At 54.7% G+C, this 57,671-nt stretch carries 48 protein-coding genes and 1 pseudogene (2 of these 49 only partly in view); 10 read left to right on the forward strand and 39 right to left on the reverse strand.

Annotated features, from left to right (window positions below):
* On the reverse strand, nt 1-573 hold the beginning of the coding sequence (locus VN24_RS04880; protein ID WP_045669497.1) for a sugar ABC transporter substrate-binding protein. It extends 708 nt beyond the left edge of the window; 573 of the gene's 1,281 nt are visible here — the first part of the coding sequence; it begins with the start codon at nt 571-573; its stop codon lies off the left edge, out of view.
* 502 nt (nt 574-1,075) lie between these two features.
* Between VN24_RS04880 and VN24_RS04885 the strand changes: the two genes are divergently transcribed.
* Both VN24_RS04885 and VN24_RS04890 read left to right on the forward strand, forming a co-directional pair.
* On the forward strand, nt 1,076-1,702 hold the full coding sequence (locus VN24_RS04885) for an AAA family ATPase (RefSeq protein WP_052702795.1): 627 nt from the start codon (nt 1,076-1,078) through the stop codon (nt 1,700-1,702).
* 33 nt (nt 1,703-1,735) lie between these two features.
* Nucleotides 1,736-2,674 carry a nucleoside hydrolase gene (locus tag VN24_RS04890; protein WP_045669498.1) on the forward strand — a complete coding sequence of 313 codons (939 nt, stop codon included), beginning with the start codon at nt 1,736-1,738 and terminating at the stop codon, nt 2,672-2,674.
* Between the two features lie 761 nt (nt 2,675-3,435).
* On the opposite strand, the gene nrdF is transcribed toward VN24_RS04890, so the two are convergent.
* The 3 genes from nrdF to nrdI form a co-directional block, all read right to left on the reverse strand.
* Nucleotides 3,436-4,503, reverse strand: coding sequence for a class 1b ribonucleoside-diphosphate reductase subunit beta (nrdF, locus tag VN24_RS04895; protein WP_238590830.1), 1,068 nt, complete (start codon nt 4,501-4,503; stop codon nt 3,436-3,438).
* Between the two features lie 317 nt (nt 4,504-4,820).
* Nucleotides 4,821-6,905, reverse strand: coding sequence for a class 1b ribonucleoside-diphosphate reductase subunit alpha (gene nrdE / locus VN24_RS04900; RefSeq protein ID WP_045669499.1), 2,085 nt, complete (start codon nt 6,903-6,905; stop codon nt 4,821-4,823).
* Nucleotides 6,892-7,251: a class Ib ribonucleoside-diphosphate reductase assembly flavoprotein NrdI gene (gene nrdI / locus VN24_RS04905; protein WP_045669500.1), complete on the reverse strand. Its 360-nt coding sequence runs from the start codon at nt 7,249-7,251 to the stop codon at nt 6,892-6,894. The genes nrdE and nrdI overlap by 14 nt, the downstream gene beginning before the upstream one ends.
* A 442-nt stretch (nt 7,252-7,693) precedes the next feature.
* Between nrdI and VN24_RS04910 the strand changes: the two genes are divergently transcribed.
* A complete protein-coding gene (locus VN24_RS04910; RefSeq protein WP_052702796.1) occupies nt 7,694-8,017 on the forward strand; it encodes a hypothetical protein in 324 nt (107 codons plus the stop codon).
* Nucleotides 8,018-8,053: 36 nt separating this feature from the next.
* Nucleotides 8,054-8,245: a hypothetical protein gene (locus tag VN24_RS04915; RefSeq protein ID WP_045669501.1), complete on the forward strand. Its 192-nt coding sequence runs from the start codon at nt 8,054-8,056 to the stop codon at nt 8,243-8,245.
* Nucleotides 8,246-8,360: 115 nt separating this feature from the next.
* Here VN24_RS04915 and VN24_RS28050 read toward each other — a convergent pair whose 3' ends face one another.
* Both VN24_RS28050 and VN24_RS28055 read right to left on the reverse strand, forming a co-directional pair.
* Nucleotides 8,361-9,131, reverse strand: a complete 771-nt coding sequence (locus VN24_RS28050) for a styrene monooxygenase/indole monooxygenase family protein (protein WP_274520442.1) — start codon at nt 9,129-9,131, stop codon at nt 8,361-8,363.
* 15 nt (nt 9,132-9,146) lie between these two features.
* A complete protein-coding gene (locus VN24_RS28055) occupies nt 9,147-9,536 on the reverse strand; it encodes a hypothetical protein (protein ID WP_238590831.1) in 390 nt (129 codons plus the stop codon).
* Between the two features lie 359 nt (nt 9,537-9,895).
* On the opposite strand from VN24_RS28055, the gene VN24_RS04925 reads away from it, so the two are divergent.
* The gene (locus VN24_RS04925; protein WP_476638854.1) at nt 9,896-11,167 is read left to right on the forward strand and encodes an MFS transporter; all 1,272 of its coding nucleotides are present in this window, start codon (nt 9,896-9,898) and stop codon (nt 11,165-11,167) included.
* Nucleotides 11,168-11,237: 70 nt separating this feature from the next.
* Here the strand turns inward: VN24_RS04925 and VN24_RS04930 are convergent, their stop codons facing one another.
* The gene (locus VN24_RS04930; RefSeq protein ID WP_045669502.1) at nt 11,238-13,418 is read right to left on the reverse strand and encodes a YhgE/Pip family protein; all 2,181 of its coding nucleotides are present in this window, start codon (nt 13,416-13,418) and stop codon (nt 11,238-11,240) included.
* 364 nt (nt 13,419-13,782) lie between these two features.
* On the opposite strand from VN24_RS04930, the gene VN24_RS04935 reads away from it, so the two are divergent.
* Complete coding sequence (locus tag VN24_RS04935) at nt 13,783-14,352, forward strand: TetR/AcrR family transcriptional regulator (protein ID WP_052703174.1); 570 nt, start codon at nt 13,783-13,785, stop codon at nt 14,350-14,352.
* Between the two features lie 47 nt (nt 14,353-14,399).
* Here VN24_RS04935 and msrB read toward each other — a convergent pair whose 3' ends face one another.
* The 12 genes from msrB to VN24_RS04995 all read right to left on the reverse strand — a co-directional run bounded on the left by msrB (nt 14,400) and on the right by VN24_RS04995 (nt 28,182).
* Nucleotides 14,400-15,362 carry a peptide-methionine (R)-S-oxide reductase MsrB gene (gene msrB, locus VN24_RS04940; protein WP_420798600.1) on the reverse strand — a complete coding sequence of 321 codons (963 nt, stop codon included), beginning with the start codon at nt 15,360-15,362 and terminating at the stop codon, nt 14,400-14,402.
* Between the two features lie 87 nt (nt 15,363-15,449).
* On the reverse strand, nt 15,450-15,755 hold the full coding sequence (locus VN24_RS04945) for an MreC domain-containing protein (RefSeq protein ID WP_045669504.1): 306 nt from the start codon (nt 15,753-15,755) through the stop codon (nt 15,450-15,452).
* A 44-nt stretch (nt 15,756-15,799) separates the two neighbouring features.
* On the reverse strand, nt 15,800-16,762 hold the full coding sequence (locus VN24_RS04950; protein WP_052702797.1) for an alpha/beta hydrolase: 963 nt from the start codon (nt 16,760-16,762) through the stop codon (nt 15,800-15,802).
* 83 nt (nt 16,763-16,845) lie between these two features.
* Entirely contained in the window at nt 16,846-18,297 is a 1,452-nt protein-coding gene (locus VN24_RS04955) for a nicotinate phosphoribosyltransferase (protein WP_045669505.1), read from the reverse strand.
* 171 nt (nt 18,298-18,468) lie between these two features.
* Nucleotides 18,469-18,858, reverse strand: a complete 390-nt coding sequence (locus VN24_RS04960) for a LapA family protein (protein WP_045669506.1) — start codon at nt 18,856-18,858, stop codon at nt 18,469-18,471.
* Nucleotides 18,859-19,723: 865 nt separating this feature from the next.
* Nucleotides 19,724-20,797, reverse strand: a complete 1,074-nt coding sequence (locus VN24_RS04965) for a hypothetical protein (protein WP_045669507.1) — start codon at nt 20,795-20,797, stop codon at nt 19,724-19,726.
* 109 nt (nt 20,798-20,906) lie between these two features.
* Complete coding sequence (locus VN24_RS04970) at nt 20,907-22,508, reverse strand: FAD-dependent oxidoreductase (protein ID WP_045669508.1); 1,602 nt, start codon at nt 22,506-22,508, stop codon at nt 20,907-20,909.
* An 84-nt stretch (nt 22,509-22,592) separates the two neighbouring features.
* Entirely contained in the window at nt 22,593-23,309 is a 717-nt protein-coding gene (locus VN24_RS04975; RefSeq protein WP_082083622.1) for an N-acetylmannosamine-6-phosphate 2-epimerase, read from the reverse strand.
* Nucleotides 23,306-24,964, reverse strand: a complete 1,659-nt coding sequence (locus tag VN24_RS04980) for a DUF4127 family protein (protein WP_082084180.1) — start codon at nt 24,962-24,964, stop codon at nt 23,306-23,308. The genes VN24_RS04975 and VN24_RS04980 overlap by 4 nt, the downstream gene beginning before the upstream one ends.
* A gap of 82 nt (nt 24,965-25,046) precedes the next feature.
* A complete protein-coding gene (locus VN24_RS04985; protein ID WP_045669510.1) occupies nt 25,047-25,937 on the reverse strand; it encodes a carbohydrate ABC transporter permease in 891 nt (296 codons plus the stop codon).
* Nucleotides 25,937-26,821: a carbohydrate ABC transporter permease gene (locus VN24_RS04990; RefSeq protein ID WP_238590832.1), complete on the reverse strand. Its 885-nt coding sequence runs from the start codon at nt 26,819-26,821 to the stop codon at nt 25,937-25,939. Before VN24_RS04990 ends, VN24_RS04985 begins: the two co-directional genes overlap by 1 nt.
* Before the next feature lie 59 nt (nt 26,822-26,880).
* A complete protein-coding gene (locus tag VN24_RS04995) occupies nt 26,881-28,182 on the reverse strand; it encodes an ABC transporter substrate-binding protein (protein WP_045669511.1) in 1,302 nt (433 codons plus the stop codon).
* A 680-nt stretch (nt 28,183-28,862) separates the two neighbouring features.
* Here VN24_RS04995 and VN24_RS05000 point away from each other — a divergent pair.
* The gene (locus VN24_RS05000) at nt 28,863-30,287 is read left to right on the forward strand and encodes an MFS transporter (protein WP_045669512.1); all 1,425 of its coding nucleotides are present in this window, start codon (nt 28,863-28,865) and stop codon (nt 30,285-30,287) included.
* A 149-nt stretch (nt 30,288-30,436) separates the two neighbouring features.
* On the opposite strand, the gene VN24_RS05005 is transcribed toward VN24_RS05000, so the two are convergent.
* The 14 genes and pseudogenes from VN24_RS05005 to VN24_RS05070 all read right to left on the reverse strand — a co-directional run bounded on the left by VN24_RS05005 (nt 30,437) and on the right by VN24_RS05070 (nt 44,465).
* Nucleotides 30,437-31,429, reverse strand: coding sequence for an aldose 1-epimerase (locus tag VN24_RS05005; RefSeq protein WP_045669513.1), 993 nt, complete (start codon nt 31,427-31,429; stop codon nt 30,437-30,439).
* Nucleotides 31,430-32,184: 755 nt separating this feature from the next.
* A complete protein-coding gene (locus VN24_RS05010) occupies nt 32,185-33,339 on the reverse strand; it encodes an ABC transporter permease (RefSeq protein WP_045669514.1) in 1,155 nt (384 codons plus the stop codon).
* A 100-nt stretch (nt 33,340-33,439) separates the two neighbouring features.
* Nucleotides 33,440-34,363 carry an ABC transporter ATP-binding protein gene (locus VN24_RS05015; RefSeq protein ID WP_045669515.1) on the reverse strand — a complete coding sequence of 308 codons (924 nt, stop codon included), beginning with the start codon at nt 34,361-34,363 and terminating at the stop codon, nt 33,440-33,442.
* Between the two features lie 72 nt (nt 34,364-34,435).
* Complete coding sequence (locus tag VN24_RS05020; protein ID WP_148505196.1) at nt 34,436-35,179, reverse strand: ABC transporter permease subunit; 744 nt, start codon at nt 35,177-35,179, stop codon at nt 34,436-34,438.
* A 98-nt stretch (nt 35,180-35,277) separates the two neighbouring features.
* The gene (locus VN24_RS05025) at nt 35,278-35,982 is read right to left on the reverse strand and encodes an ABC transporter ATP-binding protein (RefSeq protein WP_045669517.1); all 705 of its coding nucleotides are present in this window, start codon (nt 35,980-35,982) and stop codon (nt 35,278-35,280) included.
* On the reverse strand, nt 35,979-36,371 hold the full coding sequence (locus VN24_RS05030; protein WP_045669518.1) for a GntR family transcriptional regulator: 393 nt from the start codon (nt 36,369-36,371) through the stop codon (nt 35,979-35,981). Before VN24_RS05030 ends, VN24_RS05025 begins: the two co-directional genes overlap by 4 nt.
* A gap of 97 nt (nt 36,372-36,468) precedes the next feature.
* Nucleotides 36,469-37,449, reverse strand: a complete 981-nt coding sequence (locus VN24_RS05035) for a DMT family transporter (protein WP_045669519.1) — start codon at nt 37,447-37,449, stop codon at nt 36,469-36,471.
* A 206-nt stretch (nt 37,450-37,655) separates the two neighbouring features.
* Nucleotides 37,656-38,759: a Gfo/Idh/MocA family protein gene (locus VN24_RS05040; protein ID WP_202967411.1), complete on the reverse strand. Its 1,104-nt coding sequence runs from the start codon at nt 38,757-38,759 to the stop codon at nt 37,656-37,658.
* Nucleotides 38,760-38,850: 91 nt separating this feature from the next.
* Nucleotides 38,851-39,327, reverse strand: a pseudogene (locus VN24_RS05045) (Gfo/Idh/MocA family oxidoreductase); the annotation flags it as partial.
* A gap of 143 nt (nt 39,328-39,470) precedes the next feature.
* Complete coding sequence (locus VN24_RS05050; RefSeq protein ID WP_045669520.1) at nt 39,471-40,250, reverse strand: sugar phosphate isomerase/epimerase family protein; 780 nt, start codon at nt 40,248-40,250, stop codon at nt 39,471-39,473.
* A gap of 39 nt (nt 40,251-40,289) precedes the next feature.
* Nucleotides 40,290-41,138 (reverse strand): sugar phosphate isomerase/epimerase family protein, encoded by an 849-nt coding sequence (locus VN24_RS05055; RefSeq protein ID WP_045669521.1) that lies wholly within the window; start codon nt 41,136-41,138, stop codon nt 40,290-40,292.
* An 84-nt stretch (nt 41,139-41,222) separates the two neighbouring features.
* Complete coding sequence (locus tag VN24_RS05060) at nt 41,223-42,569, reverse strand: ABC transporter substrate-binding protein (protein ID WP_045669522.1); 1,347 nt, start codon at nt 42,567-42,569, stop codon at nt 41,223-41,225.
* A 181-nt stretch (nt 42,570-42,750) separates the two neighbouring features.
* The gene (locus tag VN24_RS05065; RefSeq protein WP_045669523.1) at nt 42,751-43,590 is read right to left on the reverse strand and encodes a carbohydrate ABC transporter permease; all 840 of its coding nucleotides are present in this window, start codon (nt 43,588-43,590) and stop codon (nt 42,751-42,753) included.
* Nucleotides 43,587-44,465 (reverse strand): carbohydrate ABC transporter permease, encoded by an 879-nt coding sequence (locus tag VN24_RS05070; protein ID WP_045669524.1) that lies wholly within the window; start codon nt 44,463-44,465, stop codon nt 43,587-43,589. Before VN24_RS05070 ends, VN24_RS05065 begins: the two co-directional genes overlap by 4 nt.
* 204 nt (nt 44,466-44,669) lie before the next feature.
* Between VN24_RS05070 and VN24_RS05075 the strand changes: the two genes are divergently transcribed.
* Both VN24_RS05075 and VN24_RS05080 read left to right on the forward strand, forming a co-directional pair.
* Nucleotides 44,670-46,457, forward strand: a complete 1,788-nt coding sequence (locus tag VN24_RS05075; RefSeq protein WP_045669525.1) for a sensor histidine kinase — start codon at nt 44,670-44,672, stop codon at nt 46,455-46,457.
* Nucleotides 46,454-48,064, forward strand: a complete 1,611-nt coding sequence (locus VN24_RS05080; protein WP_045669526.1) for a response regulator — start codon at nt 46,454-46,456, stop codon at nt 48,062-48,064. Before VN24_RS05075 ends, VN24_RS05080 begins: the two co-directional genes overlap by 4 nt.
* 1,035 nt (nt 48,065-49,099) lie before the next feature.
* Here the strand turns inward: VN24_RS05080 and VN24_RS05085 are convergent.
* The gene (locus VN24_RS05085; RefSeq protein ID WP_045669527.1) at nt 49,100-50,077 is read right to left on the reverse strand and encodes an aromatic ring-hydroxylating dioxygenase subunit alpha; all 978 of its coding nucleotides are present in this window, start codon (nt 50,075-50,077) and stop codon (nt 49,100-49,102) included.
* A gap of 689 nt (nt 50,078-50,766) precedes the next feature.
* On the opposite strand from VN24_RS05085, the gene VN24_RS05090 reads away from it, so the two are divergent.
* Complete coding sequence (locus tag VN24_RS05090) at nt 50,767-51,273, forward strand: Lrp/AsnC family transcriptional regulator (protein ID WP_045669528.1); 507 nt, start codon at nt 50,767-50,769, stop codon at nt 51,271-51,273.
* A 150-nt stretch (nt 51,274-51,423) separates the two neighbouring features.
* On the opposite strand, the gene VN24_RS05095 is transcribed toward VN24_RS05090, so the two are convergent.
* The 5 genes from VN24_RS05095 to VN24_RS05115 form a co-directional block, all read right to left on the reverse strand.
* Nucleotides 51,424-52,131, reverse strand: coding sequence for an S-layer homology domain-containing protein (locus VN24_RS05095; RefSeq protein ID WP_045669529.1), 708 nt, complete (start codon nt 52,129-52,131; stop codon nt 51,424-51,426).
* A gap of 398 nt (nt 52,132-52,529) precedes the next feature.
* Entirely contained in the window at nt 52,530-55,742 is a 3,213-nt protein-coding gene (locus VN24_RS05100; RefSeq protein WP_045669530.1) for an MMPL family transporter, read from the reverse strand.
* Nucleotides 55,743-56,034: 292 nt separating this feature from the next.
* Entirely contained in the window at nt 56,035-56,526 is a 492-nt protein-coding gene (locus VN24_RS05105; protein WP_045669531.1) for a MarR family winged helix-turn-helix transcriptional regulator, read from the reverse strand.
* A 195-nt stretch (nt 56,527-56,721) separates the two neighbouring features.
* Nucleotides 56,722-57,222: a DinB family protein gene (locus tag VN24_RS05110; RefSeq protein ID WP_045669532.1), complete on the reverse strand. Its 501-nt coding sequence runs from the start codon at nt 57,220-57,222 to the stop codon at nt 56,722-56,724.
* A 106-nt stretch (nt 57,223-57,328) separates the two neighbouring features.
* Nucleotides 57,329-57,671, reverse strand: the 3' portion of a protein-coding gene (locus VN24_RS05115; RefSeq protein ID WP_045669533.1) for a helix-turn-helix transcriptional regulator. It continues 599 nt past the right edge of the window; the window shows 343 of its 942 coding nt (coding positions 600-942); its start codon lies beyond the right edge, outside the window — the gene reads right to left on this strand; the stop codon is at nt 57,329-57,331.

The following is a 57,671-nucleotide window of genomic DNA, read 5'->3' on the forward strand; positions in this document are numbered from 1 at the left end:
GTCGTTGAATGTCTTCGCAAACGCGGCGATGTCGTCCCACGTTTCGAATTTCGTGTCCTTGACCAACTCTTTATTGACGAACAGCGCATACGTATAAATGTCGCGCGGATACCCGTACAGAATGCCGTTGTAGGTCGAGGAGTCAATCGACAATTGGCTCATGCTGCTGCGGGTTTCCTCTTCGAAATAATCGTTTGGCAGCACAATCCCGGAATTCACCGACGTTCCCAGCGCGTCGGATACGATCTCCACCACATCTCCGCCAGTGCCGGCCGGCCCGTCCGTGCTCAGCCTTCCCGGGCTATCCCAGCTGTTGACTTCTTCGATTTTCACCTTAATGTTGTACTTCTTCTCGAATTCCTGAGCGGCATACTCCGTGTAGGCGCTTTTGCCTGACCAGAGGACCAGTTCCGCGCCCGGTTCCGGCTGCAGCTCGTCCGACGCCCCGGTTTCATTTGCCGCCGGTTGTTCGGATGATTTGGCGTTATTGCCTGTTTCGGACGCACCGCCGCAAGCGGCCACCGTCAACATCATGACTGCGGATAATGCCAGAAATGCAAGTTTCTTTTTCATTCGTTTCATTTCCCCTTTATGTTGTCTAAATGGTAAACCTTTTCCTGCCCTGCTGCCAACCCCTTGAAGCCAAATGCCTCTGAACAAGCCACCTGCAGATCTTCGCATTTATCCGACGACCCCGAGTGTAAGATTCTTTAACACGTATCATACATATAAATCACAATATACTAGTTGGATGATATAATGTCAATCATTTTATGATTTGATTTTTCGTTATTATTGTCACCTTTTTTCATATAATCTTGAAGTACTTATAATAAATGACAACTAAGCCCTCATTCAGGCTTCGAACAAAGGGACGTCAATATTATTGACAAAGAATCAATGAGTACATATGATTAAACTATTAATGATTTGTTTTTCATGTAAAAATGCAAAATGAAAATCAATTATGGTCTTAACCCAAATACAGGAATGCATGCACTGCCTGCATAAAACATCCGTTAGCTTATGCTTACGAAGTGGTTTTTCTTACGAAAAACTTTAGGAGGTTATTTTGTTGAGTGAATTTATGTCTTATGATCCGTGGTCTAATGTGACGACAAGGAATGGCATCCCGGGTGACGAAATCATTTCCATGCTGCAAAAATCGATTCGCCGCGGCTTGGAGGAGGAAGCGTTGACGGCCGCCTACGAAATGTACATCACAAGTCCTCAGTTTGAGGAAAAACTGTGGCGGAGGCTTCAAGTCATCTGTGTGGAGGATATCGGTTTCGGGGATTTGAACGCAGCCGTTTTGGTCAACACTTATAATCAGTTAAGGCAGAGCTTTCCGTATGGAGACGGGGATCGTCCAATCTTCTTCATCCAAGCCATTCGTTATTTGTGCCGTTGCAAGAAAGAACGCTCCAGCGACTGCATCAAAAACATTCTTATCAGTGATTTTGAGAACGGGAAGAAACCTGTCGTGCCCGATTATGCACTGGACGTGCATACCCGGCGCGGCAAAGCTGCCGGCAAGGATGTCGCCCACTTCCTGGAAGAGGCCAGCAAAGTCATTCCCCAATTGGAGCCGGATCTGTACGGTTACGAGGAAGCAAGACAGAAGCAACTGGAATATGCGCGCCAACCAAGAAAAGAAACGCCCGCCGCGAAGCCTTTTGTATATAACGGTTGGCAGTACTAATCAGCTGATGCAGCTACGGGAAGGAGTTATCCTATGACGGTTAAAATGATTTTGGATGTGGATACCGGGATCGACGATGCGCTGGCAGTCGCGTATGCGGCAGCTTCGCCGGAAATCGATTTGCTTGGCATAACGGTCTCTTACGGGATGGCCCCGGTAGATTATACGTTTCGCAACACAAGCGTCATTCTTGAGTCGCTGAAACATAACATACCGGTCTATAAAGGAGCGGACAAGCCGCTTCGGCGTGCAAAAGAATATGGCGGCGAGTTTCACGGCATGGACGGCTTGGGCGAAACGCTTGGCGAAATAACGTCCGTTCCCGATTATGGAAAAAGCGCAGTTGATTTTATAATCGAACAGGCGCACCTTCACAAGCAGGATTTAACGATCGTCACAACAGGTCCTCTTACTAATCTCGCACAAGCGATCGTTAAAGATCCGGCTATCGTAGACATGGTCGGCCGCGTGGTGACCATGGGCGGCGCTGTCATGACTCCGGGAAATGCAAGCAAATTCGCGGAAGCGAATATTATCATCGACCCGGAAGCCGCCGAACTCGTGTTCAAAACGGAACTTCCGATTACGCTGGTCAGCCTCGATGTTACCCGCAAAACATTGCTGACCGCCGAAGACGTGCTGCGCTGGAGAGAGAAGGGAACCGAAGTCGGAGCCTTTTTCGCGGACTTTACCGAGTTTTATTTAAAGGAGTACAAAAAATACCATCCGTACTTGAAAGGCTGCGCCCTTCACGACCCATTAGCGGTAGGCGTCGCCAAAAATCCCGCATTGGTCCGTACAATTCCGATGTTCATTAAAGTGGATCTGGAAGAGGATGCACTAGGAAGAACAACGGAAGACTTGTACCGGACGCACCCGAATGAGCCAACCTCCCACATCTGCATTCAGGTAGAGGCGGAGCAATTTATGGACGATTTTTTCGGGCTGGTCGAGAAGTCAATGGGAGAGTGAAAAAAGGTAGCGCTGCGCAAACGGGTTTGATCTTCCGATCGCTGTTGTCCCCGGATTTCTTGGAATTAACCGCAATACGGTTGAAATCCGGGGACAAAGGCGAACGCTGACGCTTCTCCAGATTCAACCCAGCGCGCTCCGCTCTCCTTTTTCGGAGGAGAAGTCAGAGGCGGCTGGCGCGCAAGTTGCGCTTGCAGTCAGAGAAGACGGAAAAGCATTCGCTACGCGGAAGAGGACTCTCCGCTCTCCTTTCAAAACAATAATAAGCATCCTGCACGAGGCAAAACGCCTTGCTGCGCATCATACCGACAGGATGGCTTCAATCTGCTTTCAGACCAATTTTCATCCCGCCCTGCTTGATCCGTGTATCAGCCCAATCTCCATCCCGCCCTGCTTGATCCTGTGCGTCAGTCCAAAATCCATTCCGCACTTCTTTCTAATGCCAGGCGCGCTGACGACGAACATTTCATTTCGTTCTCCTTATTACGTTGAATGATTACAGGTTTAGCTGTTCTCTTTAATACGTTGTGTGATGGCAAGTTTGAGCCGTTCTCCTTTATACGTTAAGCGATTGCAAAATTGGAAAGGGACTTTCGTTCCTGAGCGAAGGGGATAGTGCACCAAAGCGACTAAAAACCGATAAGTACCTCACCAGACAAGGCAGCTCCCCGCCACGACCTAAATTTGGCCCCCACCCCTGTTCCATCCATAAAAAAACCAGGCTCCCCCTGATGGGAAACCCGGTTCATCCATTCACTATTTTAAAAATCAAACGTAAAATCTTCGTCGCGCAGCGGCTGGACGTTCAGCGTGCGAACGTAGCCGTTGCCCTTCTTGGAGAAAAAGTCGTGCTGCTTCGTGCGGGTGCTGATGCCGTTGAACACGATCGGGTTCACGTCTTCTTCCGGGAACGGCGGCTCCTGTCCGAGATTCATGAATGCCTTGTTCGCATTGTAGCGGACAAATACCTTCACCTCATCGGTCAGCCCGATCGCGTCGTACAGCTCCTCGGTGTACAGCTCTTCGTTCGCGTGCAGCAGCTGCAGCAGCTCCTGCAGCTCGCGGATCGTGTCTTCCTGCTCGGCTTCATCGAGCGATGCGTGCAGTTCCTGCGCCAGCACGCCGACATAAAGACCGTGAATGCTCTCGTCGCGCAAAATAAGGTCGATGATTTCGCCGCTGCTCGTCATTTTGCCTTGGCCGGCCAAATAAAGCGGGTAGAAAAACCCGCTGTAAAACAGGTAGCTTTCCAGCAGCACCGACGCGGCCATCGCCATATACAGGTCGCGCGGCGTCTGGATGCTGCGGTAATAGCGCGAGATGACGTCCGCTTTCTTTTGCAGCAGTGGGTGCAGCTCCACCCACTTGAACACGGCGTCGATCTCTTCCGTCGTCGCCAGCGTCGTAAAGATGCTGCTGTACGACTTCGCATGAATTTGTTCCATCATGCCCATGAATCCGAGTACCGCCTTGCGCTGCAGGCCGTCCACATGCTCCATAATTTTCGGCATGCCGACGCCGCCCTGAACGGTGTCGAGCAGCGTCAAGCCGCCCAGCACCTTCATATACAGCTCGCGTTCCGCGTCGCTGAGATACATCCACGACATTTTGTCGTCGGAGAGCGGAATCTCCTCATCGGTCCAGAACTGCATCAAGTTCTGACTCCAAAACGTCGCCGTAAAATCGTCGTCGGGACGGTTCCAGTTGACGGCCTTCGCCGGCTTGCCTCCCACTGCTTTGTTCGCCGCCTGAGCGGATTGCCCGTCCACTTCGAGGGACTCCTCCAAGGCTGTTTTCAACGCTTCCATCATCATTATTCGCTCCTTCATTTGACGGCGCGCACCTTGGGAGGCTTGCCGCCGGTATGTATGTCACGCCGCTTGCAGCGGCTGTTATTTCCATCCATAAACGTAAGTTCGACCGTTACCATGCAGCTGCAGCGTTGCACCGTCCTAAGATGCCCGGCTGAACAATTACCTCACAAGCCGGGGAAAGTTCCGGCCCGCTGAAACGGCAGACCGGCTGCCGCCGGAGCCCTTTACGAAATGCGCTCCCGCAGCGCCGGTCCGGCGTGCTGCATCTTGATTGCTGTCACAACAGGCTTGCCTTCAAACAGCGCGTTTTTGATTTCGGTGATAATACTCTGCTATACCGCGCAGCTGATGCACTCTTCCACGCTGAGGTGGTTCGTGCGCGTGTAGTAAAGCGACTTCAGCCCTTTTTTGGCTGCGTACAAATAGTAGCGGGCGAGCTCACGGGTCGTTACGTTGCTGTTCACGTGCAGCACGGTGGAGATGCCTTGGTCCACGTGGCTCTGAATTTCGGCGATCAGGTCGATCACCTTGAACTGGTCCATCTGATAGGCCGATTTATAATAGAAGAAATTGTCCTGCGACAAATACGGCATCGGATAATACGTCGTCGAGTTCGCGTACGTGCGTGTCTCGATCTGCTCGACGATCGGCATCACGCTCGACGTCGCATTTTGCACATAGGAGATGCTCTGCGTCGGCGCGATTGCGAGACGGTACGCATGATACAGTCCCTGGCGGGCGACTTTCTCCTTCAAAGAGGCCCAGTCCTGCGGAGACGGAATGTCCATCCCGGCAAACAGTTCCTTCACCCGCTCCGTCTGCGGCCGGTAATCGGTCTCGATATAACGGTCGAAATAGGTGCCTTTGGCGTATTCCGAGCGCTCGTAATCGCGGAACCGCTTGTTTTTCGCCTGGGCGATATCCGCGCTCTTGTCGAGCGAGTAATAGTTCAGCATCATGAAGAACGTCCGGGCAAAATCTTTCGCTTCCGCGCTTTCATAAGCGATTTTGTTTTTCGTCAAATATCCGTGCAGGTTCATCGCGCCGAGTCCGACGGAGTGCATTTCCTCGTTCGCCTTCACGACGCCCGGAGCGTTGGAGACGCGGGTCATATCGCTGACGGCCGTCAGCGCGGCGATGCCTTCGTGAACGGTCTCGCGGATTTTGCCGTGCTCCATCACGTTCGTAATGTTCAGCGACGCCAGGTTGCAGCTGATGTCGCGGCGGATCGTGCTCGGCTGGCCGAAATCGCCGATCTCCGACGTTTCCTGCAGCTGGTAAATTTCCGTGCACAGGTTGGACATTTTGACCGAACCGATATCCTTCAGCGCATGGCCGGCATTCGCGTTCGATTTATTCATAATGTACGGATAGCCGGACTCGAGCTGGATCGTCGCAATCTTCACGAGCATGTCGCGCGCGCTCATGACGACTTTGCGGACGACCTTGTCGTTGGCGAGCAGTTCCTCGTACATTTCATCCAGGTTCATATCGTCGAGGTGGATGCCGTATTCCTTGTACACCGAGAACGGCGCAAACACGGTCAGCGGCTGGTTGTTCTCCGCAAGCTTATAGAACTTGTCCGGTACGATCAGGCCGATCGACAGCGTCTTCAGGCGACTCTTCTCGTCGGCGTTGATCTTCTTGCTGTCGAGAAACTCCATGACGTCCCATCCGAAAATGTTGTAATACGCTGCGCCGGAACCTTTACGCTGGCCCATCTGGTCGGCGTAGGAGAACGCGTCCTCCATCAGCTTCAGCACCGGCATAATGCCTTTGGCCGCGCCTTCGACGCCCTTGATCGGCTCTCCGCGCCCGCGCAGTTTCGACAGGTTGACGGCGACGCCGCCGCCGATTTTCGACAGCTGCATACAAGTGGAAAGGCAGTAGTTGATCGAATTGAGCGAGTCGTCCATCTCCAGCAGGAAGCAGGACACCATCTCGCCGCGGCGGCTCTTGCCCGCGTTCAGGAAAGTCGGCGTCGCCGGCTGCAGCCGCTGCTCCATCATGGAGACGGCCAGCGACTTCGCAAGCTGCGTGTCGCCCTGTCCCAGATGCAGCGCCACGATCGCCACCCGGTCGGGATAGTGCTCCAAATATTGCGAGCGGTCGTTGCTCTTCATCGCATAGTCGGTGTAAAACTTCGACGCCGCCATATACGACGGGAACGTGAATTCCATCCCGTGTGTCAGCTCGAACACCGATACCGCATCCTCGGGGGAATAACGGTTGTACACATCCTCGTAGTAGTCGCCTTGAACGAGGTAGTCGATTTTTTCTCTATGGGAGGCAAAGCTTACGCTCTTCGCCCGCACTTCTTCCATAAAAGCCGCGACGGCTTCCCGGTCCTTCTCCAGCCGGAAAAATCCGTCCGCGCCTCTTTGCATCAATTCGTTGTTAAGCTCAATATGCCGCAAGGGGCTCCACCTCTTTCATAAAATGTTCCACGTCCCGCGTCGTTCCCGACAGCTCGAATTTACATACGATCGGCACACGATACCGCTGCGAGAGGGTATCCGCGCTCTTGGCGAAGCCGGTGCCCCAGTTGCGGTTGCCGCTCGCCGACACGCCCCGCAAATAAGCGGCGTTGCGTTCCAGAAACTTGCTCACCTTCGGGGGCACTTCCCCGAATCCCGTCGTATAGGTGATGAGCACGAACGGCTCGTCCAGCTTCAAGGATTCGTCGATCTGCACGGAAGGCAGATTCAGCTTGCGGACAAATTTGCGCACGTTGCCGGTGCGGGAATCGAATGCGACTAACACGGGAACCACTCCTTACAAGGCGTTGAAAATGAATCCAATACATGAACATATAATCATACGATGAGCCGGTAAGCTTGGATTTTCGGTTGTCCCCCGCTTATCCACCGCATTACCGGACTTGTCCACCGCACAGTGCCGTTTATCCACCGGTTGTCCACATTTTATACCCCGATGGCGGTTATGTTAAACGAAAAAGCTCCATATGTAGATCAGTAGATTAAATTTATATCAATATATAGTGCTTGTCAAGACAGCTGTTGGAAATTGTCGGATCGCCTGCTGTCGCCAAAAGCCCGCCGTAACATATACTGCCTATATAGAATATGGGATGCCGCAATACGCAATACGACCCGCAGCGGCCTTCCGCGAATGTTCATCCGTAATCTCCGCCTCAAACCAATCGAATACGGATCAAGGAAAAATAGGGCGGGAGGAAGAATCGATGGCTTCCTTTGGCAAAGACAAAAAAATACCTCCTCATTCTGCAAGCCACAATAAGAACAAACGAACCGCAACCGACCGTTCCTCCATCTTGGATGCCCTCCAAGGGAAAAATATGGAAATCATCGTCGCCGCCCTCCTTCTTACGGGCAAATTGCACGTCGATTCGGTAACCCTGTATCGGGAAGCGACCTTAATTATCGGTTTGACCGGGAAATACAAGACGCTCGGCAACTTCTCCAATTTAGATAACATGGTCAATTTTATTAAAGACAATAAAGATATGACGCTGGATGAAGTGATCCGGACGTTTCAAAAAAAATGATCGAAGTCGCGAGGCAACGTGAAAGGAGGGTATCCGATGAGCGCTCATAATAGAGCGGCTGATAAAAGAGCGGCAAGTAATAGAGACGCATTTGATGGAGTTGCTTGTGATGGAGCGGCTTTTGACGGAGAGGCTTTCGCGACCGTGATCTTCGCCGTCATTTTGATCGGATTGTTTTTCTTTGGCTCGTCCGATATCGACAATCTTTCCGCCCAACCGACCGATTAACGGCCAGTCGGACGTGGGCATTGCAAGAGCAGCCTGAACCTGTATCGCACAGTTTCGGACTGCTCGCTGCTGTTTTTCATGCTCTGGATACGGTTACAGAAAAATAAATCCGCTGCTATCGTTCATGATGAAAAAAAGCCTCGTACGCCTGCAGCGGATCTTCGAACCACCGGGCGACTTCGTCCGCGCTCGTCTGGTCGGCAGCCGCTTGCATCAACCGCTCCCCGATGTGTACCGGCAGCGGCCCCATCATGGCGTTCGTCCAGGCCGTTACCGCCTTAACATAAGGTCTTGTCCGGCTCCAGTATTCTTCGCCAATCCGCTGGTCCCATTCAAGATCCCGATAGTCCTTAAGCGTCTGAGCCAGCCGCTCCGCACAGTATGACGCCGTATTGCAACCTTGTCCGGTAATCGGATCATTGAGGAATACGCTGTCCCCGCAGCCGACGATCAATGTTCCGTTGACGGACGTATAAGGCCTGTAAATGACAGGCGTAATGGCCGTCTGGAGGATGGCCCGCTCATCTGCGGGTCCAAAACGGTCCTGGTCGATTCGGCTCTCGATATCCGGAAAGTACCGGCGGATCAAGCCTAGCATACGTTCCTGAAAGTCCGATTCGGTCTTGACTCCTTTGAACGCATCCAATTCCCCTCCGGGAACGGCTTCAATAAACAGAATGGTAACGGGTCCCCGTTCGGTCAGCGCGGGAATTTCAAACATTTCGCCAATTCCGGGCAGCACCGTAATCGAAACTCCTTCAGGCGAAACGGGCGCGACCCCGTTAAAATAACCGACGATGCATTTTCTTTGCGGGGTTTGAAGCGGAGAGAGCTCTTTATCAATGGGAAACGGCGCCAGAGGGCCCGCTTTACCGGTCGCATCGATTACGAGATCGAATTGCTAAGCCAATGAACCGATATTGTCCCGGTATACTTTTGCTTTGCGAAATTGAACCCCCTGCCGCTCCAGATCGTTCATCGCGCGGGAGAAGGCCATGCGCTGATCGACCGAAGAGGCGGCATCCGCCAGCTTACCGGCAAAAAGCTTCTGATTGCCGATGCTTAAATGGATGTGTCGTATCGAAGGAGCGCCGTCCTGCACCGGCATGTGAAGCTGCCGCTCACGGCTGCGCGCCGGACTGAAGTGCACCTGCGTCGACCGGATTTTTCCGAAACGGATATCGTCCGCTTCCTGATCGTGCATAATCGTCAAATCGAAATCGTTCTTTAATGAATAGGCAAGCTGAATCCCGGCAGCTCCGCATCCGACAATGCCGATTCGTTGTTTCATGACGTTAGGCTCCTCTCCAATCCGCTTTCGAATTTAACTTCCCATTCAATCCTCTTCATTCCTCCCTCAAGTGCCGCCGAAGTCAAAACCGCCTCGTAAGCATAGGCTTATGACAGGTTTCACGTTAATATTACCGGAATATCCCTCTCTAGTGAAGATGAGCCATACTCCCTCCCCCGGTCAGCTTCTTTTTATCCATACCGCTGCAGTTGAACGCGTCCGATCGTTGCCCTTTGGACGAAACCGTGTTACATTGAACGGAATCGTGTTATATTGAACGGAATCGTGTTACATTGAACGGAACGTTTGCGCTTGTAGCGCGCGGGTGAAGAATGACGTTCGTGTGGAGGGTTACGTTTTTGAAAACGGTTAAAGTTAATGAGAAGCTCAGAGGCGGCAAGCGGCTTCACCTGAGCGGTGTGATGATGCTGCTTACGGTGTTCATCGGTTATCTCGTATTCGGTTTTTCCGAAAACAGCAAAGGTCCGGCCATTCCCCGCATGCAGACCGATCTTGGCTTCGATGAGCTGCAGCTCGGCATGCTGCTCGCGTTCAATTCGCTCGGCTATTTGGCCGCCTGCAGCTTTACCGGGCTGCTGACGCGCCGGTTCGGGATCCGCTTCACGACGCTGCTGGCGTTCGGCGCGATGGCATTATCCGGCGTATTCATCTATTTATCCTACAATTACACGACGCTGGCCGCAGCCTATTTCTTTCTTTACTTGGGCAACGGAGCGCTGGAGATCGCCCTGTCGGTGCTCAGCGCGCGCATTTTCGTCCGCAACACCGGCATGATGATGAACCTGGCCCACTTCTTCTACGGGCTGAGCTCCATTGTCGCCCCCATCTTCGCATCGGTGCTGATGGATGCGCGTCCTTTCGGGCCGGCGCTCGGGTGGGGCGGCATGTACCTCATCATGATGTCGCTTTCGCTTATACCGATGATTCCGACCGCGCTGTCCTCTTTCCCGGGGGATGATGTCAAAGAGGCCGCCCGGAGCATGACGTTCAAACAATATGGACAAGATCCGGCAGCCTGGCTAATTGTCGCAATCCTCTCGCTCGGCGTAACGGCCGAAATGGCTTTCGGAGGCTGGCTGCCCAATTTTATGGAAAAAGCGTACGGCTGGAGCGGTACCGCTTCTTCCGGCATGCTGGCGGCTTTTTTTCTCTGCTTTACGCTCTCGCGGCTTGTGCTGGGGCCGATTACCGACCGTCTCGGACTGATCCGGTCTCTTGTCGTCTTTTCGCTCTTCTCGGGTTTGTGTACGCTGGCCGCAGTCGTGCTGGGAGAACAAGGAGCGTGGCTGTTTATGGCTGCGGGCGCCGGCATCGCTCCCATTTATCCGACGACGATGGCTTATTTGGCCAAGCGTTACGCCGGCAGCAGCGATACGGCGATCACCTTTACCGTCATCATGCTCGGAATCACCGGCGTGATCGGCAATCTTCTGATCGGCGTCATTACCGACGCCTTCAAACGGCTGTTTGCCGGCTTCGGAGGCGCGGACATCGGCCTGATACGCGGTTTGCAGGCCGGATTTGTATTCGTCGCGCTGTGCGCCCTGTTCTGCTCGCTGTCGGCGATGCTGCTGCAGCGCCATTTGCAGCGGCGCGGCGAAGAGGTGTAGGAAAAAACGGACTTCCCTCAATTAGAGAAGGAAGTCCGTTTTTTCGTTCTTCAGCAGCGCTGTATTCGGATTATGCCGGGATTGGCAGCTCGGGCTCAGACCTCACACCGCGTCCGCGGCTGATGAAGTAAGCAAACGTCAGCGCAAGGAAGATAGCCATATAAATTGCGAGCGTGCCGATTTGTCCCCAGGCGGCATTCGTGTCGCCGCTCGCAATAGCCCCCTTGAAGCCGATAATGGTATGGGTCATCGGGAGCCATGGATTTAGCTTTTGCATCCATTCCGGCAGCAGCTCGACGGGGAACGTGCCGCCGCTGCTCGTCAGCTGCAATATCATCAGCATGACGACCAGAAACCGGCCCGGCTGATCCAGCCATGTGACGATCGCCTGCACGATCAGCGTGAAGGTCAGGCTTGCGGCCAGTGTGAACAGGATGAACATCGGAACATTGGCCACGTCCAGCTTCAAGCCGTACAGCAAAATTAAATCCGCGGCCACCGATTGCGCTGCGCTCATTGCGACGAACGTCAGCGTCCTGCTCGCAAAGCGGCCCATCCCGGACGCTCCCGGCGTATAGGATTCCCGCGCGGAGACCACCGTCGTGAAGATCAGTGCTCCGACGAACAGCGCCATCGAAATAAAGTACGGGGCAATGCCCGTTCCGTACTGCTCCACTTTGCGGTCGTCGTTTTCCGTCACTTTAACAGGTCCGGCGAACATATCGACCGTATTGTCGGCCGTATTCACGCTGGCGGTCTGTTCGGCGGCGTCGCCGAGCTTTGCCGCCAGCTCGCCGGATCCGCTGACCAGCTTGATTGCGCCCGACTGCAGCTCGCCGGCGCCGCTGTTCAGACGGCCTGCTCCGCTCGCAACCGAGCTCACACCGTCCGCCAGCGCTCCAAGACCGCTTTGCAGCTTTTCTGCGCCGCTGCTGAGCCGACTTGCCCCGGCGGCGACCTTCGCGCCTCCGGCGGCCGCTTCGGACAGCTTGCCGCCAAACTGCTGCAGCCCGCCTTCGAGCTGCCGCTGGCCTGCGCTCAGCTTCGCAGCGCCCTGCAGCAGCCGCTCGTGGCCCGCTTGCAGCGCCTCGCCGCCCTGCAGCAGCTGCTGCTGGCCCGCTTGCAGCGACTTGCCGCTTTCCAGCAGCTGCCGCTGACCGGCGCTCAGCTTCGCGCTGCTGTCGGCAACGCTGCGGCTGGCGGCAAGCAGCTGCTTCACCTGCTCATCGCCGGCAAGCTCGGGATGGGCCGCAACGAGCTGCTGCAGGCTTGCGGCCACCGACTGGGCGCCGTCCGCAACTTGCGACCCGGCGGCGGCCGAGGAAGCGAGCCCGTCGCCGAGCTTCGCGCCGCCGTCGGCGGCCGCCTGCAGGCCGGCGCTCAGCTTCGCGCCGCTATCCGCCGCGGACTGCAGGCCGGCCTGCAGCTGCGCCGCAGCCTGCGCGGCGCTGTACGCTCCGCTCTGCAGCTGCCGTTCCGCGGCCGTAAGCTGCTGCAGGCCGTCCGACAAGCCTGACGCTCCCGCCACAAGCGAAGCGCTTCCTTGATGAAGCGTAACCGCTCCACCGCTGGCCGACGCCAGTCCGCTCTTGAGCTGAAGCGTGCCGTCCGCAAGCTTGGCCAGATTCGCTTTCAGCGCGGCCGTTCCTTGTTCCAGCTTGCTCGCGCCGTCACTTAGCTCCCCCGCTCCGCTGCTTGCGGTTTTCAACCCGCCGGCAAGATCATCGATCTGATCGAACATGCTGCGGGTGTAAGCGGCCGTAATCTGCTCGGACAGCTCCGCTTTTAAATCCTTAACGGCACTGTTGCCGATTTGTCCGCCGATAAAATTGTACTCCCCGTTCGGCTCGAAAATAATTTCCGCCTGCTGCGGGTCCTTGTTCATCAGTGTCGTCGCTTTGGTGGAAAAATCCTCGGGAATCGTAACCGTCATATAGAACTTATTGTTCTCCATTCCATCTTGAGCTGCTTCCGCCGATACGAAATTCCACTTGAAATCTCCGTTCTTTTTCAGTTCCGTCACAAAATCGTTCCCAACGTCCAGCGCCTTCCCTTCATACTGAGCGCCCTTATCCAGGTTAACGACGGCGACGGGAAGCTTCTCCAGATGGCCGTAAGGGTCCCACGACGATTCGATTAGAAATCCGCTGTACAAGACCGGGATAAACGCGACAGCGATAAACGAGACGAGCAGCATCGGCTTCGTAAAGACGATCTTCATATCTTTGAAAAACACATTCAGCGGTCTCATGCTTTTGTCACCTGACTTTCCTTGGAATTACAAACGTGGAATGAACAAACTTGGAACTCATAGCACTAAACTAAATGACCGTTTTATTCAATTAGTCACCTTCGTTCTAAAAAATGACCAAAATTATAAATTGGTCAGTTGGTCGATTTCTAACTTATCATGCTTCCAGGCCGTTTGCAACGATTATTTTTGTATTCGATCCAATCGTTCGATCCAACTGCACGTGAGCGGTTGAAGCGTCTTCTCAATACGGGTATGATAAGAACAGTGCGGTTCTGACCGGATATACGACTTTCGTTCTGGAGTCATGACATGCGGATGGCTTGGAACGCCAATTAAACAAGGAGCTGAATCTAACGTGGCAATGGACCGGAAAATTGAAATTATAAAAGCTGCGGCAAAATCGTTTGCCCTGTTCGGCTATAAAGCGACAACGATGGACCAGGTGGCCCGGATCGCAAAGGTGGGCAAAGGTACCATTTATACGTTTTTTGAAAATAAAGAGCAGCTCTTCGATGAAATTATACGCAATTTCACAGAGGAGCTGCTTCAGGTAGCCGAAGCGGCTATTCGCAAAAATGATCCGTTCGCCGACAATTTGTACCGCTGTCTGCTCGATGTCATGGAGTTCCGCAGCAAGCACGACCTGATCGTGCAGCTCTCGCACGAAGCGAGAGAGATCGGTACGGAATCGGTCGTTAAAGCGATGCGTCACACCGAAGAAGCACTGCTGCTTTTTGTAAAGGATAAAGTGCAGGAAGCGGTCGAAGCGGGCGAGCTGAAGCGCTGCGATCCCGAGGTGACGGCCTATGTTCTGATCAAGCTGTTTATCGCGCTTGTCGTGGAATGGCCCAGCCACCGCGAGCCGCTCTCCAAGGAACATATTATGGAGCTGTTCGGCCTGTATTTTATGAACGGCGTTTCGGCTAAGTAAGGACGCTGCAAGTGACAGCACCCGTGCAGCGCCGGGAAGCGGCAAATTTACCGGAACAAGCCGGCGTACTCGCCGTATCCTTCTTCCTCCAGCTTATCCTTCGGAATAAACTTGAGCGAGGCCGAATTGATGCAGTAGCGCAGTCCCGTCGGCTCCGGACCGTCGTCGAAGACGTGGCCGAGGTGGGAATCGCCTTGGCGGCTGCGCACTTCCGTGCGGATCATAAAGTGGCTCGAGTCCGTGTGCTCCGTCACGTCCGCCTTGTTGATCGGCTTCGTGAAGCTCGGCCAGCCGCAGCCCGCGTCGTACTTGTCCTTGGAGCTGAACAGCGGCTCGCCCGATACGACGTCGACGTAAATGCCGTCTTCGGTATGGTCCCAATATTCGCCCGTGAACGGACGCTCCGTCGCGTTGTTCTGCGTCACTTCGAACTGGATCGGCGTCAGACGCGCGCGCAAGTCGTCCTCGTTCTTCTTCATCGTCCAATGCTTCGCGATAAACGCGTCGCGTCCCGACCCTTTCCGGTACATTTTATATCTGAACGGGTTCGTTTTATGATAGTCTTGGTGGTAATCTTCCGCCGGGTAAAAAGGACCCGCAGCCGTAATCTCGGTTACAATCGGCTTGTCGAAGCGGCCGCTCTCCGCAAGCTCCCGCTTGGATTCTTCCGCCAGCTTGCGCTGTTCCTCGTTATGGTAGAAAATGCCCGTCCGGTACGAGTCGCCGCGGTCGTGGAACTGTCCCCCCGCGTCGGTCGGGTCGATCTGCTGCCAAAATATGTCCAGCAGCTTCCGGTAAGGAAACACATCCGGATTAAACGTAATCTGCACCGCTTCGGTGTGGCCCGTCTTGTGCGAGCACACTTCCTCGTAGGTCGGGTTAACCGTATGGCCGCCCGTATATCCGGATACCACTTTGATGATGCCCGGCATTTCCTCAAACGGTGAAACCATGCACCAGAAGCATCCGCCCGCGAACGTCGCAAGCTGCTCGTTTGTTTGCGCCATCATTCACATAAGCCTCCTTTTCTTCCAACCTCTGAATACGTTTTTACCGCTGCTTCTATTATACCGAAACGTCTGCAATCTACAAAAAAACTACTCGCGGAGCGCATCCTTAAGCTTGGTCGACATCCGTTCTCCCGACGCGGCGGGCTTGCTCTGGCGCAGCCGCAGCCTGCTTGCTTCCGCGCGCAGCCGTGCCACTTCGGCCTGCAATTCGGCCTGCCGCTCCGCATGCCGCTCGTTTTCAAGCTGCATCTTTTCGGTTTCGGTCCGCAGTCGCTCGTTTTCAACCCGCAGCTGCTCGTTTTCGTCCCGCAGCCGATCGTTTTCGATCCGCAGCCCGTCGCAATCGCGCTCCAAGTCGCCGCCGGGTTTTTCTGCCCCCGATAAATCGTTCATTCCGTTCCTCTCCTCCACCCTCGAACCGATTATTTAAGCTCGAGTCAATCCGCTCTTACAGCATTCCGGATAAACATTGCCGCCAGATGAAGCGAATTTTTTGCCGATCCCAAAATCCGCGACATCATGGCGGTGAAATCATGAATCATCCCCGCATAACAGCGGTAAACGGCCGGCACGCCCGCCTGCCGCAGCCGCTGCGCGTACTGCTTCCCCTGATCCCGCAGCGGGCAAAACTGCGCCGTCACGATGACCGCGGGCGGTAGTCCCTCCAGCCGTTCGGCAAACAACGGGGACGCGTAAGGCTGACGGCGTCGTTCTTTGTCAGGCACATAGCCTTGCACGAATTGCTTCATGAGCCGGATGGTCAGCATATAGCCGCTGCCGTTCTCGAACACCGAAGGCTGATGTCCCGTCAGATCGACGGCGGGATAAAGCAGCGCTTGGCAGCGCAGCCGCGGCCCGCCCCGGTCGCGGGCCATCAGCGCGACAACCGCGGCCAGGTTGCCGCCGGCGCTTTCGCCGGCCACGGCGATCCGCGCAGGATCGCCGCCGAATGAGGCGGCATGCTCGGCGCACCAGCGCAGCGCGTCGTAGGCGTCCTCGACTCCCCGCGGATACGGGTGCTCCGGCGCCAGCCGGTATCCGACCGATACGAGCACGGTGCCGCTTTTCTCCGCCAGCGTCCGGTTGAATCGGTCGCGAACCGTATGGCTGCCAAGCGCAAAACCGCCGCCATGATAATAAACGAGCATCGGCAGCGGCCCCGGCGTGCGCGGGATATACAGCCGTATAGGAATCTCATAGCCGTCGGAAGCGGGAACGGTTTCGTCCCGGACCGTAAACGCGCCGCGGGCCCGCTCCGTCGCAAACCGGTCCATCAATCTCAGAAACAGCCGCATACGGGGACGCATCGCGGGCAGCGGCCTGCCAGTCATCCAGACAAAATGGTTCACCAGCCACAATAAAAATCGCAGTTGAACCGGTATCCCCCTGTTGCCGTCCATCCGCCTGACCGCCTCTCTGCTAACTTGGAACCTCTTTTACGTTAGCATTTCCCCTCTTCCCGTAATTGTTACCCTCTCACTCGTTATTTCCGGTTCTGATAGCGCTTGATCATATCGGTCTTGAGCTGCCACAGCTCTTCGCTGAACCATACCGGATACGGCTCCGGATGCAGCTTCCGCAAATATTCCGGCCGGAACAGCTCCATCTGCCGCTTATGGTAATCGCGGACTTCTTCCAAAGCGGGCAGCGTACCGGTCAGTTCCCCATTCTCGAACACGCGGCGCAGCAGCGGCTCCGCCCGGTAACCGGCCGCCTCCTCACGCAAATACGGATGGCCGGGATCCAGAAGCGTCAGCGTTTCACCTGTTGCCGGGCGCTCATCGCCGCGCAGCGTCATGAAGTCGCCCGCAGCCATTCCGCTCTCCAAATCGATAAGCCGGTAGATATCCTTGACACCCGGATTGGAAACTTTATCGAGGTTGCCGGAAATTTTGATTACCGGCTCATACGTGCCGCCGCCGTTTTCACGGGCGACCAGCTTGTACACGCCGCCCAGCGCTGGCTGATCCGACGCCGTAATGAGCTGCGTGCCTACCCCCCATATATCGATTTTCGCACCCTGTGCTTTCAGGTTGAAAATGATATGCTCGTCCAAGTCGTTGGACGCCACGATCTTAACATCGGGAAGCCCTGCCTCATCCAGAATCCGCCGCGCCTTCTTCGACAACAACGCCAAATCGCCGCTGTCAAGCCGGATCGCATCGAGCTTCTTGCCCCGCCGCTCCAGCGCCTTGGCGGTCCGGATGGCGTTCGGAAGCCCGCTGCGCAGCGTATCGTACGTATCGACGAGCAGCGTTACAGAATCGGGCAGCGCCTCGGCATATTTGTCGAACGCTTCCGCCTCCGAATCGTGCCCCTGAACCCAGGAGTGGGCGTGCGTTCCTTTGGCCGGAATACCGAACATCATACCGGCACGCATGTTGGAGGAGGCGTGAAAGCCGGCCAGATATGAGGCGCGCGCGCCCCATACGGCAGCATCGGCTTCCTGCGCGCGCCGGGTTCCAAACTCCAGCAAAATATCGTTGTCGGCGACGCCTTTAATCCGCGAAGCTTTCGTGGCAATTAGCGTCTGATAGTTGCAAAAGTTCAGTATGGCCGTTTCCACCAGTTGGGCCTCGAAAATGCGCGCTTCCACACGGATGAGCGGCTCGTGCGGAAAGACGAGCGTGCCTTCCGGCACCGAGTCGATATTGCCCGTAAATCTCAGCCTGCGCAGCTCCTCCAGAAATTCGGGCTTGTACTGCTCCTCCTGCTTCCCCAGATAATCGATCTCTTCCTCACTGAAGCGCAGCTTTTTTATATAGTCGACAATCCGCTCCAGCCCGGCAAAAACAGCGTACCCGTTGCCGAACGGCAGCTTGCGGAAATAAACCTCGAAGACCGCCTTGTCGTTCAACGATCCTTGTATCCAATGCGCATACATCATATTGATCTGGTATTTGTCCGTATGCAGCGTCAAGTGCTCGCAGCTCATCTATCCCTCTCCCATCTTCGCTTACTCTTCATATTAGTTTCACAACGCGTCCGGGCCGTGCCGGCAGTTGACGTGCACGACAAAAGCGCGGCGTATTCCGCCGCGCTTTACGTCGATTTGCCGTACCAGCAGATGCGTATCGTTCTCAAGGTCGGCTTCCCGGCCTTTACTTTAAGAATTGGCTCCCGCTTTGCCGGATTCCCGGTCGAATTGCGAAGAGCCGCCCCTTAATTCCCCGTCGTTGTCCGCCGCGGAATAAACCGGGGTACCCAAAGCTGCGCCCGCAGCCGCTTCCTCTCCCGCTACTATCTCCAGCTTGAGCTCGGCAACCTGTTTCTCCAGCGAGCGGATCGTCCGCTGCAGCCGGAATATCCGAATGATCCCGAACATGCCGACCATAAGTCCGCTAAGCAGCGCGGAAGCCAGAATCACGAGAATAAGCGGGATCTGCGTCGTCTTATAGAGGAAATTAACTCCGACCGGTTCGACATTAATAACGGCAAAAATAGCAATTACAAGCGCAAATAATAAAGCAAGAATCAAAAACCATTGCGTTTTCATTTTTATCCCCCCCGATGGCCTTCATTACTTTACGGCCTTAAACAACCGATTCTTTATTTTAACCCATTAACGTTATGCCATACAATTCAAACATCGCCACATTTTTCAGGAATCGGTCGTTCCCGCCTCATTCACTATTAATGGGGACTGGATGAAAGTAAAAATATAACAATGCAGAGAAGTTACTTAGCGACCGATTCCACCGAGGCGCAGCCGGCCAGACGACGGTTGACTTCGTTCCATCCCGGCGGTTGACTTCGCTCCATCCAATGCTGCTTGCCAATCCGAGCGCATCGCCGCTATCGCCTGTTCAGCGGTTTACGGCACTATCCCATTAGCTCAGAAAAAAGGGCACGAGCTACTCGGATACTTCAGGCGGCTTTACGGCACTATCCCATTAGCTCAGAAAGAGGCCCGGGCTACTTCTCAGTTTCAGCCGGCTTTACGGCACTATCCCATTCACTCAGAAAGGCTCGCGGGCTACTTGGCGGCTTCAGACATCTATACGACAGCTTTACGGCATTATCCCATTCTCTCAGGAAGGGACACTAGCCAATCGGTGGCATTAAGCAGCATCTAAGTAGGACTGTGAGAAAGTATTCGACGGTTTCTCTCCTGAGTCAAAGGGATAGTATCCAAAAGGATCCATACCCGGCACCATACGTTGACGCCAAGGCCGATTGGAGAATAAAAACGGCAGGTCTATCCATGATCGGTAAAACATCTACGAGAATACATCATTGAGAAAACATCCTTGAGAGAACATCGACGGAAAAGGATCGAGAGAGAAAAAAACAGCCTTTCGGAACCGCGTCCATGCGCATGGTTCCGAAAGGCTGATCGTCCGGCTTGGAAGCCGTTCTTCCTACAAGTCGCTGTTTGTGAAGTAAAGCACCTGGGGACCGGCAGCGCCCCCTGTCAGGCTAAGGTTGGCTTGTACCGTTTTTCCTTTTTTGTTCACTTTAAACTCGGTGAATTTCCACGCTCTCGTATAATCCAAAAAGCTGCTTTGCAAAATACTGCCCGCCCATCCGATTACGTAATGCCCGGCGCCTCCGGACGGATTGTCGTAAACGGAAATGAGCTTCTTGTTGTCGCTTTCGTTATTGATTTCGACGGCTAGATTATACATGACGCCGTAGTTGCCGCTGTTCACGACCGTGCTCCCGTCGATGGCATTAATGCCGTATTCGTATTCTCCCGGCATGCTGTCGCTCCATTTTCCGGATGGCGCGGATGAAATCCGGATAAGCGAATTGCCGGCGGTCGTATTATAGGTGAGCGTACCCGTCCGGTCAAAATGCGGGAACGTCCCTCTGACGTGAACATCGCCCGGCAGTATGGGCACTTGTTCCGGATGTTCGGGCGGAGTAACGAAGCCAAGCGTCGTCACCGTCACCGTAGCGTCTTCGTTGCCGCGCTGCGATTGGGCATGCAGCTGAACGATTCCGCTGACGGTATACGTATCGGGCGTTCTGGCGCTTAATTCGTACGTTTCGCCGGGCTGGAGCAAGGCGGTCATTTTTTTACTGCCGTGCGTGTTCATGTAAGCGGCAAGCGCATCCTGTCCGGCCAAGTCGGGATAATAATCGACACCCACTCCCTGTCCTTCAGTGAATAGCATGACAGGCTCGTTGGACGTATTGGTGACTGCAACGGCGATGTTGAGCGGTGCTCCCGTCATATTGGCATGATGCCAAAATACCCGAAACTGGCCCGTGACGCGGTCCCGGTAATACGCGCCTTCCGTCGTGGGCGATTCGGGCGAATCGCTGAGGATCAGCGCTCCTCCTGTCGGCGTCAGAGACGGCTTGCTCATCGGAGCCGCCGGCTTCAGTTCACTAACCGGGACAATTGTCTCTTCAGCCGAGGCGGCAGCTGAAACCAACAAGCTGCAAACCATACCCGCCGTCACAAGCCATCTCGTCCTTGTCTTCATTATTGATCCCTCCCAATAATATTGTCATGAACATCATGGTCTCTTGCGGTTCCGATTATGCGATCGATGCACCACGACATCGTAAGAAAGCGCTTCGGCTTCGCTCATCTTACAGCAGCACTTCGGTTTCCACGCTTTCCGGCCAGTGCAGCTCCACTCCGTGGTCGGTCAACAGTTTCTGGTATCTTTCCAACTGCTCCATGTCGCGCTTCACATCATGGGGAGCGATCCCGTTTATAACGCAGTACGAAGCCAACAATCCGGCCGCTTCGCCGATATTCCACTCCGTCGGATGAAGTCGGAAGCAGCCGTTGGAAATTTGGGTTGTTCCGATATTTTTACAAGCGGGCAATACATTTTTCATACGGATCGGCAGCAGCGCTCCGAGCGGAATTTCATAAGGATAATTCGGAATGTAGAAGCTGCGGTTCGATGCGGTCGTATGGTGCAGATCCAAATGATAGCTGCCCACACCGACGCTGTCGTCGAGTCTTTTGATCCCGCGGCCGCCGCGCAATTCCTTGCTCACGTCGTGCTCGGTAACGGTCGTCATCGCTTGAATGCGTCTGGACTCGCGGATATAGACCGACTTGGCCAGGCCGTCTTTCGTGCCGAGAACATCGCCGCGCAGCCGGATGCCGCTGAATCCCTTCCCGCCGTCCAGCCTTGGCGCATCCGTCTGCAGCCAATATACAAGCGACAACGTAAGCTGCCGGGCCGCTTCCAGCCGCTCTTTCCTAACAAGGAAGGGAACATCTACGACACTGCCCAAAAAATAATCGTTTTGCGGCCAGTTCAGCAGCGTCAGCTCCCCGTCGTAAAGCGGCCCAGCCAAATTCGCAGGGTCGAGAATACGCCGGTAATCCCAAAGCGATACAATCCCCTGCCCGTTCGGAAAAAGAGTAAACCGCTTCGTCCGCGTCGTATCGTCCGCATCCGTCGCATACCAGCTGAGCAGCGGATGCGCCGAGAATGTGGGGATAAACGATTTCCAGAACCGGTACTGCTCCGGCTCGGTAATCGTGAAGTTTCCGCCCGGAACATAATCGACTGCTGCCACGTGCGTAATGGCCTGCACATCGAAAGGATCGGCTGCCTCTGGAGCATGCGGCTCCAAGAAGGCGCTGCGGGATTCCGCACCAATGACATATTCCGTACCGGTAAGCGTCAGCAGATCCCCGCATTCGGTTGCGTCCAGCACGTAGCGTCCCGTCAGCGCCGTCTCCGTACCGCTTCTGAGGTCTCTTACGACGACAGCTTCCACGCGGTTCTCCGCCGTTACTGCCCGGACGGGCATCGTCTCGTACATAATCCGAATCCTTCCGCTGTTCACGTACGGGGCGAGCATATCCTGAAGCACACGAAGCGCAACGCGCGGCTCGTGGGCCAGCCGGCTCACCCAGCCGTTACCTGGATTGAGCAGCGGATTGTTCGCCGCTTGTTCCGTAAGCGGGTAATGATCCCGGTAATAGCGGCGAACCCGCTCCCGAAATTCCCGGTAGGAGGCGGTGCAGCCGCATTGTTCAATCCACCGGTGCTCGTCCGGCGGAACGGCCTGGGTCGTAAGCTGGCCGCCGATCCAATCCGTCTCTTCCGTCATGACGACCCGCATCCCTGCTTTGGCCGCCGCGAGCGCTGCCGCAGTACCGCCGAGCCCGCCGCCGATCACGAGAATATCGGCCGTTACATCCTGTTCCTTTTCGCTGGTCATCTGTCCTCTCCTCGCCTTGATTCTGATATTCCCTCGCTCGTTCTATCGATTGCCCAAACGTACGCGTTATCCCAACCGTACGCGTTAGTTTGTAACTTCAGACTCATCTGCGCTCGTGCGCCGCTTGGCTGCGGAAGTGAATCGCCGGGTAATGAGCTGCGGGCGCGTAATGGCCGAGCCGACGACGACCGAGTGGGCTCCCATTGCGAGCAGCAGCGCCACCTGCTGCGGTTCGCTTATTCTGCCTTCGGCAAATAAAGGGACGTTCAGCACGCCGGCAGCCTGCTCCACAAGACGAAAGTCAGGGCCGCCGTTCTGCCTCGAATACGGCGTATAGCCCGAAAGCGTCGTGGAAACGCAGTCCACACCGAGCTGCTGGGCATAAAGCGCTTCTTCCATCGTTGAGACATCCGCCATTGCGAGCGCACCTCTCGCCTTCATATAGCCGACGAGATTCTCCAGAGTGCACCCGTTCGGCCGGTTCCGTCTCGTCGCGTCAAAAGCGATCATGTCCGCCCCCGCCTCTATCAGCTCATCCACTTCTTTTGTCGTAGGGGTGATATAGACATCGAATCCGTCATAATTTCGTTTGACGATCCCGATTACGGGCAGCGAAACCGCCTGCTTAATGCTCCGTACATCCTCTTTCGTATTGGCCCGTATTGCGACAGCTCCTCCTTCCTCCGCCGCCTTCGCCATCCGCGCCATTATTTCCGAACCGTGCAAGGGCTCATCCGGCAGTGCTTGGCACGAAACGACAACCCCGTGCCGTACCTTTTCAAAAAGATTCATTGCTGTCATCCCCTTGCGTGATTGTTTTCCGCTGCTGCGGCTCCTTTCCCTTCAGAGAACGGTCCGGGGTCCGCTTCGGGGGCCGCCCCTTCCGCTGCGCCTCTCTGCCCAGCTCCGCCGGAGACGCTGGCTTTCACGACCGCTTGCACTGTCAGTCCCGTTTCGAACATGCGGCTCCAAGGCATATAGCAGTCCGTAATCCGGACCGTAATCTCATCCGTGTCGATATGAGCCTCCGCGAAACGCTCCAGGCTCTCCAGCACCATTTCCGCCACCTTACCCCGCTGGCCGTCCACGCCGAAATAGTTGTAGCCCAGTTCCTTAACCGGTCCGTTTGCGAGCTTGCGGCGGACGGCCGAGCAGTACCCGAAATCTTCCGTGAACCGCAGCGCCAAAAAATCCAAATGCCCCGCCGTCCGGCCATAAATGGCGTAAATCATCAGCTGCGCAAGCACGGTGCCGAGCGAGTTGGCGCTCGTATTCCAGCCGGCATAACCGGCCAGCTCAAACAAAACTCCTTTTTGCCGCAGCAGCTTGAGCAGCTGCAGGTCGCCCCCGTTCGCATACGCGACATCCGCGACCGCCACCGGCTTGCCGAGCCGCTTCATCGCATAACGGCCGTATTCAACCAGCTCGATGATATTGCGCTGCACCTGGTAACCGACGAGCGGATGCTGCTGCGAAACCGCCTCCATCATCGTTTCGCCGGGCGTGTTGACCAGCAGCACAAGGTCGGCTTCCGCCGCGCTTTGCGCCATTAACCCGCCGGCGGCCAAAATATGATATTTCAGACTCTCTCCGAAAATCCGGTCCTCATACAATGGCGTTACGAACGGCCCCTGTACGCTGGAGAAGCGTGGATAAAGCAAGGGGACCGTGCCGTTCTTCTCATTCAGCATCCGTGCAAGCAGCGTGCAGCCGGCTTCGTCGGCGCCGGGGTACATCAGCGCTTTCAGCTCTACATCAAGCTCAGCGATGCGTGCGCGAACCGCTTGCTGGTCTTTCGCCGTCCAGCCGTAAGGTGCAGAGTCGTCCTGCGGAACGACGAGAAAATCGATCGTTCCGTCCGCAACCAGCTCCAGCGCTGCCTTGTTCGCTTCGACGTTAACGGCCCGGCGGCTCAAATAATCGTCCCGGATGTGATCCGGCAGCTCTGCGCGGATGCTCGAGATTTCCTCCAATTCCTCCGGGAGCGCGACGCCCAGTTCCTCACGCTGGCCGATGTATCCGAGCCGGAACAGCTCGCGCCCCCAGTCGTCATAGTAATCCGGCTCCTCGTCGGCATTGGAATACTGCGGGCATCTCATGATGAGATGCAGCGCATACAGCTTCAGCCGCGGATTGTGCGCTTTCAGCCGCCGCAGCTGCGTGAGAGCCGCCCGGCACTCCTCCGCGCTGCGGCTGTGCAGCCGCGAAGGCACGATGCCGCCGTAGAGCAGCGTGTCGAGCGACACGATCGCTCCGTAAGCGTCCTCGCACTCCGCCTCCAGCCACCGGAACAGTTCCTTTGTGTTTCCGGGCGTTTTTTTGCGGCCCATAAGTTCCATATCCGGGCGCAGCACCGCTGCGTCGGTTCCCCGCGCCAGCAAATGCGGGAATTCGTAATTACAGGGCCGCTCGTCAAGCGGCAGGTAGACGATCTTCCCTCCACCGATTTGGTCCATCTGTGTATGCACCTGTCCTTTCGGGACGCGTTTCATTCGCTTAGGGATTGCTCCTTTTGTCCGAATTGCCCTCTTCCGGTTGTTATCCTTTGACCGCGCCGGAGATGCCTTCCATGTAATATCGCTGCGTGAACAGAAACACAAGGATGATCGGCACGACCGAGATGATCGTCCCCGCCGCTATCCAGCCGAAGTTGTACGAGAACTGGCCGTTCAAGTACGTCAGCGCGGCTGCAAGCGGATACTGCGAAGGATCGTCCAGTACGACGATCGGCCACAGGAAGTTGTTCCAGTAAGCCATAAATTCCAGCAGCGCGACGACCGCAAGGCCGGGCTTCACCATCGGAAGCATCAGCTGCCACCAGATGCGCAGCTCGGAGGCGCCGTCGATTTTGCCGGAATCCCGAATGTCGTCTGGCACGCCCATGAACGTCTGGCGCAGCAGAAAAATATTAAAAACCGATACGGCCGACGGCAGCACGACGCCGATGTAAGTGCCTAGCAGATGGAGCCAGCGCAGCGTCAAGTAGTGGACAACCAGCGCCGTCGAAGACGGGATGATCATCGTTGAAATCAGGATGCCGAATACGAGCCCGCGCCCCCGGAAATGCAGTTTGGCGAGCGGATAGGCGGTCAGAGCGGACAGAATCAGGTTGAGCACGAGACCCATCGCGGTAATGATGAGCGTATTGCCGATATATTTGGGAAAGTTCATGAAATCCCATACTTGCGTGTAATTATCGAGCTTGACGAACGTTGGAAAAATGGCCGGCGGGTACGAAAAAACGTTTTTTCCCGGCATAAGCGACACGCTGAGCAGCCACAGAAACGGTCCCGTCATGAACAGCGCGAGCAGGGCGAGCAGCGCATAGCCGACGATGTAACTGAGCGTTTTGCCCGCTGTCCGGGTTCGCTTCGCGCCGCGCTCCACTGAACGCTGCAGCGCCGGCTGAGTGATTGCGGTCTTATTCATCAGTACGGATTGACACCGCCTTTCTGATTGACCTTGAACATCACGATGCTCAGCAGACCGATGATGACGCTGACGACAAGGCCAAGCGCCGACGCATAACCGAAATTAAACTGCATAATGCCCTGCTGATAGATATAGAGGCTGGAAGTGAGCGTCGACGTTCCCGGACCGCCTTTGGTCAATACGAACATTTCGTCGAATACGCGGATGGCCGCCATCAGCGAAATCAGGCTGCAAAAAAACACGTACGGACGCAGCAGCGGGATCGTAATGCGGGCAATGACCTGCAGACGCGTGGCGCCGTCGACAACAGCCGCTTCGTAGAGATCGCCCGGAATCGCCTGCAGCCCGGCCAGATAAAGCATCATATAATAGCCGAGCCCTTTCCACATCGTAATGAACATAAGCACGTACAGCGCCGTTTTGCTGCTGGACAGCCACCCAACCTTGGAATGAATGATTCCGAGCTCCATGAGCACATAATTGACGACCCCGTTGCTGCTCAGAAGCCAGTTCCATATAAGCGCCACCGCCACCATCGAAGTGACGACGGGAATGTAGAAGGCGGTCCGGAAGCCTTTGATGCCCGGCAGCTTGCTGTTTACAAGGATCGCCATCAAGATGGAAATAATCTGGATAAACGGGACGATGATGATATACAGCATCGAATTCCAAAGCGAGATCAGAAAGCTGCGGTCGCCTAACGCCCGCTCGAAATTATGGAAGCCGACAAACTTCGTCTCTCCAAGCACGGAGTAATTGGTCAGAGCAAGCGGAACGCTGTACACGATCGGAAAAATAACGAACACGCCGACAACGAGCAAGCCCGGAGCCATGAATGTCCATGCCGTCAAAGCATCGGAGCGCAGCCGCTTTACGCGCACTTACGTCACCACCTTCGAGTTAATCTGAGCAGATCGCCTTCTGGCGGCTGTTTTGCGGCTTAGCTGCCGCTGGCGATAATGTCGTTGACCTGGTTGGCCGCCGAATCCACGCCCGCTTTCACGTCGCCTCCGTCCAGCATAATTTTTTGCAGCTCACGGGCGATTGCGCTGTTGATATCGGAAGCCATCGGGACACCAAGGAAATACTCCTGCGCTTTGTCCAGGCTCTGCGCGGAGGCGATCTTCGCCTGCGATTCCAGCGTATTATCCGATTGGGAAAAGAACGGGTCCTTAATCGATTCCTTCGTCGACGGCAGCGTGTTGGAGTCTTTGGAAAATGCGGTTTGATTCTCGGCATTCGTAATAAATGCGGCAAATTCAGCCGCCTGCTGCGGATTTTTGGATCCTTTCGGCACGACGACGTTCATCGAGTTGGAATAGCGCAAATCGCCTTTGCCCGTCGGCAGCGGCACCGCCACCGTGTTATTGTAGACATCCGGCGCCGCGGTCTTCAGGAAGTTAATGAACGAAGGACCGGACAGCTCGAAGGCCACCTGCTCGCTGGAGTAGTATTGGATCTGCTTGTCGAAGTTCGCATCGTCCTTAAGGATAACTCCCTCGTCGACGAGCTTTTTCAATTCCGCGACCGCGGCAATGCCGTCTTCGCTGTCGAAAGCGGCTTTCTGGCGGTCCGCATCCAGAATCGGCACGCCTTCGCTCGGGAACAGGTTGGCCGCGAACTGGGTTGCGAAGCCTGCCGCTCCGGCCTTTGCCTTGATTTGCCGCGACCAGTCGTACAGCTCTTCTTTCGTTTTTGGCGGATTCGCAGGATCGAGGCCGGCTTTTTGCAGCAAACTTTTATTCATGTAAAGCACCTGTGTGCCGGTATACCACGGCAGCGCGTACGGCTTCCCGTCGAATACGGTGGAGTTGAATATGCCGTCAAAAAAACTGCTTTTTACATCGTCGCCCACAAGACTCGTCAAGTCTGCAAGCGCACCTTTGGTCGCAAGCTGGTTGGCAAACTCCGTGTTCAAGTTAACCACGTCGGGAGCATCTCCGCCGGCAGCCGTCGCCAGCAGCTTGCTTTGGATCGCATCATAAGGATAGTCCTTCCAATCAACCGTGACGCCGGGATGGGATTGCTCATACTTGTCGATCAGCCCGTTGAAAAAATCGTTGAACTTCGGCTGCAGCGAAATGGTCCAGAACTGCAGCGTCACCTGCTTGGCCGCGGATTGTCCGCCTTCACCGGTACTTTCGGAAGTATTATCACCTCCGGAATTTCCGCATGCGCTCGTAACCAGAATAAGCGTCCCAAGCGTACCGACCAGCAGACTTTTGACTTTTCCTCTTCCCATAGTGTCAACATCCTCTCCCTGGTTATCGTGACAATATATAAATAAATGAACGTGAAACCGAAGGTTAGCGATCATGCAGACTGCGGGGGCGTTCCGCGGCGGAACGCTTTAACGGCGGAAGATTGACAGGGTCAATAATTAAGGACGTGAATTCGTTATAGTTTAGGAAAATTACCGTGCGTGCAGAGAAAGAACGGCAGGAAAAAAACATTTTAAGATGAGCAAAAAAAGGAATAACCCGCCTGTTAAAGTCAGGAAATCTTCTATCAATCTCACATCGTTGTTACTGACATTATATCACCGTTTCAAAGATTTGGAAGTGTTTTTCTCCTATTTTTTCGAAAAATGTGGATAATTCTGCTTTTTATCATCTCTATGCCTGATATGCGGACTTGATGCGGATTGCATACATCCATCTGTTGGCCCTACGGCGTTGACAGCCATCACGCGCCGTCGCACCTCCCGCAGGGCACCAGTTACGTCTGACGTTCTTCCTATTTCCCGGGAAATTCGACGGTTGCGGCTGTTTTCACGACTTCGTGTCGAAGACGATTCCGCTTCCGAAACGCTTTTTGACATTATCGGTCCCGGAGCGCTTTAGACGACATAGACGTGCTATACTTATTGAACACACTCTTAGGAAGCCAAGCCGATCCAGACGTCAAAGGAGATTCCCGTTTATGATTCATGGCGCAAGCGACATCAAACAAAAAGCCAGGCTCTCAAACAAGTGGCTCATCCTCGCCAATGTAACTTTCGGCACGTTCATGTCGACTTTGGACGCCAGCATTGCCAATGTCGCCCTGCCGACCATTTCAAGCGACATAGGCGTACCGATTACAATCGCGCAATGGGTGCTGACCTCTTACCTGCTCACCATATGCGCGATCCTTCCCGTAATGGGCAAAATATCCGATATTTTCGGGCGGACACGGGTGTACAATTACGGGTTTCTGCTGTTTGCCGCCGGTTCGGCCATGTGCGGCCTTTCCGAATCGTTCGGGACGCTTATCGTTGCACGTGTGCTGCAAGCGCTCGGGGCGGCCAGCCTCATGTCGAACAGTCAGGCTATCATTGCGGAAACGTTCGCCTCGGGCGGCCGGGGACGCGCGATCGGCATTACAGGCACGATGGTGTCGCTCGGTGCGCTCACCGGACCCGGAATCGGAGGCATCCTCGTCGACCGGCTCGGCTGGCCTTCGATTTTTTGGATCAATGTGCCGATCGGTCTGATCGGGTTCATCGTAGGCTTATTCATTCTTCCGCGCAGCGGCAAGCAGCGCCGGGTCGGGCCGTTCGACTATATCGGCTCCGCTTTGTTCATAGCAGGCAGCATTTCGTTCCTCTACACGGTGTCGAACGGTCAAGCCTGGGGCTGGTCCTCGGCAGCGACAATAACCGGAGGCGCATTCGCCGCCGCGCTCCTGACCGGCTTCGGACTGTGGGAGAGACGGACCGCCAATCCGATGATGGACTTCACCCTGTACCGGGTTCCCGCCTTTGCCATCGGAAATGTAACGGCATTCTTGTCGTTTGTCGCCATGTTTTTCACCAATGTGATGATGCCTTTCTATATGCAAAAGGTGCTTGGCTACAGCGCCGAGCTTACCGGCTACACGATGATGCTTTATCCGCTGACGATGGCTGTTATCGCCCCTTTTTCCGGGTGGCTGTCGGACCGGATCGGTTCAAGTCTTCTCACCACGCTCGGCCTGTCGGTGAACGCGCTCGGCTTCGGACTGCTCACCACACTTTCGACACACGAGAGTCCCTGGGCCGTCGGGCTGCACTTGTGTCTGTTCGGTCTCGGCGGCGGACTGTTTCAGTCGCCCAACAATTCCAGCGTGCTTGGCTCCGTGCCGCCGGCGAAGCTGGGTACGGCGGGCGGGCTGAACGCGCTGGTGCGCAACGTCGGTATGGTCCTCGGCACTTCCTTTTCCGTCTCGCTTTATTCGACACGGCTGTACCACTTGTCGGACGGAAGCCCGGCGCCGGCGGCAGAAGCAATGATGGCCAGCCTTCATACTGTTTTTTGGACGGCCATGGGAATTTGTCTGCTGGCGCTGCTCGTGTCCACAAGACGGCTGTTCATCCAAAAAATATAACAGTGGAGAAGGGCCGCCAGCTGACCGAGGAAGCGGACGTCATGCTCACCCAGCTGGCCCTGACGCAAAAAAACGGATCGAACGGATCGTTCCAACGACGGGAACGAATCCGAGCGATCCGTTTTGCATGAAATGAGAGCAGTTCAGAGCTATTTCATATACAAACGCCCGACTTCCTCCCATATTTCGCCCGGAGCGAGCGAAAACAATCCGATTTCGTCGGCCGGCAGGTCGGTATTCGGAGCGTTAACGAGATTGATTTGCGGCTCGGGACAGAAGAAGCCTTCGGTGGCGGAGTTGTTCCAGAACATCCACTGCTTGTACGAGGTGCCGACATCGTACACAAGCGTAATTCCGAGTCTGATGTCCGTCAGCTCCATCCGGTTGCGGCCGTTGCGGGGAACCGCGGTATAATGATTGTCCATCGCTTCGTAAAACGGATATATGCCCTCGTCCCGAAGCAGTTCCTCCTGCAATGAAAGCGGCTGTAATATTCCGGTCGGCAGTTTGCGTTCATTCAGCTCCCAGCGGCTGCCGATCGTCAGCTTGACGCGGTAGTCCTGAGCTCTGCTCCCCGGGACAAACGGCGCATTGATTGCGGTATGAAAGGCAAGCAGACAGGGCATCGTTTCTTCGCCATAGTTGCGGATCTTCAGGTGCTGGCACAGTCCGTCCGCGCTGAGGCTGTAGCGAAGCTGGATTTTGAAGCGGAACGGCAGGTAGCGGTAGACGGGATGATGCTCATCGACGTTCAGAGCGACGACGACAAAACTTTCGCGGCCGCTGTGGCCGTACTGTTCCATTTCCCAAGGGATCCCGTGCACGAAACCGTGCAGACGGTTGCCGGTCTCCGGTTCATTAACGGGAAGCTGGTACATCTTGCCGTTCCAAGGAAACTTTCCGTCTTCATAGCGGTTCGGCGGAAACAGCACCGGAATTCCCCATACGCCCGGATTTTGCCTGAACCTCTCCATTTCGCCCATTTCGGGTTCGCGCAAAAAACGGTAACCGCTTTCCACATCGCGAAATGCGATCAGGTTGCCGCCGATTTCGGGAAGCATGACCGCCTCATACCGGTCCGCCCGCAAATAAATCGCTCTATCGCCCTGGTATATCCCCTCAAAAGCGCTGCACTGACTCATTGTCCCAATCTCCTTTCTTCCCGATCTACTTTAGAGTATCACACTCCGGGACGATGTTCCATGAAAGCTGCGCAGCCTCCGAAAAAAGCAATAAGCGCGGAAGATTGCTCTCCGCGCTCCGGTTTCATGTCCCGTGTTTGACTTAGTCATGGTCTTGGTCTTGCTCTTGATATTACAAGGCTCGAATCCATATCGAGCCGCCCTACTGCTCTATTATAAAACTTTGGTGAAAACGGGTGCGGAGCGGCTGGTTTGGAGTCGGAGAAGCGTCAGCGGTCGCCTTTGTTCACGAATCGTTACCCTATTAGGGTAAATTCAAGATGATTCGTGAACAACAGCGATCGGAGACCCGAACCAGCCGCGCAGCGCCCTTCCGTTTCACCAAAGCCCTGCCCCCATTCAACTATGGTGAAAACGGTGAGCGGAGCGGCTGGTTTGGAGTCGGAGAAGCGTCAGCGGTCGCCTTTGTTCACGAATCGTTACCCTAATAGGGTAAATTCAAGATGATTCGTGAACAACAGCGATCGGAGACCCGAACCAGCCGCGCAGCGCCCTTCCGTTTCACCAAAGCCCTGCCCCCTTATTCAACTATGGTGAAAACGGTGAGCGGAGCGGCTGGTTTGGAGTCGGAGAAGCGTCAGCGGTCGCCTTTGTTCACGAATCGTTACCCTAATAGGGTAAATTCAAGATGATTCGTGAACAACAGCGATCGGAGACCCGAACCAGCCGCGCAGCGCCCTTCCGTTTCACCATAGTTACGCCACCGCCGTTTTCAAAAAAGCTTTATACCGCCCCAAAGCAACGGCCAGCGCCACAACGGCAATGCCGCCGAGCACCACGAGGGAGATCCATACCCCGGCCAGATGTGAGCCGCGGATCATAATATTTTGCAGTCCGACCTGCGCCCAATATTGCGGCGTAAATTTCCCGATCAGCTGCACAACCTTCGGCATGTAGGCGGTCGGCACCCATAAGCCGCCGAGCGCCGCGCCTCCCATCGTAATGATCTGGGTAAACGCCATGCCCATGTTTTCGCTGCTGACGATCATCGCCAGCATGAGACCGATCGCCGTCCCGCAAAGCGCCAGCACAACTACGAGCACCGCAACCGCGCCGACGTCACCCAGCTTCAGGCCGTAGACGAAATGTCCGAAGCCGAGCAGCACCGTGCACTGGACGATCGCAATAAGTGCATAAGGGACCCACATTCCGATCAGATAGCTGATCGGCTTCATGGCCGTCGTGCGCAGGCGCGCCGTCATGCCGCTTTCGCGGTCGGTCATAAACCGCCGGATCATGCTGATGTTGACGAAAAAGACGAACATGACCGTATACCCCGGCACCACCTGCGAAATCGCATCGTACGATTCCGCATTTTCGCGGTGATCGTTAACCCCGAACGGCGCAGTCTGCAGGTTGTCGATCTGCGATTGCGTCCGGCCCGCTTCGGCCAGCGCCGCATTGACGCGCGCTTCCTTGTAGCCGGAAGCGAGATTTTCAAGCACCGCCCGCAGCGGTGCGATGGTCGCATCGGCCGTCGCGTCGCGGTACAGCTCCAGATTGACGCTGCTTGCGCCGCTGCCCAGCCCCTCTCCGAACCCTTTGGGTACAACGAGCAGCGCCGTTCCATTGCCCTTGCGGATCTCGCTTACCTGGTTGTCGTAATCGGCTGCCGGATGACTCTCCAGTGTATATCCGCTCTTATCCGCCAGCGTCTTCAGAAAGGCGGCCGAATGCTCGCTGCCGTCCTGGTCGATATATGCGATAGTGATGGAGCTGCTGCTGCCCATATTACCCAATATCGATCCAAACAGTACGATGAAAAGCATCGGCAGCAGTAGCAGCCAGAAAAAAGTTCCTTTTTCCTTCAAAACGAGCTTAATTTCTTTCACGATTAAACTTTTAATCATCTTTACCACCCCAGTCCGAAAAAGTCCGAAAAATAGCGCTGTACCCTAAACTATCCGTTGATTATGTTTGAAGCTCCGGCTCCAGCGGCCAAAGCTTATGTTACGTGTCCCGCAGCGTCGTGCCGGTCAGAGACAGGAACACCGTTTCAAGCGACGGCCGAACGATTTCCAGCTGCTTGACGGTCACGCCTTGCTCCTGGCAGCCTGCCGCAATCCGGGCCAATGCTTGAAGCGGCTCTTCCGTTTCGACCACCCAGCCTTTGCCCTGCGCCGAAGCCGCGCCAACTCCGGCAAATACGGGCGCCTCAACGAACGGTTCGCTTTCCACGTAAACGGCGTGGGCTCCGTGGCGGCTCAGAACGCCATCAAGCGTCCCCTCCGTCAGCACCTTGCCGTGGTCGATAATCGCCAGCTCATCGCACAGCGCTTCAACCTCCTCCATGTAGTGGGTGGAGTACAGGACGGTTACGCCATCCCGGTTTAAGCCGCGGATCATTTCGAAAATATGATTGCGCGACTGCGGATCGATACCGACAGTCGGTTCGTCCATAATAATGAGCTTTGGCTTATGAAGCAGCGCGGCCGCAATGTTAATGCGGCGCTTCATGCCGCCGGAAAACTCGGCCACGGGATCTTTCGCCCGCTCCGCCAGTCCGACCTTCTCCAGCACCGCCTCGATCCGCCGTTTCAGCTCCGCCCCGCGCACCCCGTATAACTCGCCGAAAAAGGTCAGGTTATCGAGGGCGCTTAATTTCTCATACAGCGTAATGGACTGGGGCACATAGCCGATCAGCTCTTTTACACTCTCGTCTCCGCGCAGCACATCTTTCCCGAATACGCTGGCCGTACCGCGATCCGGTTGAATCAGCCCCGACAACAGCTTCATCGTCGTCGATTTCCCCGCTCCGTTAGGCCCGAGCAGGCCGTAGCAGCTCCCTTCCTTCACCTGCAGCGTAATGTCTTCCAACGCCGTTTTGCCGCCGTACGTTTTGTGCAGTCCCTGCAAATCCACCGCGTAATTCACGATCGTTTCCCCCTTAAGTTTTTGCGAAGCAAAAACACTTCGTAAGCATAGGCTAAAGTTTTTGCGCAAAAGTTAACTTTGTTTCAACACGAGCAGCCGGTTGAGCGTTGCCGCCGAAGCGGCGATGAGCAGCGCCGACAGCGCCCACGCCGCAAGCAAGTAAGCAACGACGCTCAGCGGCTTCGGTACTGCCGTAAAGTCTGCTACGTTTCCGTTAAACATCAGAACGCTCAGCCAGCTGAACACATTGCCGGACAAACCGACGAAAACCCACAGGATGGGAGAAAGGGGCTTCAGCTTCGAAATCAAGACGCAGCCCATAAACACCCCGAACGCAACCATAAAAGGAATGGCCCCTATAATGACAAGAACGAAAAACCGGCTTCCAAGCAGCAGATCCGTAAATATGCCGCCCGCTCCCCCGAACAAGAGCACGTGATAACCGGCGAGCAGCAGCACAGCCGCATAGTAGACGAAATACAAAGCAAAAATGTACAGAGTAGTGGCCGCGTATTTGGCTCCCAGCAGTTTCGAGCGGGAATAAGGAAGCGTGATCCACCAGCCGATCGTATTCCGCTCGATCTCCCGTTTAATGCTCTGCCAGCCCAAACCATATGCCGCAAACGGAAATCCGTAAGACGCAAACAACAGCCATTCCGGTTTGAAGTTGCCCCGGTACCCAAGGATCGTAACGGTGATAAGAACTAACGCCGCAAATACCGAAGCGTAAATCCATTTCCACCGTCTGCCGGAGGAATCAGAATTGAATAAGTGGTAGTAGTACTTTCCCAGCTCATGGCGGAACAAATATTTCATGGATGCGGATTTCTTTGATGAGGATTTCGGCATGGTTGGGGATTTCGGCAATAATGGGGATTTCGGCGAAGATGCGGGTTTCAACGAATTCTCTCCTTTCATCGGTACAGCTCGCGGTACACATTTTCGACGGAGCCGCGCTCCTGCCGCAGCCGCTCCACTTCCGAAGCGAGCATGACCTGGCCGCTATCCAGAAACACCGCGTAATCAAAGAGACTTTCCGTCTCCACAATCTCGTGCGTATTCATAATGACCGACTGTCCCCGCTCCGCGAGCGAATCAATGAGCACCGCGATAATTTTTTCCCTCGATAAAAGATCGATTCCGGAAAAAGGCTCGTCGAGCACGATCAGCGGCACGTCGCGGGCCATACACAGCGCCAGCATTAAGCGCGCCTCCTGTCCCTTGGACATGCCCGCAACCGGCATCGAAGGCTCCAAATTCATCTGTTCGAGCAGCTCCCACGCCCAATCGGCGTTAAATCCGGGCAGCATCATGTGCCCCCACTCCACAGCCTGCGTCACATCATGGTGCGGGTACCAGCTGGCACGGTCGGGCAAGTAAGCGATGTGGCGATTAAGCGCCCAGCCGGGCTTTTGTCCCAACACTTCGATTGAACCCGCTTCAGGCTGCACCATGCCGACGATGATGCGCAGCAGCGTCGATTTACCGGCTCCGTTCGGACCGAGCACAGCCGTAATGGAGTTTTCCGGAATGCGCAGCGTGACGTCGCTCAGCACGCGCTTGCCCCGATACGTTTTGACGATATGGTCAGATTTTACGATAAAAGCATCGCCGCTCACTTCAGATCCCCCCCTTTTCGGCCGATTAACCGTTCAATGTCCTTCAGCGTGAATCCCAAGCTTGCCATCCGTCCCAAAAATTCATCGACCGCCCGCTCGGCCAGGCCGTTCCGGACTTCCTGCACTTTATCGGCGTCCGTCGTGATAAACGTTCCTTGACCCCGCCTCGTCTGCGTCAGTCCGTCCCGCTCCAGCTCCTGATAAGCCCGCATGACCGTATTCGGATTTATTTTGAGCGCCTGCGCCATCTCGCGCACAGACGGAATCTTGTCGCCCAAAGCGATTTCCCCTTTCGCAATCGAACTTCGTACTTGATCGAGGACCTGTTCGTATAAGGGTTGGCTCAAATCGAGCAAGAGCCTCATACCGCCAACCTGAACATCATTCAAATTTCTCCCTCCCCGCAATTACCCTATGTGTATTATAACACTTAGTACACGTAATACAATAGAAAAATGTCATTTTTTTCAAACAAAAAAAGCTGCCTCATTGGGCAGCTTTTTGGTCGATCATTTGAACGTTTGTTTTCGTCTTGGCATGGGCGGCATAACTGTGTAGAATCATGCCGAGAATGACGATAAACATCCCGATCCAGGATATAGGGGAAGGAACCGGTATCGATAAAAACAGCAGTTCTCCCAATAATGCAAAAAGCACTTCAAACGATTGCGTCGCTTCAACAGAAGCCAGCTGCTGCATATTTCCTCTCGCCATATCGGTCGCTCTAAAAAACAGAACGGTCGCTATAACCCCCGAAAAAAGGGCAACCAAAGCGGCTTGACCGGTTTGCTCTTTGCTCGGCATCCCTGCCGTGAACAAACCGTACAACGACAGAATAAACCAGAGTGGCAAGCTGGCAAGCGTCATCCCCAGCACCCGTTGATAGGCGTCGAGCCGCTCCTCGCAGACGTCCATCATTTTGCGGTTGCCAAGCGGGTATGCAAAGGAAGCGATAAGGACAGGTACGACGCCGTACAACAAGTCGGCCAACGAAATATCCTTGGACTGATCAATTTGCATCACAATAATCCCGAGCAATATGAGGAGAGACATCATTAGGCCTTTAAAGGGAATGGTTCCGCGCACCTTCAACGGACCGTTCTTCGTCTGGATTACTTCTGAAAAAAATGGCGCAAGCAAAGAACCTGAAATAAGGGTGATCTGCCACGTTCCGGCGATCAGCCAGCCCGGCGAATACGCGGACGCAAAACATATGGGTGCATAAAATAACCCGAACCCGACAAAGCTCCACAGCAGCCACGTTCCCGGCCGCTTACGCATCTCGTACAACAGCGGCTTGAGGTTGTTTTTAGCAATGACAATAATGAGCAACAGCGGAACCATGAAGAGATAACGCAGCGACGCGCTCCAGATCCAGCTCCCGCCTGACAATTCCATGGACCGGTTAAGCACGAATGTAAAGGCGAAAAAGAATGCGGCCAATACTCCTATCAATATCGCTGGCAAATGATTCACCTTTTTCCATCTGATTCATAATTACTTTATTTAATCGCGTTTTCATTTTATTTTCAAGACTTCCCGCAAAAAATACAGCGCAGTGTCGATCCCATCTCTCTAATACCTGCACCATTGCAGGTTTAGAGAAGAATGGACCTCCGACTCCGCTTTGCCAGCGAAACTGGAGGTCCTCTTGTGTCCTAGTATGATTCCGGCTAACGATCCAGCGCGTTTTTTGGCAGTCCCAGCGCCAGCGGGGCCGGCTTTGCGCAGCTGCTTTTCATGTCGTAGCGTCTTCCTTCCTCCGACGAGAGCAATATACCATGCATCGCTTCGAGCACGTGGTAGCCCATCTCGCCGCTTGCGCGGTGCGCCCTTCCGGTTTGCAGCGCGCAGGCCATATCCATGACGCCGAGGCCGCGGCTGTTCTCGGTGTAGCCGTGCGTGAGCGGAATTTCCGTAAAACCGTCGTGGTTCTTCCGCTTCACGAGCATCGGACCGTCGTAAAAGTTCGGATGCGGCACAACGAGCGTCCCTTCCGTCCCGTAAATTTCGATATTCGGCAGCTGCGAGCCCCACACGTCAAAGCTCGTGATCAGCGTGCCGACCGCGCCGCCCGCAAAATCGAGCGTCGCCGAAATGTGAGTCGGCGTCTCCACCGGAATCTTTTGGCCGTAGTTGATGCCGTTCGTAATCGTCCGTTCGCTTGAGGTGATGCGTGCCGAACCGGAGACGCTCTGCAGCGGACCGATCAGATTGATTAGCGCAGTCAAATAATACGGTCCCATATCGAAAAGAGGACCTGCGCCCGCCTCATAGAGGAAGCCAGGATTCGGGTGCCAGCTCTCCGGTCCGCTGCCGACCATAAACGCCGTGGCGGCGACCGGCCGCCCGATCCAGCCGTCGTCGATCAGCTTGCGGCACGTCTGAATGCCGCCGCCGAGGAACGTATCCGGCGCGACGCCGACAAGCAGCCCTTTCTCCTTTGCCAGCGCCAGTATCGCCTCCCCGTCTTCGAGGGAGACGGCCAGCGGTTTCTCGCCGTACGTATGTTTGCCCGCCCGCAGCGCTTGCAGATGAATGTCCGCATGGGCGGCCGGAATCGTCAAGTTGATAACGAGCTCGATCTCCGGATCGGCCAGCAGCTCATCCACCCCGCAAGCTTTCGCGATGCCGAACTCTTCCGCTCTCGCTTTCGCTTTCTGCTCGTCCATATCGGCGCAGGCGACGATGTCGAGAATGTCGAATTTGCGACCCGCTTCGAAATAGATCGGACTGATGTTGCCGCAGCCGATAATGCCGACTTTCATTTTTTTCACAGGTGATGAACCTCCTTAACGACCGATGTGCTTTCATCGCTCACAACGGCTATTTTGCTAATTTTGTTGCCAGCCCCGTAACGACAGTATATCAGACAGATATCGGCAGAAGCTCGATCGCTTGCCCGGTTTCGGCGGACTTGTACACCGCTTCAAGAATTTGCGTGATGACGAAAGCCTGCTCCGGCTTCACGACAGGCTCCGAATCGTTTAGAATGGCGTCGATCCAGTGCTCGGCTTCCGCCACGCCCACTTTCCCCCAATAGGTGTCGGCGCCCCCGGCTCCCGCAGCGGCGCCGGCCTTCCCCGGCTCCGTTTGCGTTTCGATGAACTGGTTGTATTTCGTGGAGTTAATACGGACAAAGCCGGTGCCCGCGTAAGCGTCGCCGAACATTTCCGCGCCGGCATCCGTTCCGCATAAGGTGACCTGCGCTTCCTTGCCGCCCAGCATATTGAGCGCCCACGACGATTCGATATAGATGGTCGCTCCGTTCTCCATCTTGACGAATCCGAACGCCGAATCTTCCACCTCATAGGTGTCCGGGTCCCACGGCCCGAAAATATTCGCTTCATACCGTTCCAATGCGATATCGCAAAAAGCGGTAAGTTCTACTTTGTCCGCAAGTTTCGCCAGCGACGGAAGATGCTTCGAATTTGCGATTCCGCCACAGCCGATAATTCCGATTTTTAGCTTTTTCATGTCTCTGCTCCTTAACGCTGCAAAATATTCCGGCGGATCCAGTCCATACTCGTTTCCATTGCCTGAAACGGCGGGTTTTGCGTGTAGTCCTGCTCATAGATCAGCCACTCGGCGCCGGCTTCGGAAGCGGCAGCCGCCACCTTGGTCAAGTTCACCTCGCCTTTGCCAAGCTCGACCGTGAGGGCCGATCCGTCCGGCTGCACGGCCACGTCCTTCAAGTGCACCATCTGCACTCTTCCCGCATATTTGCGGATATAGCAGGCCGGGTCGTACCCGCCGTAATGAATCCAGCCTGCATCCAGCTCGGCCTTGACGTAATCGGACGAAATCGTGTCCAGCAGCACATCCAGCGACGGACATCCGCCGATCTGCTCGCGCAGCTCGAAATCATGGTTATGGTAGCACAGACCGATCCCTTGTTCCGCGCACCGCTCGCCGGCCCTTGCCAAATCCTCCATGCTTTGCGCCCAGGCGGATTCGGTATCGCGCCGCCACTGCTCCATCAAGGAAAAGACGACATACGGGCAGCCGAGCTCCTTGCTGAACTCGATTTCACGGTCCAGCTGATCGGTAATCGCCCCATAAGAGCCGAGATGCCGGGCAATCGGCGCCAAGCCGAAATCGGCGAGCATCGCTCTTATTTTCGCGGCCGGAACGCCGTCATACGTGACATGGGAAAATTCGACGCCCTGAAATCCTTGTTCCGCTGCTTTTTGCAGCGTGTTTTCGATGCTTTTGTCCATTTCGCTGCGCAGCGTCCACAGCTGAACGCCCAGTTTCCAAGTTGACATTCGCTGCCTCCAAGCGTTTCATCTTTCTGTTGACTTGCCCTACCGATTCATGATGGCGGTCAGATTGCGGAAGCTCCGCTCCACGCTTTCCAGCTGGTTGCCCAAGCATTGATCCTGCTCGACAAAAATCGTTTTCACGTGGCCCATCTTGCGCGCCGCATCGATGATTCCAGCAATATCCATGACGCCTTCGCCGATCTCGGCAAAATCTTCCGGTTTGACAACGCTGAAGATCCGCTCCACGGTCAGATGCTCGTCATGCCCGACCAGCTCAAACAAATTGACCGGCTGCACCGAAGCAGGCAGATCCTTCTGGTGAATCTTGTCGCAGCGGCTGCCAAGCTTGGTTAAATACTCGATCGGATCGATCCCGGCACGCAGCGCCCAATACGTGTCGAATTCAAATTTAACGGCGCTCGGGTCCGTATGCTCCAGCAGCAAATCCATGACGCTTTGGCCTTCGAACTGCTGGAATTCATTGTAGTGATTGTGAAAATAAAAGTCGAGGCCGCTGCTTTTGCATTTGTCTCCGTAGCCGTTCATCGCTTCGCTGAAGGCGAGCACCTCGCCTTTGTCTTTGAAGGTCATCAGCGGACAGACGATGGCGCCGCTGCCGATTTCCAGATTGTAGGCAATCACTTCATCCAGGTCTGCCTTGTCGATCGGGCCGACATGGGAAGCCGCAACGCTAAGTCCCAGCTCGTCCAGCATCTTCTTCAGCTCGGCGGACTTGATGTTGCCCCCCTGTTCCAATCCCGCCTCGACGTTATGAATGGCGATCTCCAGCTGTTTGAAGCCGATCGCGGCCACTTTTTGCAAGGTGCCGTAGTAGTCTTTCTGCAGTTCGTCGCGTACCGAATATAATTGCAATCCAATGTCAATGCTCATCAATAACCCTCCCGATCATTCGCTTATCCCAATATTCTTTGACCCAAGAGAGCAAGCTGGCTCACTTGGGTCAATGTTGTTTGTTTACTTTTTACTCTTGAGCTTGTCCCACGATGACTGGAACTCTGCAAGCACCTGTTCGTGGGTCGTCAATTTGCCGGCCGCGTATTTCTGGAGCGTTGCCCCGAACTCGAACGGCATGCTCTCAGCCGGATATTTGTTCACTTCATTCGGTAGCACTTTTCCTGCTTTGACATATTCCTGAACACTGTCACCCAGATCGCCAATCACGCCCGGTTTCGCTTCGAATGTCTTGAACGCCGGGATCAGCTTGAACTCTTCCGTAATATACTTTCTTCCCGTCTCCGAGGTGACCAGCCAGTTCAGAAACTCTTTCGCCTCTTCTTTCACCGGGGAGTTTTTGCTGATGACCCAGTAGCTTGGCACGCTGACGAAAATGTTGTCGTTCAGCTTGGCGTCGTCGTTGATCGGCATCGGCATGACCCCCAGGTTCAAATCCGGATTGACCGCGTCGATGAGGGGCTGACTGCAGTTGCAGCCGGTTGTGATCGCTCCCTTTTGGTTGGCGAAGTTGGTCACCTGCGTATTGTAATCGACCGTGAGCGGGTTGGATTCGGCATTTTTGATTTCGAGATCGACCTGGTTCATCCAGTCTTTAAACGTCTGGTTATCGGATATTTTGGCCGTTCCGTCATTGAGCTCGCTCATAAACTTGTCGGGATCGGCTTGCTTGGCGAACGGGTTGTTGGCCGCAAACACGCCCGGGTTATACGAGGAGCCGTATGGCGTAACGAAAGCGGAAATTCCAGCCGCTTTCAGCTTGGCGACCGCATCCTTCAATCCCGTCAACGTCGTCGGCACTTCCGTGATGCCGGCTTTGGCGAACAAATCCTTGTTATAGAGGAAGCCGACGCCTTCAACCGTCAGCGGAAGACCGTATATGTTGCCGTCTTTCGTGATGCCCGGTTTCGTCATGTCGAGCATATCGTTTACCCAAGGCTGATCGGATAAATCCTCAATATTATCCGCCCACAAATTTAAATCCCTGTCGCCGCCGATGGAGAAAATATCCGGCATCTCGCCGGCCGCGAATTTCGCTTTAATCGATGTTGCATAGCTGTCGCTAAGCGATGAATCGACCTCCAGCTTAACCCCGGGATGAGTCGCCTCATATTCATCTTTCAATTTGTTCAACGCTTCGTTAATCTCCACTTTCGACTGGAAAATTTTCAGCGTGACGTTTTTCTTTGTCCCTTCCGACTGAGAAGCGCTGCCCGCAGCCCCGGTTCCCGTTTCCTTTGGCGCGTTGCCGGAATTTTGGCCGCTTGCGCAGCCGGCCAGCGCTACCGACACGATCGCCGACAGAGCCGCAGCACGAAACCATTTGCCTGACATGAGTCCCTTGTTCATCCTTTAAACCCTCCCCTGTAATTTACCCGATGGAAAATGAACTGTCGTTCGTACACGATCAACTATAAGCAAATGTCAGCTTTCCTTACACCTACGGATTTGTAAATTGGGGTGGACAATTTTGTCCTGTTTCCCTTACCGCAACATTCATCGTGGAGCAGGCCTCGATTAGGATATTTTCTCACCCCTTCACGCTGCCGCTTGTAATGCCTTCGATAATTCTCCGCTGCAGGAAGAGAAAGAAGACGACGGCCGGAGCGATTCCCATCACCAGCGCCGCGAGCGCGAGGTCCCACTTCGTCATAAATTGCCCGATCAAAGAATTAATCGCCAGTTGAACCGTCCGGTCTTCGGGGTTGTGAAGCAGCAGCAGCGGCAGCAGAAAATCGTTCCAGAACCAGAGCGTATTGAGCAGAATGACGGTAACGGTTATCGGCTTCAGAAGCGGCAGTACGATCCGCCAAAACAGCCCGAGCGGCGTACAGCCGTCGATCAGCGCCGATTCCTCGATTTCATACGGAATGGATTTTACGAACCCGTGAAAGAGGAACGTGGAGAAGGCGATTCCAAGCCCGCAATACGTGAAGATCACGCCGGCGAGCGTGTTGATTAGCCCTGTCGCGCGGATGACTTGCACAAGCGGGATCATGACCGCCTGAAACGGGATGACCATCGATGCGACAAACAAGCCGAACATCAGCCGGTTGAAGCCGTTCGGGCGGCGCACCATCCGGTGGGCGGCCATCGCGGTAATGAGCGTTAAGCCGAGATTGCTGAACACGGTAATGACAAGCGAATTGTAAAGCGCCCGCGGAAATTTGAGCACATCCCACGCCTTCACGAAATTGTCCCACGTGAAATGCCGCGGGAAAGCGGCCGTATGGCTTAAAATTTCACTGGGCGGCTTGAACGAATTCACCAGTGCGAAATAGAACGGAACGAGAAACAGAAGCGCCGTCAAAGCAGCAACCGATTCGCCGATAAAAAGCTTGTATGAGAGCGCGCGTCTGCCGGCTTTCACATGCTCACCTCCCGTTTTTTGGTCCAATAGACTTGGATCGATGTAATGATGACGACAGCGGCGAACAAGAGGATCGCTTTGGCCGAGCCGAGCCCGTAATTATTGTCGGTAAAAGCTTCGATAAAAATGTTCATGGCGACCGATTCGCTAGAGTTGTAAGGTCCGCCGCCCGTCAGCGAATAGTTCACATCGTACATTTTGAATACGCCGTTGATCGTAAAGAACAGGCATACCGTAATGGACGGCATCATGAGCGGAAGCACGATCCGCGTCAGCGAATGCCACGGCGTGGCGCCGTCGAGAAGCGCCGCTTCTCTGACTTCACCGGGCAGGTTGGACAAGCCGGCGATATAAATGACCATGACGTAACCGATTCCCTGCCATACGCTGACCATGACGATTCCCCAGAAAGCGGTCGTCTCCGTACCGAGCCAAGCAAGCTTGAAGAATGAAAGACCGGTCAGCTCACCCAAAGCCGCAAATCCTTTCGTGAAAATAAACTTCCAGACAAACCCGAGCACCAGCCCGCCGAGCACATTCGGAATGAAGAAGATCGTCCGGTACGCATTCCGCAGCTTTAGCTTCTGGACCAGCAAGTAAGCGAGCGCAAATCCGAGCACGTTCGTCAGCACCGTAATGACCACCATGATTTTGGCCGTAAACCAGAACGATTGGATGAACCGATCATCATTTGCCAATATGGTATAATAGTTGTCAAACCCGATCCAGCCCGCTTGTCCGGATACGCCGTTCCAATCCGTCAGCGAATAATAAAGGCTGAGCAGGAACGGGATAATCATCACAATTGTATACAGGACCACGGCTGGTCCCATAAACAGCAATTGCTGCGCCCATTCGGATGTTCGATTGTTCATGAGCTTGTCTCACCTCCGTATAGGGATAACTTTAGGGGAAAGCCACACAAATGGACACACACATATCTTACAAATGGAGTGGACTTAATTGACATCTTCCCTGATCCACAAAATAATGGTTCCCTTCCGCCCTTTTTTATGTTAGAATTTCTGACGCAAAATATGATTTTCATTGCACGATGCCAAAGACAACGGAGAATGCGCATGAACTGGCTGAAAAAAAGCATACGGCACAAACTCATCATCCTGACGCTCCTGTCCATTATCGTTCCGATATCCGTTTCCATTGCGGTCAATTACCACTACACCAAGCAATCTCTTTATGAACAGAGCGTTCATGAGAATACGAATCTCATTGCCCAAGGGACGGCCGATGCTGCAAGCCATATGAATGCCATCAATCGGGCCTCGCTGTCGCTCTATGACAATCCTGGTTTGTCGAAAGCGCTGGAAGAAGGAAACGTCACCAATATGGAGGAGATCGTCTTCCTGGAGCTGCAGACCATACTTCGTTCAAGCGGCGATATCGCCAAAGTTTATCTATACGCGGCCAAAGATAACCTGTCTTATTTGATGGAGAGCGACTTTCTCAAAAAAAGAGCCGGCAAATCGGAGAACTTTCGCCTGCCTGCCACGCCATATAGTGCGAATATAACGCCTGTCCATCAGAGCACCGACTACGGGATGAATCAATTTCCTTTTGTCGCTTCCGCGCCGGTAATCAGCTTTCAAAGAGGGCTTTACCGCGTTCCCACCACGGAAGTGACCGGATTTTTGTCCATCGATATAAAGCTTGATTCGTTTCGCCGCATCGATGCGCAGATGAACGAAAGCCGGGAGGATGAAGTCTATCTGCTCGACAAAAACGGGAGCGTCATCTATGCGACGGACGAGACGCAGATCGGCCGGACGTTGCGCAGCTCCTGGGTCGATTCGGTTTGGAGCCAGACGACCGCTTCCGGAAACATCGAGGTGGATAAGAACGACAATCCCGCCATCGTTTTTTACGGTAAAATCAAAACGCCGTATATGGAATGGGTGCTGCTCAAACGGATTTCCCACCAGCATTTGTACGCCAATGCCCAGCGCATTACGCTGGTCAATTTAAGCGTATCGGCTCTGTGTGTCCTCGTGTCGGTCATCGCGATCGTACTGGTCGCGTTCAATATTTCCGAACCGCTTAAGCGGCTCATCCGCCACATCAACCGGATGCATACCGGCCGCTTTGACGCCTCCATCCATATGGACCGGTCTGATGAAATCGGCATTCTTGCCCGCCGCTTCCAGTCGCTGATGGATCGGATCAATCAATTGATCCGCGGAGAATACAAGCTGAAGATGGCCAATCAGGTAAGCCAGATCAAAATGCTGCAGGCGCAAATCAATCCGCATTTCATGAACAATACGCTGCAGTCGATCGGCACCGCGGCGCTTGAGGCGGACGCTCCCCGCGTGTACGACATGGTCTCGGCACTCGGGAAAATGATGCACTACAGCATGAATACGAAGGAACTGATCGTGGAACTGTTTAAGGAAGTCGAGCATGTCCGTTTTTACCTGGAACTGCAGCGGATCCGCTACGACGGAATGTTCGATTACGAACTGGACATCGATCCCGATACTCTGCATTTCGTCATCCCGAAAATGACGCTTCAGCCCATTGTTGAAAATTACTTCAAGCACCAGCTTCATGTACAGGGCGGCTTTATTCGGATCAGTGCCTTTTTCAAAGAAGAGCGTCTTTATATTTGCGTCGAGGATAACGGAGAGGGCATGGAGGACGAGCGCTTGATGCGCATCAGCAGCCAGCTGGATTCCGTATCCGATGAAGCGGAGGATCATGGCGGACAGATCGGACTGATCAACGTGCTGCAGCGGCTGCGGCTTTACTACGGCCGTGGAACGCGTATCACGGTGGCAAATATGAAACCAAGCGGTTTTCGAGTTACGCTGATCATTCCCAAAAAAGAAATCGAGGTGAGGTCGGAATGAGAGTGCTCTTGGTCGACGACGAACCGCATGTGCGCAAATCCGTCCGCCTTTTGATCGATTGGAAATCGCTGGGCATCGATACGGTGCTGGAAGCCGACAACGGCGTTGCGGCAACGACGATCATACAGGCAATGGAACCGGAAATTGTCATTATGGATATGATGATGCCGTTCAAGAACGGAATGGAGCTGCTGGAGTGGATGCAGCAGCATGGCGGCGGCCGCAGCATTATCGTTATTAGCGGCCACAGCGATTTTGAGTTTATGCGCCATGCGATCCGGCACGGCGGAATGGACTATCTGCTCAAGCCGGTCGATAAATCGGAGCTGCAAAAGGCGGTTCGCAAAGCGGTCGACAGCTGCAACGCCGCCAAGCAACAAATGCTGGAGCTGAGGCAGCTGAGCGGTGAAATGAACGAAATGCGATCGCTCAGACGCGATAAACTGCTGGCAGAGCTGCTTGCCGGACCTGCGTCCGAAACGGTGCAGGAAGCGTTGCTGCGCGAGCTGCCTTCCTTGCGGAACGTGAAGCGCTGCACGGCGGCCATTATCCGCCCCGGCTTTGCGGAACGGGGAATGTCCGGATTGCCCGCTTCCCGGCTCCACGAGCTGCTGCTTAACGTGGTCTCGATTGCGGGCCGGGCGCTCGGCCCGGAGGAAAAGGGACTTGCATTTTTGAGCGGCACGGATATTCGGGAAGTCGCGCTGCTCATTTGGGACGGTTTGCCGGAAGCCGTATCACTCGCGGGAGCCATTGCGCAAACCTTGTCGGAATCGCTGAAGGTCCGGTGCGATATCGGAGTCGGAGGCGAGCGGGAGTTCCCCCATTTTCTCCATCAATCCTACCGGGAAGCCTCGGAGGCGCTGCGGAGCCGAAATATGCTGCACCTGCATAACGCGGTTCAACAATGGAGCCAGGAGACCCGGGAACGCGACGGCCGGTTGAAATTTTACAAGTTTGAGGAGACGATCTATCTCGCGATCCGAAGCGCGAATGCGGGGCAAATCGAAGCCGTCGTCCGGCAGTGGATCGATTCGATCCGTGCCGTGGGTTTTCTTCCTTTAAATGTGCTTCAGCAATGGAGAGAGGAATATCAGCTTTTTAAAACCCGCTTAGCGGAGGAGCTGCTTCCGAACGATTCCGGGCAGCGTGAGGACGAGCCGGCGTTTCTTATTCCGCTGCAGGAGGACGGCGGATTTTCCCTGGAGGGGCTGCAGCAGGAATTGAATGCGGATTTAATCCGGTTACAGCAACAGCTGCTTCGGGTCCAGCAGTCGGCAAATCGCAACGTCATTGGCGAAATAGCCCAGTTTCTGGAATCCAATTATATGCGCGACATTACGCTACAGGAAATATCGGACCGCTTTTATTTGAATAAAGAATACATTTCGCGGCGGTTCAAGAACCAGTTCGACGAAACGATTACCGATTACGTCAACCGGATCCGGATTAAGAAGGCCAAGGTGCTGCTTCTCAATCCCCAATTGAAAATTGCCGAGATCGCGCAAATGGTCGGCTATCACGACGACAAATATTTCAGCCGCGTCTTCAAGAAATGGGTCGGGCAGCCGCCCAACGAGTACCGCGGCAGCGTAAGCGGCGTATAGTGCCGGAATGCATGAAGTTGCCCGTCAAAAACTGTGGGACATCTTCCGCGATGCTGCAATGCTCAACTAGCACTAACTTGCCTCGTCCCGTAAGCGCCGTCAGCAGGTTAATCAGGAATTCAACCTCCCCCTTGGCTCCACCAAATACAATATCCGGCAAACATGATGCAATATTTGGTAAAATTGATGCAAAATCTGGTAAACACGCTAATCAGGCGTGTTTACCAGATTTTGCTCAGAGCCGGCGAAAGGGGCCGCGCCCCGTGGATCAGATCGTGGATCTGTGGATGAGCCCATGGATCAGACCATGAATCAGCTCGTGGATCAGATCGTGGATCTGTGGATGAGCCCATGGATCAGACCATGAATCAGCTCGTGGATCAGATCGTGGATCAGACCGTGGATCCGTGGATGAGCCCGCGTCTTCTCGGCGGTTAACTACGGCATCTCTTGGGCATCTCTCGCGGACGAACGATCCTCTCTTCCTGATCACGGTATCTCTCGCGGTCGGACTAACCTCTCTTCCTGATCACGCTATCTCTCGCGGACGAGCTAACCTCTCTTACTCCTCACGGCATCTCTCGCGGACGAGCTAACCTCTTTTCCTGATCACGGTATCTCTCCCGAACGGATTAACCTCTTTTTTCTGCAAATGTGCAGGTTTGATTGCTTGAAATCGCTTGTCGGAAGGAAATGCCTACGATTGTGCAGGAATTTCAAGCTTTATTTTCCAGATTCACACCCTTGGACCGAAAAAAATGCAGATTTGCATGAATTTTCACGTAGTGGATACTTGGACTTAAAAGGATGTACGAACGCATGTTTTTTCAAATAAACAACTTCTCTGCTTTCCGGTGCCCCCGCATCAAACGTCCTCATCGTTCCCCCGTCCGTCTTTTGGCAAAGGTACTGGATAAATGCAGCATACTACTCTTCGGCAAAACGCCTGAAAGACTTTATGATCCGGTCTCTCAGGCGTTTTGTTTGTCAATTCCTCTTAGGTCGATTGAGTGCGGCTGCCCGTAAGTTTGGCTGTTAGGCCGTGCCCCACGTCATACCGAGCTCCACCAGCCATTTACGGTAAGCGATGCTGAGACGGTCGCATTTCAGGTGCAGCTCCGCCTGCAAATCGAGCGGCAGCAGCTCCGGCCGCTGGCTCTCCAATACGATCTCATCCTGAGAAAGGATGAGCGTTTGGAAATCGGTAAACTGCTTGTCCGGCACATCGAAAGCATAGTTGCGGCCAAGTACGACGAACACTTTCGAGACGGTAGGCTGCACAGGCATGACCGCGAACAGGATGGAAAACGTAGAACTGGTATCGGGGTCGGTCTTTTTTAACCGTGCAACGGTCGGCTTCAACACTTCATAAATATAACGAGCCGTTACGGGCCGCCCTCTGCCGTCGGGATCGGGTTGGAACACGTCGATTTCGCTTGAACGGATGCCTTCCTCCGAGGTGTTTACCGTATAATCCGATATTTCCGGGTAAGCGGAATCGCCCAAATACCCTTCATGCAAAAACGCCAGATGCCCTACATCGAGAAAGTTTTCGATCACGCGCGGAGCTGCCGCCTTTAATTCGTACGTATCGCAAAACGCCATATGAAAGGACTCGTCTTCAAATTCGGTAAAAACAGGAGGCCTCGTTGCAGAGCCGGATTCAAGCCGAACCCAGATGATGCCGTTTGCTTCGCAAGCCTCGTACGTGATCGCTCTCGCCTGCTTCGTGATCGCCTGATTCGGGTTTTGCTGGGGAATGAGCACACAGCCGCCCGTCCCGTCGTAACGCCAGCCATGATACGGACATACAAGCGTATCGTCGACGACTTTGCCGAGCGAAAGCGCCGCCCCGCGGTGGATGCACAAATCTTTCCAAGCATGAATGCCTTCCGACGTGCGGAACAATACGATTCTTTCTCCCATTAAGATGACGCCGAACGGCGCGTCTTTCACATCGGTGGCATAAGCCGCCGGCAGCCACTCCTTCATCAGGACAGCATCTTGATTCATCGCTGCATTCTCCTTTTCGTTTTAGTTTTTTGATCGTTCCTTGAATTCCTTTGACAAACCAGTTCATACGGAGTATATCCGCATCGCTCAAAGGCTGGTCTGCTTTCGCAGCACCCGTTGATCGTGCACCGGACGAAAGGCAGCGGCTTGCGGTTATTTCGTGACAACCGGAAATCTGTCCGGCAGCACGATGCCGCTGCGCTTGATCAGCGCCGCAGCCCGCTCCATCGCTTTGAACGGTTAACGGCTGCCGATTGGCAGCGACAAGAGCGAGATTTGACGTCTGCAAATTCGACCTCTCTGCTGCACGAAACGATGTCTCTCAAACCGTCTTGTTTACCTAAGGTAAATATAAAATATAATTTCGTTCGATTCGAAAGTATAATAAACTTATACTTACGTTACGTTATTATTTGAATTGATTATAACTCAGTCTAATTTTTCTCGTCAATATTTAAATGTCATGTAATTTCACACTAACATGTTATAAAAGTCGGGGGATGATGCGGTTTTTTGAGGCTGAAAATCGAAGGCTGCATCTGCGAATACAGCGGCCATTGAAGATCGTAACGGGGGGATATGGAGCCTTGAATTTACGTTTTGTATTGAAGGGAGCCATTTTTACCGTTATATTTATTCATATGGCAAGCAGAAACTAAAAAAGAACGCATTCTCAAAGGAGCTGCAGCATGCAAATCAGAATGTTACATGACCGGCCATACATTACGCTTGATTCCATCGACCGCAAAATAATCGACGAGTTGAGCATAAATGCCCGATTATCCTATACGGAGCTCGGCAAAGAGGTTGGGCTGTCGCGTGTCGCGGTACAGCTTCGGATCAATGCTCTTATGGAGCACGGCGTGATCGAACAGTTCACCATCGCCGTTAATCCGGATAAAGCCGGCCTGTACATCCCCGCTTTTTTTGACGTCAGCGTCGACCCGAAGCATTTGGATCAGGTAGCCGAGCAGTTGAAGAGTCACATCTTTATTACGCATTTGTTTCAATTAACCGGTTCAAGCAAGCTGCATATGCACGGGCAATTTGAGGATATGAAGGAAATGGAACATTATATTAGAACCAAACTGTATGTACTGCCGGGCGTGCTCAACGTCGAATCGCAAATTATCGTGAATTCGTATAAAAACCGGATGGGAATCAGGCCGCTGATACCTGATGAAGAAAGGCTGTGAACGGCGGCCCTCTGAACGTCTGCCGTTTTTGGGTCAGCGTCAGCTCTCCGAACGTCTGTCCGTTGCCACCGGACAACTAAAAACGGCCGCCTTCCCGTTCTCCCGAACAACGGGAAGGCGGCCGTTTCGTATGGAATGAATAATGGCGTGCTATTCGTCCGATCCGGTTTTTCCGCCGGTCAGTGTCGCCGCTTTGTCGAGGTAGGCAGGCTTGTTCGTGATGAATTCATAAGCGAGACGAGCCAGCGCCTGGCGCTCGGCATACTCGTTCGGATCGAAACGGAGCGAGCCGTCCGCGTTTTCGATGCCGTTGACGAAGCCGATTTGATACGCCAATGACACGTCGTTCAATGCGTACTTGGAAACGTCTTTCATGTCGGACAAATTCGCTTTCTTTTTTATATTTTCGGCGGCATCCTCAAGGCCGAATGCCCGGATAAAGAAGACGACCAGTTCCTGGCGGGTGATCGGCGCTTCGGGCGAAAACTCCGTCTCGGAAGTTCCCTTCGTAATGCCCATTGCGACAAGGGCGCCTATATATCCGACGCACCAGCAATCCGGTTTGACGTCCTTGAAACTCGCCGCCATTTCCGGCTGTTCCGACACCCCCATCGATTTTACGATAATTTTCGCCAATTCGGCGCGGGTCATTTCCTTTTTCGGCTGAAACGTCCCGTCCCCGTAACCGGAAATCATGCCGGATTGCGTCAAGCTTGCAATTTCCTGCTTGGCATAGGAGTTGGAGCTATCCTTAAATGGTTCGGCGGCGCCGAATACAGCGGCGGGAAGTATGGCAAGCAGAAGCATCGCGGCAGCCGGAACGCGTATCAATGTTTTTCGAAGTTGCTGATCTGGCATCATAAAAACTCCTTTTCTTCTAAAAAATTCCGAGCCTGTCCTCTCCTGATAAACGAACGTCAGGGCTGCCCGGCTAATACGGTTATTAGGTCATTATACTAGAAACCGCCCTCCTTAAACCTACATATTCCTTCCAGCACGAATGGATCGCATCCGAAAATGGCAAAATACGTTTCGATACGCCCGAAAAGATCCGTACAATGCCTGACTCCATGCGGCACAATCAGGTACAATCCGCTATAATCCGGCACTAACCGATACAATGCGGCACAAAAAAACAAACGGCTTTTGCCTGCGCAGACGCAGACAAAAGCCGTTTAGTCGGGTAGGGAACCCAGCGGCATCAACCTTCAGAGGCGAATCCGCAGATTATGTGCAGGATGCCGATCCTGCATTTGCTAGTTGCGGCTGCCGTTCACGGCGTTCCCGGATACGGAGGCGACGTGTACGGCGCTGCCTTCGGCATACGAATCCTCTTGACCGCGGCTGTCCATGAATGGCCACCAGTTGGCAGCGCCGAACGTGCGTACCATGACCGGAATGAAGATCGGCAAAATGAACAGCGCGTACAGGAACAGCCCGCTCAGGACGACGGTCGCAATCTGCATCAGCGACAGGACGCCCGACGGCAGCATCGCCGCGAACGTGCCGCCCAGAATGACGGCGGCGGACATGATGACGCCGCCCATATTTTTCATCGCCTTCAAGATCGCTTCCGACACGGGCAGATGCCGGTATTCACGGAACCGGTCCATCAGGAAGATGCTGTAATCGACGCCAAGCGCCATCAGCAGCACGAAGCTGAAGAACGGCACCGGCCAGCTGATGCCGGAATAGCCGAGCATGCGGACGAAGATCACCTCCGCGATGGCCATCGATGAAAAATAAGTGAGAACGAGCGACGCGATCAGGTAGAGCGGAATGACGATGGACCGGAACAACAGCAGCAATATGATCGCGATTCCGATCAGCATCAGCATGACGGTGCGGGAGTAATCCGCGTCGGAGATCGTGTTCAGATCGTGCTGGGTGCTCGTAATGCCGCTGACGGCAAACGAAGCCTGTTCAAAGCTTGTTCCTTTCAGCCCACGCACCACCGCCTCGTTGACGGACGGGATTTCGCTCAGCGTTTGCTCATCGTACGGGTTGCCGGCAAACACGACATCGAATGTCGCCGTCTTTTTGTCCTTCGATAAATAATTGTCCAGCGCCGATCTATAGTCCTCGTCGCCAAGCGCCTGCTGCGGCATATTCCACCCGGTCAGCTGCTGATTCGGAGCGGCTGACAGCTCGTTTAAGTATTCTTCCGCCGATTTCAGTCCGCTCGATACTTGCGCCAGGCCGTCAACACTCTTATCCAGCCCTCCGCTCAGTTCCCCAAGCTGCGAATTCAGGCTCGCAAATCCGGACTGCAGCTCCTTTTGACCGGCGCTCAAGCTGTCCAGCCCCTGCGTGATGGACGGCAGCTTCGATATCACTTGGCTTTGCCCCTCCGCAGCCTGACTGACTCCCTGCTCGAGCGAGGCGATGCCTTGCGACAATTTCGCCAGCCCTTGCGCCAGCGCGGCCTGCCCGTCAGCCGCTTGCTTGTAACCGGCGTTGGCCTGCGCCAAGCCTTTCGCCGCTCCCGACAGCTGCGCATTCAGCTGCGACAGCTGTCCGGCCAAATCCGAGGCGCCGCCTTGAAGCCGGGACAGCGCACCGAGCGCTCCCTGGAACTCGCTGTCGTTTTGGAGCTCCGGATATTTTTGCTGCATATCCTCGAACGTACCGTGCAGACCGCTCAGGTCGCCCGCCAGGCTGCTCTGCTGCTCGGCAACAGCTGCGTAGGCCGCGGACAGCTTACCGATGCCGCCTCCGAGCTGATCGTAGCTGGCGAGCAGCTGCTTGCTTGATGCAGCAAGCTTGTCGGCGCTCTCTTTCGCCGACGCAAGTCCCGCCGACAGCTGCGCCGCTCCGGCCGTGCCGTCTTTCAGCCCTTTCTCGATCGCAGCCAGGCCGCTGCCGAGCTGCTCGACGCCCGCCTTCAGCCGGTTCGTGCCGGCCACGAGCTCTCCCGCTCCCTTCGCGGCCTCTTCCAGCTTCGGTGCATTGTCGCTAAGCGAGCTGGAAGCATCGGAGAGGCCTTTGCCGATCTGGCTGAGTCCGTCGGCGCCCTGCCCGATGCCGGTTCCGACCGTTCCGGCCTGTGACGTTACTTGCAGATCATCAAGCGGCTCCCCGAGAGGACGCGTGGCGCTGCGGACGCTTTTTACGCCGTCCACGTTGGCAAGCTCCCGGCTCACCTGCTCCAGCGCCGCCAGCCCTTCTTTCGTATCCAGCGGCCGGTCCGCTTTAATGACGACGGTCGAAGGCATCGAGTCGCCGGGACCGAAGCTGTCGGCGATCACGTTAAATGCTTTTACCGAATTGTACTTATCGCCGATCTCATCCAAAGAGTTAAACGAAATCGCGTTTTTATATGCAGCCATAAAAGGGACGAGCACGACCGCCAGCACAATGAGCGCCCACAGCGGCTTGCGCAGCGAGAAGCGCCCCATCGCTCCCCAGAGCGCGCTCTGTTTATGCTCGAGCGCCCCGCGCGAAGGCCAGAACAGCCCTTTGCCCAGCACCGCCATGAAGAACGGCACGAGGGTCACCAGCGCGATCAGCAGCACCGCGACGCCAACCGCGACCGCAACCGCCGAACGGTACAGCATAAACGTGGAAAATCCGATAGAAGCGAAGCCGACCAGTACGGCAGCTCCGGATACGAGTACGGTCCGGCCGGCTGTCCGGTAAGTGGCGATGATCGCTTCCGTCTTGTCGCCGCTGTGCGCAAGCTCTTCCTTATAGCGGCTGATCAGCAGGATGCAGTAGTCCGTTCCGATGCCGAACATGACCGCGACCATGAAAATTTGCGTAAAGTTCGAAATCGGAAAATCGGCATATTCCGCCAGGAACGATACGACCGACTGCGACAGCAAATAGCTGACTCCAACGGCGACAAGCGGAATGAACGGCGCAACCGCCGAACGGAACACAATGAACAGAATGACAAGAATGAATACAACCGTGATCAGCTCCGTCTTTTTCAAGCCGTCCATGGAGCTTTGCTGCTGATCCATATCGATCAGCCAGCCGCCGGTATAATAGTGCTCGACCGGGACGTCCGCCACAGCCGCGTACAGCGCGTCGCTCAGCTCAAGCTCGCTCCGTCCGTCTCTGTCGATGCCGACCAGCACGAGCGCCGTCTTACCGTCCTTGGACAGCATCTGTTCCTTCAAATCGGGCTGTTCAAAATACGAAGTAACGGTGGTGATGCCGATCTCGCTTCCTTCGCTCTTCAGGCTTTCGACTCCCTGACGGATGTTCTCCTGGTCGGCGCTGCTGAGCCCTTGATCGTTATGGAATACAAGCACTGAAGTCAGCTCGTTTTTGTTCTCCCCTGCAGCGCTCTTCGATTCGTTAATCAGCTTGGCCGCGACGGAGGACGAGTAGCCTTCCGGCACCGTAATCTGGCCCTTTTCCTTCACAAGTTCGTTGAAATCCGGGGCCGTCGCCATAAGTACGGCGGCCGCGATAATCCACAGCGCCAGCACGGCCCATCTCCATCGAATCACTGTTCTCATGCTCTCCCCATTGCTCCTCTCCGTTATCCGAAATTGCCTGCTGGCCCCGCTCTACACGCCACCCGTGCGAACATTAGGACCGAGCCGTTATTTCCGCTCTCTTTGGCTTCTCTCTGTAAAAGCGTCATTCTCTGCTGTTTCGCTTCCTTCTGTTTTCTTCTCTTCGGTTGCTTGCTCATCTATTGCTCTTTTCTGTTGCTTACTCTTCTGTTACTTACTCTTCTGTTACTTACTCTTCTGTTACTTACTCTTCTATTGCTCTCTCTTCTGTTGCTTGCTCCTTTGCTGCTCTCTATTCCGTTTCGCTTTCTGCTCCCGGGTCAAGCGCCGCCAACCCGCTCTCATAATGCAGTAGCACATGGGCAAGCTTCTCGTACAGCTCGAGAAACTGCTTCGCTTCGTCGGCGGTAAAGTGGCCGATCAGCCCGGCGAGCAAATCCTGAATCACTTGCTCCATCTGTTCGGCAAGCTGAACCCCTTCTTCCGTCAGCTGCAAATAGGTAACCCGGCGGTCGGACGGATCCGGTATGCGCTGTATGAGCGCTTTATCGGCTAGCCGGGTAACGATCGCCGTTACAGAGCTTTTGCCGACGCAAAACACTTCCGCGAGCTCGGAGGAGGTCGACCTCTCACGCATCTGGATATACCGGATCACCCAGTACTGTTCCGTCGTCAAATCCTCCGGCATCAAATCCTTGACTAGCGCGTTAATACGCCGGTCAACCGTAAACGACGCGATTTCATAGCGCTTAATGATCTCGCACAACAGAGGTCTTTCATCCATCTCTCTATCTCCTCCTTTCTCCTTAGAGCAGTAGTTCGACTATTGAATAGTTTTATAATCGAACTATATCACTGGAAAAAGCAGTATGTCAAGAGAAGGCGAAGACCGTCTGTCCGGCTCTCGCTTTCATCCCCTGCATACTGCCCTCCCTGCCGCCGATCATTCAAACCCAATTGAAAAAAAATATTCCGGAAGCTACAGCAGCGGCACCATGCCCCTCGCCAGCCAGTCTTCGCGCGTCGGCCCGTAAATGTCCGGCACACGCAGTCCGGCCTGACGCATCAGAACGGTCATCTGGCCGCGGTGGTGAATTTCGTGGCTGATGAAAATATGCAGCGTCAGCCCGTTCTTCCACTCTTCGCCGTACATGTTCGTTGCGCGCTGCAGATCTTGATCGGTCCATTGGCTGCGGACGGCATCCAGCATCGCCGCGCTGACGATCCGGTAGCTTTGGGCAATCTGCCGGGCCGATTGCGGCGCCCGCTCGTCTTCCGCCGGCGAGGCAAATTCCAGTCCCGTGCGCGTCAGCATTTCATGAACCGTCGTAACGAGATGCCAGGCGAGCTGACCCAAAACGCGGTGTCCCGGCGCAATTTCCTGTGCAAGCGAGGCGTCGGTAAGCAGGTCCATCGCCCGCTGCGTCGCCATCGTCTCGTTTGTCCAATCCGCTGCAAACTGTTCAATCGTCGTATACATATTGTCCGTCCTCTTTTCGTTTGGGATAGCGTTCTTCCGTTTTTCGGTTCACGCTTCGGGTTGTTCTTGAGTCTTCATCAAGTATACCCGCCCTTTCCTGACAACTTTATGGCAGTGTAAAATCGTAATTCCGCACAATTTCCACCGCACGCTCCCGCACTTCCCGCGCGACATGCTCCGGCCCGAGCACGCGCACATCCGCGCCGTAACCGAGCAGCATGCCGTACAGCCACGGCTCGTCGGGCTGCTCCGAAGTTACAAGCAGCATTCCGTCCGGCTCCAGCCTGATTGCATCACGGTCAAAATAATCGTAAACCCTCGCTTTTGCACGCGGATGAAAAAGGAGCTTTAGCCGCACAAGATCATACTTCTTCTGCGCTCCCCAGCGGAAGTCGAAGTGCTGGAGCTCCTTGGACCTGCGCTCGAATGTCGCCTGCAGCACCGTCAGC

Origin of the sequence: Paenibacillus beijingensis, from assembly GCF_000961095.1 — a bacterium.
Taxonomy (GTDB): Bacteria; Bacillota; Bacilli; order Paenibacillales; family Paenibacillaceae; genus Paenibacillus_O; species Paenibacillus_O beijingensis.

Coding starts and splice junctions, on each gene's coding strand:
- VN24_RS04915 (WP_045669501.1), top strand. CDS start 8,054: ATGAGCGCTCATAATAGAGCGGCTGATAAAAGAGCGGCAAGTAATAGA.
- VN24_RS04930 (WP_045669502.1), bottom strand. CDS start 13,418: ATGAGACCGCTGAATGTGTTTTTCAAAGATATGAAGATCGTCTTTACG.
- VN24_RS04995 (WP_045669511.1), bottom strand. CDS start 28,182: ATGGGAAGAGGAAAAGTCAAAAGTCTGCTGGTCGGTACGCTTGGGACG.
- VN24_RS04980 (WP_082084180.1), bottom strand. CDS start 24,964: ATGGACCAAATCGGTGGAGGGAAGATCGTCTACCTGCCGCTTGACGAG.
- VN24_RS05085 (WP_045669527.1), bottom strand. CDS start 50,077: ATGAATCAAGATGCTGTCCTGATGAAGGAGTGGCTGCCGGCGGCTTAT.
- VN24_RS05010 (WP_045669514.1), bottom strand. CDS start 33,339: ATGATTAAAAGTTTAATCGTGAAAGAAATTAAGCTCGTTTTGAAGGAA.
- VN24_RS04965 (WP_045669507.1), bottom strand. CDS start 20,797: ATGAAGACAAGGACGAGATGGCTTGTGACGGCGGGTATGGTTTGCAGC.
- VN24_RS05070 (WP_045669524.1), bottom strand. CDS start 44,465: ATGAACAATCGAACATCCGAATGGGCGCAGCAATTGCTGTTTATGGGA.
- VN24_RS05000 (WP_045669512.1), top strand. CDS start 28,863: ATGATTCATGGCGCAAGCGACATCAAACAAAAAGCCAGGCTCTCAAAC.
- VN24_RS05050 (WP_045669520.1), bottom strand. CDS start 40,250: ATGTCAACTTGGAAACTGGGCGTTCAGCTGTGGACGCTGCGCAGCGAA.
- VN24_RS05090 (WP_045669528.1), top strand. CDS start 50,767: ATGCAAATCAGAATGTTACATGACCGGCCATACATTACGCTTGATTCC.
- VN24_RS04945 (WP_045669504.1), bottom strand. CDS start 15,755: ATGAACGATTTATCGGGGGCAGAAAAACCCGGCGGCGACTTGGAGCGC.
- VN24_RS04960 (WP_045669506.1), bottom strand. CDS start 18,858: ATGAAAACGCAATGGTTTTTGATTCTTGCTTTATTATTTGCGCTTGTA.
- VN24_RS05105 (WP_045669531.1), bottom strand. CDS start 56,526: ATGGATGAAAGACCTCTGTTGTGCGAGATCATTAAGCGCTATGAAATC.
- VN24_RS04935 (WP_052703174.1), top strand. CDS start 13,783: ATGGACCGGAAAATTGAAATTATAAAAGCTGCGGCAAAATCGTTTGCC.
- VN24_RS05005 (WP_045669513.1), bottom strand. CDS start 31,429: ATGAGTCAGTGCAGCGCTTTTGAGGGGATATACCAGGGCGATAGAGCG.
- VN24_RS28055 (WP_238590831.1), bottom strand. CDS start 9,536: ATGAAACAACGAATCGGCATTGTCGGATGCGGAGCTGCCGGGATTCAG.
- VN24_RS04985 (WP_045669510.1), bottom strand. CDS start 25,937: ATGAATAAGACCGCAATCACTCAGCCGGCGCTGCAGCGTTCAGTGGAG.
- VN24_RS05055 (WP_045669521.1), bottom strand. CDS start 41,138: ATGAGCATTGACATTGGATTGCAATTATATTCGGTACGCGACGAACTG.
- VN24_RS05100 (WP_045669530.1), bottom strand. CDS start 55,742: ATGAGAACAGTGATTCGATGGAGATGGGCCGTGCTGGCGCTGTGGATT.
- VN24_RS04890 (WP_045669498.1), top strand. CDS start 1,736: ATGACGGTTAAAATGATTTTGGATGTGGATACCGGGATCGACGATGCG.
- VN24_RS05060 (WP_045669522.1), bottom strand. CDS start 42,569: ATGAACAAGGGACTCATGTCAGGCAAATGGTTTCGTGCTGCGGCTCTG.
- VN24_RS05020 (WP_148505196.1), bottom strand. CDS start 35,179: ATGAAATATTTGTTCCGCCATGAGCTGGGAAAGTACTACTACCACTTA.
- VN24_RS04955 (WP_045669505.1), bottom strand. CDS start 18,297: ATGAGCTGCGAGCACTTGACGCTGCATACGGACAAATACCAGATCAAT.
- VN24_RS05110 (WP_045669532.1), bottom strand. CDS start 57,222: ATGTATACGACGATTGAACAGTTTGCAGCGGATTGGACAAACGAGACG.
- VN24_RS05095 (WP_045669529.1), bottom strand. CDS start 52,131: ATGCCAGATCAGCAACTTCGAAAAACATTGATACGCGTTCCGGCTGCC.
- VN24_RS05075 (WP_045669525.1), top strand. CDS start 44,670: ATGAACTGGCTGAAAAAAAGCATACGGCACAAACTCATCATCCTGACG.
- VN24_RS05080 (WP_045669526.1), top strand. CDS start 46,454: ATGAGAGTGCTCTTGGTCGACGACGAACCGCATGTGCGCAAATCCGTC.
- VN24_RS04950 (WP_052702797.1), bottom strand. CDS start 16,762: ATGGACGGCAACAGGGGGATACCGGTTCAACTGCGATTTTTATTGTGG.
- nrdF (WP_238590830.1), bottom strand. CDS start 4,503: ATGAAGGAGCGAATAATGATGATGGAAGCGTTGAAAACAGCCTTGGAG.
- VN24_RS04975 (WP_082083622.1), bottom strand. CDS start 23,309: ATGACAGCAATGAATCTTTTTGAAAAGGTACGGCACGGGGTTGTCGTT.
- VN24_RS04910 (WP_052702796.1), top strand. CDS start 7,694: ATGGCTTCCTTTGGCAAAGACAAAAAAATACCTCCTCATTCTGCAAGC.
- VN24_RS04970 (WP_045669508.1), bottom strand. CDS start 22,508: ATGACCAGCGAAAAGGAACAGGATGTAACGGCCGATATTCTCGTGATC.
- msrB (WP_420798600.1), bottom strand. CDS start 15,362: ATGATGGCGCAAACAAACGAGCAGCTTGCGACGTTCGCGGGCGGATGC.